Raw genomic sequence first — 54064 nt, 5'->3', positions numbered from 1 at the left:
TCCTGGCAAGGCGCCACGCTGCTGCAGCCGCACTTCGCCAGCGGCACCAAGGACCAGGAAGCCAGCCGCATCTTCTACGAGCCCCTGGCCAGCTGGGACCGCGATGCCAACCTCGTGCCCGTGCTCGCCGCCGAGCTGCCCACGCGCGAGAACGGCGGGCTCAGTGCCGACGGCCGCAGCGTCGTCTGGAAGCTCAAGAAGGGTGTGACCTGGCACGACGGCAAGCCCTTCACCGCCGACGACTGCGTCTTCACCTGGGAGTTCGCACGCGACCCGGCCACCGCCGCCGTGACGCAGGGCATCTACAAGGACGTGACCGTCACGAAGGTCGACAGCCACACCATCCGCGTCACCTTCCCCAAGCCCACGCCTTTCTGGGCCACGGCCTTCTGCGCCACCGAGGGCATGGTGCTGCCCAGGCACCACTTTGCCTCCTTCTCGGGCGCGAAGTCGCGCGAGGCACCGGCCAACCTGGCACCCGTGGGCACGGGGCCTTACGTCTTCGTGGAGTTCAAGCCGGGCGACATCGTGCGCGGCAAGCTGAATGCGAACTACCACATGCCCAACCGGCCCTACTTCGACACCATCGAGGTCAAAGGCGGCGGCGACGCGCCCAGCGCGGCCCGCGCGGTGCTGCAGACCGGCGAGTACGACTTCGCCTGGAACCTGCTGGTGGAAGACGAGATCCTCAAGCGCATGGAAGCCGGCGGCAAGGGCCAGGCCATCTTCCTGCCCAGCGGCGACGTCGAGTTCGTGCAGCTCAACCCCACCGACCCCAACACCGAGGTCGATGGCGAGCGCAGCAGCCTGAAGACGCAGCACTTCGCTTTCTCCGACCGCGCCGTGCGCGAAGCGATGGCGCTGCTGTGCGACCGCAAATCCATTCAAGACTTCATCTACGGCCGCGGCGGTGCGGCCACGGCCAACTTCCTGAACAACCCGGCGCGTTTCCGCAGCCCCAACAACAAGGTCGAGTTCAACATCGACAAGGCCAACCAGCTGCTCGATGCGGCGGGCTGGAAACGCGGCCGCGGCGGCGTGCGCGAGAAGAACGGCAAGCCGCTGCGCCTGCTCTTCCAGACCAGCACGAACGCCACGCGCCAGAAGGCCCAGGCCATCATCAAGCAGGCCTGCGGCAAGGCCGGCATCGAGCTGGAGCTGAAGTCCATCTCGGGCAGCGTGTTCTTCAGCAGCGATGTCGGCAACCCCGACACCTACGGCAAGTTCTACGCCGACATGCAGATGTACACGACCACGATGAACCAGCCCGACCCCGAGCGCCTGATGGACCAGTACCTCAGCCGCGAGGCCAGCAGCAAGGCCAACAAGTGGCAGGGCCGGAACATCTCGCGCTACCGCAACCCCGAGTACGACAGCACCTACGCGCAGGCGGAACTGGAGCTCGACCCCATCAAGCGCGCCGCGCTCTTCATCAAGCTCAACGACCTGCCGGTGCAGGACTTCGCGATCATTCCGATCTCCAGCCGCACGCGCGTGCGCGGTGTGGGCGCGAAGATGGCCGTCACGCTGACGGGTTGGGACCTCGATTTCTCGGGCCTGCCGCACTGGTACCGCGAGGCGTGATGCACATGTCCGATTCGAACTGCGCCGCCAACGAGGCCACCCTGCGCACCTGGCTGGCCCAGGTGCAGAGCGGCCAGCTGCCGCGCCGGGCCTTCGTGCAGCGCCTGGCGGGTTTCGGCATCGCCGCGCCGCTGGCCGGACTGATGCTGTGGGATGCTGGCGTTGCACAAGCCCAGCCTGCCGACGGCTTCAAGCCCACCCAGCGCGGCGGCGGCGGCCTGCTGCGCCTGCTGGAGTGGCAAGGCCCCACGCTGCTGAACCCGCACTTCGCCACCGGCCTGAAGGACAACACCGGCGCGCGCATCTTCTACGAGCCGCTGGCCGAGTTCGATGCCGAGGGCAACCTCAGCCCGGTGCTGGCAGCCGAGGTGCCCAGCCGCGCCAACGGCGGCCTGGCGGCCGATGGCAAGAGCGTGGTGTGGAAGCTGAAGAGGGGCGTGACTTGGCACGACGGCCAGCCCTTCACCGCCGACGACGTGGTCTTCAACTGGCAGTACGCCACCGACCCCGCCACCGCAGCGGTGACGGCCGGCAATTACGAAGGCCTCAAGATGGAGAAGGTCGACACGCACACCGTGCGCGTCGTCTTCGACCGGCCGCGGCCCTTCTGGCCCGGGCAATACGCAGGCGTCTTCCTCATCCCGCGCCACCTGTTCGCGGCCTACAGCGGCAACAAGTCGCGCGAGGCGCCGAACAACAACCGCCCGGTGGGCACGGGGCCCTACACCTTCGTGGAGTTCCGCCCGGCCGACCTGCTGCGCGGCGCGCTGAACAGGAACTATCACCTGCCGAACCGGCCCTACTTCGACAGCCTGGAGCTCAAGGCCGGCGGTGATGCCACCAGCGCCGCGCGTGCCGTGCTGCAGACCGGCGACTACGACTTCGCCGGTGGCCTGAGCCTGCCCGAGGACGTGCTCGTGCGGCTGGAAACGGCGGGCAAGGGCCGCCTGCACATCGCCACCGGCAGCGCCACGCAGGCCATCTACCTGAACTTCACCGACCCGGCGCAGACCGTGGACGGCGAGCGCTCGCACGCAAAGACGCGCCACCCCATCTTCAGCGAGGCCCCAGTGCGCGAGGCCATCGGCCACCTGATCGACCGTGCCGGTATCCAGCGCTTCATCTACGGCCGCCAGGGCCAGGCGACCTCGAACTTCGTCAACAACCCGGCGCGCTACCGCAGCCCGTTGCCGGCACCCGAGTACAACATCGAGAAGGCCAAGGCCCTGCTCGATGCCGCGGGCTGGAAGCCCGGCCCCGACGGCGTGCGCGTGAAGAACGGGCGCAAGCTCAACCTGCTGTTCCAGGGCGCGGTGGTGGCCACCAGCCAGAGCACGCAGGCGGTGGTGAAGCAGGCCGCGGGCAAGGCCGGCATCCAGCTGGAGTTGAAAGCCGTGCCCAGCAGCGTCTTCTTCTCGTCCGACACGGGCAACCCCGACACCTACGGCAAGTTCTACGCCGACATGCAGACCTACAACTGGACCGTCAGCAACCCCGACCCCGAGAACCTGATGCAGTGTTTCGTCAGCTGGGAGGTGGCGAGCCAGGCCAACAAGTGGCTGGGCCAGAACATGGTGCGCTGGCAGAACGCCGAGTACGACACGCTCTACCGCACGGCGCAGAGCGAGCTCGACCCCGTCAAGCGCGCGGCGCTCTTCATCCGCATGAACGACCTGGTGGTCAAGGACGGCTACGTCATCCCCTTGCTGGCGCGCAACCAGGTGGCCGCGATGGCGCTCAAGCTGGTGGCACCGCTTTCGCCCTGGCGCAACCACATGGCCTCGCTGGCCTACTGGCACAAGGCGGGCTGAATGGGACCCTACCTCCTCCGCCGCATCCTCATCGCCATCCCCAGCCTGCTGGGCATCAGCGCCGTGCTCTTCACGGTGCTGGCCCTGGCACCGGGCGACCCCTTCGAGGAACTGGCCACCAACCCCAACGTGCCGGCCGAGGTGAAGCAGATGCTGCGCGCCAAGTTCGGCCTGGACGACCCCGTCTGGCAGCGCTACTTCCGCTGGCTGGCGGCCATGCTGCAGGGCGACTGGGGCTACAGCTTCATCAGCCGTGTCGATGTCGACCAGCTCATCCTGCAGCGCGTGCCCGTCACGCTGGCCGTCATCGGCGCCTCGCAGGTGGTGGCGCTGCTGATCGCGCTGCCCATCGGCATCATCTCGGCCGTCAAGCCCTACTCGTGGTTCGACCGCATCTTCAGCACGCTGGCCTTCGTGGGCTTCTCGCTGCCCACCTTCTTCAGCGGCATCCTGCTGATCCTGCTGTTTTCCATCACGCTCGATTGGCTGCCCTTCGTCTACCGCGCCGACATCGACGCCACCGGCTGGGAATGGTGGTGGCTGCACATCCAGCAATCCATCATGCCGGTGATGGTGCTGGGGCTCTTCCAGGCCGCCAGCTGGATGCGCTACGTGCGCAGCGCCGTGCTCGATGTCATCAAGCTCGACTTCGTCACCACCGCGCGCAGCAAGGGCCTGAAGGAACGTGTGGTGGTGATGCGCCACGTGGTGCGCAACGCGCTCATCCCGGTGGTGACGCTGGTGGCGCTGCAGATGCCGGCGGTGTTCGGCGGCGCCATCGTCACCGAGCAAATCTTCCGCATCCCCGGCATCGGCAGCCTGCTGATCGACGCCATCCTGCGCAACGACACGCCGGTGATCATGGCCGTGACCTTCGTGTTCAGTTGCCTGGTCATCCTGTTCAACCTGATCGCAGACCTGCTCTATGGCTGGCTCGACCCCCGCATCTCCTTCCGCTAAGGCGCCCGTGAGCACGACACAAAGCAAGACCGTGAGCACCTCCCCGTGGGCCGAAGCCTGGCGCCGCTTCCGCCGCCACAAGATGGCCGTGTTCAGCCTCGGCCTGCTGAGCACCCTTGTGCTGCTGGTCTTGTTCGGCCCGCTGTTCTGGACGGTGGCCATCGACGAGATCGACTTCAGCGCGCGCCTGGCCACGCCCAGCCTCGCCCACCCCATGGGCACCGACGACCTCGGGCAAGACCTCTTCGCGCGCCTGCTGTATGGCGGCCGCATCAGCCTGGCCGTGGGCCTGGCGGCCATGCTGATGGCCATCTTCGTGGGCGTGCTGATTGGCGCCATCGCCGGCATGTCACGCGGCTGGGTCGACACCGCGCTGATGTGGCTGACCGACCTCTTCCTCAGCCTGCCGCAGCTGCCGCTGCTGCTGCTGGTGATCTACCTCTTCCGCGACAGCCTGAAAGAAAGCTTCGGCCCCGAGGGTGGGGTCTTCATCCTCATCGTGCTGGTGATCGGCGGCTTCCGCTGGATGCCGGTGGCGCGGCTGGTGCGCGCGCAGTTCTTCAGCCTGCGCGAGAAAGAGTTCGTCGAGGCGGCGCGGGCTTTGGGCGCCAGCACGCCGCGCCAGGTGACACGCCACATCCTGCCCAACAGCCTGGGGCCTGTCATCGTGGCCGGCACCATCGACGTGGCCGCGGCCATCATCGCCGAGAGCACGCTGAGCTTCCTGGGCCTGGGCTTCCCGCCCGACATCCCGACCTGGGGCCGCATCCTCTTCGACAGCAAAGACTATCTGGACATCGCGCCGCACTGGGCCCTGTTCCCGGGCCTGGCCATCTTCCTGACGGTGCTGACGATCAACTTCATCGGCGACGGTCTGCGTGACGCGCTCGATCCGCGGAAAGTCATGTGATGGCGCTGCTGGAGATCCAAGGGCTCAAGACCCATTTCAAGACCGACGACGGCTGGCTGCACGCGGTGGACGGCGTCGACATGACGCTCGACGCCGGCGAAACACTTTGCGTGGTGGGCGAAAGCGGCTGCGGCAAGAGCGTCACCGCCAAGACGGTGATGAAGCTCATCGACATGCCGCCGGGCAAGATCGTCGCCGGCCGCGTGATGTGGCAAGGCCGCGACCTCGTGCCGCTGCCCGCGGCCGAGATGGAAAAGATCCGCGCGAAGGAAATCGCCATCGTCTTCCAGGAGCCGATGACGAGCCTGAACCCGGTCTACACCGTGGGCCAGCAGATCGCCGAGAGCGTGCGGCTGCACGAAGGCCTGAGCAAGGCCGATGCAAAGGATCGGGCGATAGCGATGATGCGCCGCGTGCGCATCCCCACGTCCGAGCGGCGTGTCAACGACTACCCGCACCAGTTCAGCGGCGGCATGCGCCAGCGCGTGATGATCGCCATGGCCCTGGCCTGCAACCCGAAGCTGCTGATTGCCGACGAGCCCACCACGGCGCTGGACGTCACCATCCAGGCGCAGATCCTCGACCTGCTGGCCGAGTTGAAGGCCGAAAGCGGCCTGGCCGTGATGCTCATCACCCACGCCATGGGCGTGGTGGCCGAGGTGGCGCAGCGCGTGGTGGTGATGTACGCCGGGCGTGTGGTGGAAGAAGCGCCCGTGGCCGAGCTCTTCGCGCGGCCGCGGCACCCCTACACGCAGGGGCTGATCCGCAGCATCCCGCGCATCGACACCGCCGCCACGCAAAAGACGCGGCTGGAGGCGATTGCCGGCACGGTGCCCAAGCTCGTGGCGCCGGTCAGCGGCGGCCTGCCTGAAGGCTGCCGCTTCGCGCCGCGTTGCAGACACGCCAGCCCCGCCTGCACGGCGAGCACACCGCCGCTGCGTGACATCGGCCATGGCCACAAGGTGGCCTGCATTCTTGAGAGCGTGCCTGCATGAACGCGCCTGTCACTGCCCCCACCCACGCGCCGCTGCTCAAGGTCGAGGGCCTGGTCAAACACTTCCCCATCACCGGCGGCCTCTTCGGCCGCGTCGTCGACAAGGTGCACGCCGTCGACGGCGTGAGCTTCGAGATCGGCCAGGGCGAGACGCTCGGCGTGGTGGGCGAAAGCGGCTGCGGCAAGAGCACCACGGGCCGTTGCATCCTGCGGCTGATCGAGCCCACCGCGGGCGAAGTGACGTTCGCGGGGAAGAGCGTCAGCGCCGCCAGCAAACGGGAGCTGCGTGCGCTGGCGCGCGACATGCAGATCATCTTCCAGGACCCGTACGCGAGCCTGAACCCGCGCATGACGGTGGCGGCCATCGTCGGCGAGGCGCTCACCATCCACAAGCTCACGAAGACGGCGCGTGAACAGGAAGACCGCACGGTGCAGCTGCTGGAAACCGTGGGCCTGAGCGCCGACCACCTGCGGCGCTTTCCGCACGAGTTCTCAGGCGGCCAGCGCCAGCGCATCGGCATCGCGCGCGCGCTGGCGGTCAGCCCCAAGCTCATCGTCTGCGACGAGGCGGTGAGTGCGCTGGACGTCTCGATCCAGGCCCAGGTGATCAACCTGCTGGAAGACCTGCGCGACCAGTTCGGCCTGAGCTACATGTTCATCGCCCACGACCTGAGCGTGGTGGAACACATCAGCCACCGCGTGGCGGTGATGTACCTGGGGCGCATCGTCGAGATCGCGCCGGCCCAGGCGCTGTACACCAACCCGCAGCACCCCTACACCGAGGCGCTGCTGTCGGCGGTGCCGATTCCAGACCCCGCGGTGAAACGCGCGCGCATCCCGCTGCTGGGCGATGTGCCCAGCCCCATCAAGCCGCCTTCGGGCTGCCACTTCCACACGCGCTGCCCCATCGCGAAGAAGGGGCTGTGCGACGTGGAGAAGCCGGTGCTGAAAGCCGTGGGCGGCGACAACAGCCACCAGGTGGCCTGCCACTTGAGGGGCTGAAGCCGGGCCGCTCTTTCAGGGTCGGTGCCCGAGCAGCCGTGCCGGCAGCAGCACGATGGCGCGCAGCAGCGCGAACACACCTTCGAAAACGATGCCGATCAGCCGCAGCGGCAGCGTGATCAGCCAGATCAGCGGCGCCAGCACCAGCGCCAGCAGCGCCACGGGCCAGCTCAGCACGAAAAGCGCGCACCAGACGAAGAAGACGAGCAGCGTCTTCATGCGCGGCCTTCAGGCGCGGTGGGCCGGCGCCTGCTCGGCGAACTGAGCGGTGGCGCTGTCGGGCTGGGCCAACTGGTCGACCACGCCGAAGAGGCCGAAGGTCAGCACGGCGGCGAAGAAGACGGAGAAGAGGCGGTGGGCGGGGCGGGTGTTCATGGCGGTGGTCCTTGGTGCGGGTTTCAGGCTGCGATGGACTTATCTTCGGCAGACACGCCGCCCGCCACCACACGCTTGCGATGAAGCGCAGAGGAAGGCCGATGAATCGACGCCAGCACCGGCCCGTCAGCGGGCAGCGTCTGCCGCCCAGGCCGCGCAGAACGCGTGCATCTGCGCCAGGCCGTCGGTCAGCGCCGCGGGGCCCGGCTGCAGGATGTCGCAGCTCTTGATCTCGTGCAGCCGGCGGTGCTGCACCGCCGGCACCCCGGCCCAGCCCGGCCGCGCCGCCACCTTCTCGGGGCGGAACTTCTTGCCGCACCACGAGCCGATGATCACGTCGGGCGCGCGCTGTGCCGGCGCCAGGGCCTCGGCCACCACGCGGTGCTTGCCCAGGTTCTGCACGGCCAGCTCCGGGAAGATGTCGTCGCCGCCGGCCGTGGCCAGCAGCTCCGACACCCAGCGGATGGCGCTGATCATCGGCTCGTCCCACTCCTCGAAGTACACGCGCGGCCGGCGCGGCCAGGTGGCGGCCACGGCGGCGATGCGGGCGTGTTCGGCCTGGCAGGCCGCGATCCAGGCTTCGGCGCGGTCGGAGGCGCCCACCAGGCCCGCCACCAGGCGCAGCGTGGCGAAGATCTCGGCCACGCTGCGCTGGTTGGTGATGAAGACGTTGAGCCCGGCGCGGATGAGCTTGTCGGCCAGCGCGGCCTGCATGTCACTGAAGCCGATCACCAGGTCGGGCTGCAGCGCCACGATCTGGTCGATCTTGCCGTCGAGAAACGCGCTGACACGCGGCTTCTCCTGCCGCGCCCGCCGCGGCCGCACCGTGTAGCCGCTGATGCCGACGATGCGCGCCTCTTCCCCCAGCAGGTAGAGCCACTCGGTGGTTTCTTCGGTGAGGCAGACGATGCGCTGCGGGCCGGTGGGGGTGGCCATGCCTCAGCGCCCCAGCAGGCGCCGCAGCAGCGCGGCATCCAGGTGTTCTTCGACGAGATCGGCCACGGTGTCGCAGGCCTGGTTCAGCGTCGGCACCTCGGCGCCGAACAGCGCGCGCAGCACCGCGCTCTGCTCGAAGAGGCCGTGCGCGTAGACGCCCAGCACCGGGCCTTGCTGCCAGCCGATGGGCTGGCCTTGCGCGTCGTGCAGCACGGCCTGTGCACCGGCGGCCTGCGTGCGGCCGCAACGGATCTCGTAGCCCTGGGCCTGCACGCCCGCCAGCGCGGCCCAGGGGCCGTGGGCTTCGGTGAAGCACACGGGCGCGGCGCGCAGGCGCTTGGCAGGCCCGAAATGCGTGTGCAGCGGCAGCAGCCCCAGCCCGGGCAGGTGCTCGACGCGCTGGCCGTCGTGGCCTTCGGGGTCGTGCAGGCTCAGGCCCAGCAGCTGCAGGCCGCCGCACACGCCCAGCACCGGCCGGCCGGCGGCGGCGTGCGCCTGCAGCGTGCGGTCCAGCCCTTGCGCGCGCAGCCAGGCCAGGTCGCCGCTGGCCTGCTTGCTGCCGGGCAGCACCAGCCAATCGGCGCCCTCGGCTTCGGCCGGCGTGCGCGCCCAGCGCAGGCGCAAGCCCGGCACACGCGCCAGCGGCAGGAACTCGTCGAGGTTGCTGATGTGCGGTGGCGCGATCACCGTCACGCGCAGACGCACAGGCGCCGCTGCCGCTGCACCGCTGGCTTCGTCCGGGTGCAGCAGCCCGTCTTCTTCCGGCAGGCCGTGGCCACGCCGCAAGGGCAGCACGCCGGCCAGCGGCACGCCGGTCAGCGCCTGCAGCTGCTGCGGGCCCGGGGCCAGCAGCCCAGCGTCGCCGCGGAAGCGGTTGAGGACGAAGCCCTGCAACAGCGGCCGAACGTCGTCGGGCAACAGCGCCCAGGTGCCGTAGCAGTGCGCAAAGCTGCCGCCGCGGTCGATGTCGCTGACCAGCAGCGCCGCCGCGGGCCCGGCGGCCGCAGCCCAGCGTGCGGTGCCGAGGTTCACGTAGTCCTGCGGCGCAAGGTTGATCTCGGCCGGCGAGCCCGCGCCTTCCACCACGACGAGCTCGTGCCGCGCGGCCAGGCGCTCGAAGCCGCGTTGCGCCTCCACGGCCAGCAGCGCGCTGCGTTCGCGCCAGGGCAGCGTCTTCAGGTCGGCGCGGGCGCGGCCGTGCACCACCACCTGGCTGGCGGTGTCGGCCTCGGGCTTGAGCAGCACCGGGTTCATGTCGGTGTGCGGGCGCACGCGCGCCGCCAGGGCCTGGAAGTACTGCGCCGAGCCGATCTCGCCCCAGGTCTCGCCACCCACGTCGCCCGGCTCGCCGCAAGCCACCACACGCGCGTTGTTGCTCATGTTCTGCGCCTTGAAGGGCGCCACGTTCAGGCCGCGGCGCACCGCCACGCGGCACAGCGCGGTGGCCAGCCAGCTCTTGCCGGCGCCGCTGGTGGTGCCCCAGACGATGAGGGTGCGGGTCATGGGCGTGCTTTCACAAGGCCGGCACCACGGCCCAGCGCGGCTGGCCGGCCACGGTGAGGGCTTCGATGCTGAAGGCGTGTTCGAACACCTGCGCCAGCGCCGCGCGCAAGGCCGGATCGGCCGGCGCGCCGTCGGCCACGATGCGGCCCTGGTCCATCACCAGCACGCGGTCGGCGGCCAGCGCCAGCGTCAGGTCGTGCAGCACGGCCATCACGGCCGCGCCTTGGCGCGCACGCGCCGCCAGGCCGCGCAGCACGGCGCGCTGGTGCGGGGCGTCGAGGTGGGTGGTGGGTTCGTCCAGCAGCAGCACCGGGGCCCGCACGGCCAGCGCGCGCGCCAGCAGCACACGCTGGCGCTCGCCGCCCGAGAGTTCGTTCAGCCGGCGCCGCGCGAAGGCCAAGGTTTCGGTCTCGGCCAGCGCGGCCTGCACGGCGGCTTCGTCGCTGGCGTCGGGCGCGCCGAAGAGCCCGTGGCGCGGCAGGCGGCCCAGGCGCACCACGTCGTGCACGGCGATGTCACCCTCGGCCTCGCCCTGCTGCGACAGCCAGGCCAGCGCCTGCGCACGCTCGCGCGCCGAGAGCGTGCCCAGCGCGCGGCCCCGCAGCCACACGCGCCCGGCATCGGGCGTGCGCAGCCCGGCCAGCAGCGAGAGCAGCGTGCTCTTGCCCGCGCCGTTGGGCCCGACCACGGCCACCCACTGCCCGGGCTGCAGCGTGAGCGACACGCCGTCCAGCACGCGCCGGCCGCCGAGCTGCAGGCCCAGGCCCTCGGCGCGCAGCGGCGGCGCACTCACGGCAAGGCTCACAGAAGGCCCCGCTGGCGGTGCCGCAGCAGCACCATCAGGTACACGCCGCCCAGCACCGCGGTGAGCACGCCCACCGGCAACTCTTGCGGCGCCATCACGCTGCGCGCGGCCACGTCGGCGGCCAGCAGCAGCACGCCGCCGGCCGCGGCCGACAGCAGCAGCAGCGGGCCGTGCGTCACCACCACCACCCGGCGCACGAGGTGCGGCGCCACCAGGCCCACGAAGGCCACCAGGCCGGCCTGCGCCACGGCGGTGCCGGTGGCCAGCGCCATCAGCAGCACCAGCAGCAGGCGCGCGCGACGCAGGGGCAGGCCGAGGCTGGCTGCGCTGTCTTCGCCCAGCACCAGCGCATCCAGCGCGCGGGCGTAGCGCCAGGCCAGCACCGCGGCCGGCAGGAGCACGCCGCCCAGCACCGCGCTGCCGGGCCAGCCCAGGAACGAGGTGCTGCCGAGCATGAAGATCTGCTTGCCGCGCAGCGCCTCGGGCGAGACCAGCGTCACCAGTTCAGACACCGACGACAGCAGGATGCCCACCACCACGCCTGCCAGCAGCAGCACCATGGGCCGCCCGGTGCCGCGGGCCAGCAGCAGCGTGAGCAGCACGCCCAGCACCGCGCCGGCGAAGGCCGCGCCCACCAGGCCCACGCGCAGCAGGCTGCTGGCCGTGGCCAGGCCGATGTAGTGGCCCAGGGCGCCGCCGGCAGCGAGCACCAGCACCACGCCCAGGCCGGCCCCGGCGGCCGAGCCGAGCAGGTAGGGGTCGGCCAGCGGGTTGCGGAACAGGCCCTGCGCGATGGCGCCGGCCAGGCCCAGCAGGCCGCCAGTGAGCAGCGCGCCCAGCGTGCGCGGGGCGCGGATGTCGAGCACCAGCGCCCATTCGGCCGCGGCCGGGTTGTCAACCGCCGCCCAGCCGCCCAGCCACTGCAGCGACCAGCCCTCGCTGCCCGCCGCCAGGCCGCACAGCACCAGCAGCCCGGCCAGCCCGGCCAGGGCCAGCGCCAGCGCCCACGCCGGCCGGCGCAGCGCGGGCGCATGGGGCAGGCGGTTGGCGGGGGCGGGGATGGGGGCGTGCATGGCGGGCGTGGGGCTCAGCGGGCCTGCGCAGCGGCTGGCGGCAGCCCGGCCAGGCAATCGGCCAGCAGCTCAGCGCCTTCGGCCAGGCGCGGGCCGGGGCGCACGAGGGTGTCCCAAGGTTCGCTGGCGAAGCCGCAGACGCGGCCCTGCTGCAGTGCACGCAGCGCACCCCAGCCCGGGCGGGCCGGCATCTCGGCCACGGCGCGCGCGGTGCCGATCACGATGTCGGGCTGCGCCCGCACCACGAACTCGGGGTTCAGCTTCGGGAAGGGCCCCATCGCGGCCGGCACCACGTTGCCGACGCCCAGGCGCGCGAGCAGTTCGCCCACGAACGAGACCTCGCCCGCCGCGTAGGGCGCCGAGGCCACCTCGAAGTAGACCTTCTGCCCGCGCAGCGCCGCCGGCACGCGCGCGGCGGCCGCCCCGATGCGCTGCTGCAGCTGCTGCCACAGCGCCGGGCCGGCGGCGGCATCGCCCAGCGCGCGGCCCAGCTGGCCGAGCACGCGCTCGGTGTCCTGCAGCGTGCGGGGCTCCAGCGCCACCACGCGCAGGCCCAGGGCCTCCAGGCGGTCGTTGGCGCGCGAAGAGGTGGCCGTGAGCACCAGGTCGGGCTTCAGCGCCACCAGCCGCTCGATCTGCGTGTCTTCCAGCCCGCCCAGCTTGGGCAGCGTGCGCACGCTGGCAGGCCAGTTCGAGAAGCGGTCGGTGCCCACCAGGCGGCCGCAGGCCTGCAGCGCACACACCGCTTCCGTCAACGAGGGCACCAGCGACACCACGCGCTGCGGCGGCGCCGGCAGCACCACCGTGCGGCCGCGGTCGTCCACCACGCTCAAGGGCTGCGCCCAGCCCGCGCCGGCCAGCGGCGCGAGCATGGCCACCAGCAGCGCGCTGCGCGCGCGCGCCGCCCACCGTGCGAAGGCTGCAGGCATCACCGCATCACCCAGCGCAGGGTGACGAAGGCCTGGCGGCCCGGCTGGTCGTAACCGAGCACGGTGCTGTAGGCCTTGTCACCCAGGTTGTTCACTCGCAGGCCGAGGCGGGCCTGGGGCGTGAAAGCCCATTCGCCGCGCAGGTCGAGCGTGCCGTAGCCGCCCAGGCGCGTGGTGTTGGCCGCGTTCTCGAAGCGGTGCGAGAAGGCCGCCAGCGTGGCGCCGGCGCTCCAGGGCCCGCCCTCCCAGTCCACGCCCAGCCGCAGCGCCTGCTTGGCGCGCCGCACCAGCTGCTTGCCGAAGTTGGCGTTGCCCACCGTGGCGTTGCGCGGGTCGGTGTGGTCGTAGCTGGCGGTGAGATCCAGCTCGCGCCAGCGGCCTTCGTAGCTGAGGCTCAGGCCGTCGATGGCCACCTTCGGCAGGTTCACCGGCTGCGGGCCGCTGCTGATGAAGCCGCGGTAGCGGTAGTCGTACCAGGCCGCGCGCAGGTGGTGCTCACCCACGCTGTAGCGCACGCTGAGCTCGGCGTGTTTTCCTTCCTCGGGCTGCAGCGTGGGGCTGCCGAAGCCGGGGAAGTACAGCTGGTTGAAGCTGGGCAGTGTCTGGCTGGTGCCGTAACTGGCCCCCAGCTGCCACGCCGGCGTGAGCGCGTAGGCATAGGCCAGCGCGCCGGTGGTGATGCCGCCGAACTGCGAGTTGCGGTCGCGGCGCAGGCTGGCCTGCCAGCTGTGGGCGGCGGCATTGCCGTTCAGGCCGAGCGCCAGCGCGTCGATGTCGCGCTCGCTCACCGAGAAGGGCGCGCCGGGGCGGGCCACCTTTTCGCTGGTGCGTTCGATCAGCACCAGCGCCGTGCCCAGCGGCGTGGCGGTGGTGTTCTCCCAGCTCGCCTGGCGGGTGCGCGTCTGGATGGTGCCCAGGCTGGCGAAGGCGCTCGCGCTGGCCAGGGTGTCGTAGGCGTCGGTGCTCTCGCTCAAGGACAGGCGCGTCTTCCAACCCGGCAGCACGCTGCCGCGCGCCGAGAGCGTGACGATCTCGTTGAGCAGCTCGGCGCGCGCGTCGGCGCCGGGGCCGTCGTCGATGCGCGTCAGGCCCGTGCTGTGCAGCCCCAGCAGTTCCACGCGCCAATCACCGGCCGGGCGCCAGCCCAGGCGCAGGCTGCCCCCGCTCTGGCGAAAGCCATCACGGTCGGGGTTGTAGCTGCCGAAGGGGACGTTCGGGTTGGTGGCCGAGATGCCGCGCGTGTCGGTGTGCTGGGCCTGCACGGCCACGTCGAACACACGTTCGCCGTAGCCCACGCCGGCGGCCAACTGGCCGTAGCTGTTGGAGCCGGCCGAGACCTTGGCATTGGCGCTCAAGCCCTGCGGAGCCTGGCGCGTGAAGACCTGCACCACGCCGCCGAGGGCGCCGTTGCCGTACAGCGAGGACATCGGCCCGCGCACGATCTCGATGCGCTCCACCGCCTCCAGCGGCAGGTTGTCCAGCGAAGGCGTGCCCACCGTGGCCGAGCCGACGCGCACGCCGTCCACCAGCAGCAGCGTGTGGCGCGATTCGAGCCCGCGGATGAAGAGCGAGGCCGTCTTGCCCAGGCCGCCGTTGCTGGCGAACTGCAGGCCGGCCTGCTGCGCGAGCAGTTCAACGAGGGTGCGGCCCTCGTTGCGCTCGATGGCGGCGCGGTCGATGACCGTGACCTCGGCCGCGAGCTGGTTCACGGGCGTGGGCACCCGCGTGGCCGTGACGGTGACCTGCTGGGCCGTCTGGGCGCCGGCCGACAGGGCCAGCAAAGAGGAAGCGAAAACCAGCGGCGCTGTGGCGCGACGCGTGAAGCGAAGGAGAGACAAGTGAAACCTCCAGCCGCGCACCCCGCGCGGACATGAACCGAATGCGCAGGCATCGCTGAAGGCAAGGAAGGCCAGACGCCCGGCGGGGCGTGCAGATGCACGCCCTTGCAGGCTCTCCGGCCCGCGCTGCCCTCCGCAACGCCAGCTCCCATCGCATCAGGCCGGTATCCGGGCTCGCGAGTGCCGGGGTCGATTCAACCCCGGAGGCCCACTGCGCCTTCCCAGCCCTGCGGTCTTTCGACGCAGGCCCAGTGGCTGTCGTGCAGTGCGCTCCTCGCTGACCGTTGCGGGGGCAGCGCCGGAATCGGACGAGGTCTGCGGTCCAGACCCTCCTCACCGGCTTCCCGTTTAACCCGCCGCCCTGAACGGAACGGCAGGCACCTGGTGCAAGCAGGCGGGATGCTAGCGCACGAGGCTGAGCGTGCCCTGACGGCCGGCCGGCAGGGGGTTCAGGCCGGGCACGCAGGGGGCGGCCGATATACTCACGATTTCCCACCACAGCACGCGCCACCGGCCCGTGCTGCACGCAATGACCAAGTTCATTTTCGTCACGGGCGGTGTGGTGTCCTCGCTGGGCAAGGGCATCGCGGCGGCGTCGCTGGCGGCCATCCTCGAGTCGCGTGGCCTGAAGGTCACCCTCATCAAGCTGGACCCCTACCTCAACGTCGACCCGGGGACCATGAGCCCCTTCCAGCACGGTGAGGTCTTCGTCACCGACGACGGCGCAGAAACCGACCTCGACCTCGGCCACTACGAGCGCTTCATCACGACGCGGATGAAGAAGAGCAACAACTTCACCACCGGCCAGATCTACAAGTCGGTGCTGGAGAAGGAGCGCCGGGGCGACTACCTCGGCAAGACGGTGCAGGTGATCCCGCACGTCACCAACGAGATCCAGGAATTCGTCAAGCGCGGTGCCAGCGCAGATCTGGATGTCGCCATCGTCGAGATCGGCGGCACGGTCGGCGACATCGAGAGCCTGCCCTTCCTGGAAGCGGTGCGCCAGATGAGCCTGAAGATGGGCCCGACGAACAGCGCTTTCGTGCACCTGACCTACGTGCCCTACATCGCTGCCGCCGGTGAGTTGAAGACCAAGCCCACGCAGCACACGGTGCAGAAGATGCGCGAGATCGGCATCCAGCCCGACGTGCTGCTGTGCCGCGCCGACCGCCCCATCCCCGACGACGAGCGCGAGAAGATCAGCCTCTTCACCAACGTGCAGCGCCATGGCGTGATCAGCATGTGGGACGTGGACACCATCTACAAGGTGCCGCGCCTGCTGCACGAGCAGGGCCTGGACGAGCTGATCTGCATGAAGCTGCAACTGCTCACCAAGCCGGCCGATCTCAAGCGCTGGGACAGCCTCGTGCACGAGGTGGAGCACCCGCGCGCCACGGTGAAGATCGCGATGTGCGGCAAGTACACCGAGCTCTCCGACAGCTACAAGAGCCTGAACGAGGCGCTGCGCCACGCCGGCATCCACAACCACGCCAAGGTGGAGATCGAGTACGTCGACGCCGAGACGCTGACGCCGCAGACGGCTTCGCAGCTGGCCGCGTTTGACGCCATCCTCGTGCCCGGCGGCTTCGGCCAGCGTGGCGTGGAAGGCAAGATCGTCGCGGTGCAGTACGCCCGCGAGCACAAGATCCCCTACCTCGGCATCTGCCTGGGCATGCAGGTGGCCACCATCGAATACGCGCGCCACGTGGCGGGCCTGGCCGGCGCCAACAGCACCGAGTTCGAGCCGCAATGCCCGCACCCCGTCATCGCCCTCATCGAAGAGTGGCAAGACCGCGACGGCAGCATCCAGAAGCGCAGCGCCAGCTCCGACCTGGGCGGCACCATGCGCCTGGGCGCCCAGAGCAGCGACGTGAAGGCCGGCACGCTGGCGCACCAGATCTACGGCCCGGTGGTGACGGAACGCCACCGCCACCGTTATGAAGCCAACGTCAACTACCTCGACCGCCTGCAGTCTGCGGGCCTGGTGATCAGTGCGCTGACGCAGGCCGAAAAGCTCACCGAGATCGTCGAGCTGCCGCAGAGCGTGCACCCCTGGTTCGTAGGCGTGCAGTTTCATCCCGAGTTCAAGAGCACGCCCTGGGGCGGGCACCCGCTGTTCACCAGCTATGTGAAGGCCGCGCTCGACCAGCACGCGCGCACGGCCGGCACCACCACCCAGGCGGCAGCATGAAGCTCTGCGGTTTCGACGTCGGCATCGACAAGCCGTTTTTCCTGATCAGCGGCCCCTGCGTGGTGGAGAGCGAACAGCTGCAGATGGACGTGGCCGGCCGGCTGCAGGAGATCACGCGCGAGCTCGGCATCCCCTTCATCTTCAAGAGCAGCTACGACAAGGCCAACCGCAGCAGCGGCGCCAGCTTCCGCGGCCCGGGCATGGAGCGCGGGCTGGAGATCCTGGCCAAGGTCAAGAAGACGCTGAACGTGCCCGTGCTCACCGATGTGCACGACGAGAGCCACGTGGCCCCGGTGGCCGCCGTGGTGGACGTGCTGCAGACCCCCGCCTTCCTCAGCCGGCAGACCGACTTCATCCGCGCCGTGGCGCAGAGCGGCAAGCCGGTGAACATCAAGAAGGGCCAGTTCCTCGCGCCGCACGACATGAAGAACGTCATCGACAAGGCCCGCGCCGCCGCGCGCGAGAAGGGCCTGCCGGAAGACGTGTTCATGGCCTGCGAACGCGGCGTGAGCTTCGGCTACAACAACCTGGTGTCGGACATGCGCAGCCTGGCCATCATGCGCGAGACCGGCGCGCCGGTGGTCTTCGACGCCACGCACAGCGTGCAGCTGCCGGGGGGCCAGGGCACCAGTTCGGGTGGCCAGCGCGAATTCGTCCCGGTGCTCAGCCGTGCCGCGGTGGCCGTGGGCGTGGCCGGTCTCTTCATGGAGACCCATCCCGACCCCGCCAACGCCCTGAGCGACGGCCCCAACGCCGTGCCGCTGAAGCACATGAAGGCGCTGCTGGAGCAACTCGTCGCGCTCGACCGCGTGATCAAGACCCAGCCGCTGCTCGAGAACGACTTCTCCTGTTGAGCCCCGCCCGAGAAACGCGCCATGCCCGCCGCCTACCTGATCGTCGAATCGCAGGTCACCGACCCCGAGCAGTTCAAGCAATACATGGCCTCTGCGCCCGAGGCCGTGAAGCCCTTCGGCGGTGAATACCTCGTGCGCGGCGGCCGCATGCATGTGCTGGAAGGCGACTGGCAGCCGCCCCGGCTGACGGTGTTGCGCTTCCCCGACTTCGACGCCGCCAAGGCCATGTACGACAGCCCGCCCTATGCGCAGGCCCGGGCCCTGCGCGCCGGCGCCACGGCGATGTTCAACATGGTCATCGTCGAGGGCGTCTGAACGCCCTGCTCCCTGCAAGAACTCCAACTCCGCTGAGAAAGAAGAACCCATGAGTGCCATCGTCGACATCGTCGGCCGCGAGATCCTGGACAGCCGTGGCAACCCCACGGTCGAGTGCGACGTGCTGCTGGAAAGCGGCACCATGGGCCGAGCCGCCGTACCCTCGGGCGCCAGCACCGGCAGCCGCGAGGCCATCGAGCTGCGCGACGGCGACAAGGGCCGTTACCTGGGCAAGGGCGTGCTGAAGGCGGTGGAGCACATCAACACCGAGATCAGCGAGTCGGTGCTGGGGCTCGATGCTTCCGAGCAGGCCTTCCTCGACAAGACCCTGATCGACCTCGACGGCACCGACAACAAGAGCCGCCTGGGCGCCAACGCGATGCTGGCGGTGAGCATGGCCGTGGCGCGCGCCGCGGCCGAAGAGAGCGGCCTGCCTCTCTACCGCTACTTCGGTGGCATGGGCCGCATGAGCCTGCCGGTGCCGATGATGAACGTTATCAACGGCGGCGCGCACGCCAACAACAACCTCGACCTGCAGGAGCTGATGATCATCCCCGTGGGGGCACCCAGCTTCCGCGAGGCGCTGCGCTACGGCGCCGAGGTCTTCCACGCGCTGAAGAAGATCATCCACGACAAGGGCATGCCAACGCAGGTGGGCGACGAAGGTGGCTTCGCGCCCAACGTCGCCAGCCACGAGGCCGCGCTGCAGCTGATCCTGGAAGCCATCGACAAGGCCGGCTTCGTGGCAGGCGAACAGATCGCCCTGGGCCTGGACTGCGCCGCCAGCGAGTTCTACAAGGACGGCAAGTACCACCTGGAAGGCGAAGGCCTGCAGCTGGCCGCCGCCGAGTGGACCGACATCCTGGCGACCTGGGTCGACAAGTACCCGATCATCAGCATCGAAGACGGCATGCACGAAGGCGACTGGGACGGCTGGAAGCTGCTCAACGACCGCCTGGGCAAGAAGGTGCAATTGGTGGGCGACGACCTCTTCGTCACCAACACCAAGATCCTGGAGCGCGGCATCCGCGAGGGCGTGGCCAACTCCATCCTCATCAAGATCAACCAGATCGGCACGCTGACCGAGACCTTCGCCGCCATCGAGATGGCCAAGCGCGCCGGCTGGACCAACGTCATCAGCCACCGCAGCGGCGAAACCGAGGACAGCACCATCGCCGACATCGCGGTGGGCACCAACGCGGGGCAGATCAAGACCGGGTCCTTGAGCCGCAGCGACCGCATGGCCAAGTACAACCAGCTGCTGCGCATCGAGGAAGACCTGGGTGACGTGGCCAGCTACCCCGGCCGCGCTGCCTTCTACAACCTGAAGTAAGGCGCTGGCCCGATGCGCTGGACCCCGCTGCTGCTTGCCGCCCTGCTGGTGGTGGTGCAGGGCGACCTGTGGTTCGGCAAGGGCAACCTGCCCTACGTGATGAGCCTGCGCAAGCAGCTGGCCGAGCAGCGCGCGCTGAACGACACCGCGCGCGAACGCAACCAGCGTGTGGCCGCCGAGGTGGCCGACCTGCGCGAGGGCCTGGAGATGGTGGAAGAGAAAGCGCGTGCCGAGCTGGGCATGGTCAAGCCTGACGAGATCCTGGTCCAAGTGACGCAGGTGGCGGCACGCCGCTGAGGCGCCCATGCCCGCGCTCGACGCGCTGCTGGCCGCCGCGCAACCCCTGCTGGCGACGGCCTTCACGCTCTGGGGCAGCCCGGTCACGTGGCTGGAGGTGGTGGCCTTCACGGCCGCGGTGCTGATGGTGCTGGCCAACCTCCGCGTCAATCCCATCGCGTGGCCCTTGGCCATCCTGAGCTCGCTGCTCTACGCCCTGCTGTTTGCCGACAGCAAGCTCTATGGCGAGGCGGCGCTGCAGTTCGTCTTCATCGCCGCCGCCTGCTGGGGCTGGTGGCAGTGGCAACGCGGGCGCGGCGACGATGGCGCGCCGCTGCGCGTGCACCACCTCTCGCGGCGTGGCATCGCGCTGCTGACCGCGGCGACGCTGGCGGCCTGGCCGCTGGTCGGTGCGCTGCTCGACCGAGCCACCGACAGCGACGTGCCCTACTTCGACGCGCTGCCCACCGTCGCCAGCTTGGCGGGTCAGTTGCTGCTGGCCCGCAAGTGCGTCGAGAACTGGCCGGTGTGGGTGGGTGTGAACCTCGTCAGCGTGGCGCTGTTCGCCACCAAGGGCCTCTGGCTGACCACGCTGCTGTACGCCGTTTTCGTGGGGCTGTCTTTCGTCGGCTGGCGCGCCTGGCGCAGGCTGGCGGTGGCCTGATGCAGCCGGCGCTGCTGGTGGCCATCGTCGGTGCCGAGAGCACCGGCAAGACCACGCTCGCTGCCGCACTGGCCGAGGCGCTGGCGCGCGAAAGCGGGCGCCGTGTGGCTTGGGTGCCCGAAGTGCTGCGCGAGTGGTGCGACCACACCGGCCGCACGCCGCTGGCCCACGAGCAGGCATCGATGATGCGCGCCCAGCACGAACGCCTGAACGCCGCCGCCGAGACGCACGACATCGTGGTCTGCGACACCACGGCACTGATGACGGCCGTCTACAGCCGCATCGTCTTCGGCGACCGCAGCCTCGACGAACGCGCCGTGGCGCTGCACCGCCGCGCGGGCGTGACGCTGCTGACCGCGCTGGACCTGCCCTGGGTGCCCGACGGTCTGCAGCGCGACGGCCCGCAGGTGCGCGAGCCGGTGGACCACGCGCTGCGCGAGCTGATGCACCGCCACGGCATCGCCCACGCCATCGTGGCCGGCAGCGGCCAGACGCGGCTGCAGAACGCGCTGGCCGCCACACGGCCGGCCTTGTTTGCGCAAGAAGCCCCTGCGTCTGCGCGGCGCGGAGGCCTCTTCACCAGCCTCACCGGGCTGGGCAACGGGGCCGCCGCGCGCTGGTCTTGCGAGTGCTGCGTGCCGGCCTTCGAGCGCGCGCTGCAGGGTGCAGCGTCCCAGGCTGGCCGCTATTGAACCGCCGCCGGCCCCGGCGGCTGGTCGCGCACCGGCGTGAACATCTCGCCCACGTCCACCGCGTCGAAGCGGTACTGCAGGCCGCAGAACTCGCAGCCCACCTCCACCTCGCCGCGCTCGGCGATCAGGCTCTCGCTCTCTTCCCGGCCCAGGCCGCGCAGCATGTTGCGCACACGCTCGCGGCTGCAACTGCAGGCAAAACGCGGCGTGGCCGCGGTGTCGGGTTCGAAGACGCGCAGGGTTTCTTCCCAGAACAGCCGGTGCAGGATCTGCTCGGGCGGCAGCCCCAGCAGTTCTTCGCGCGTGAGCGTGGCGGCCAGCATCGCGATGCGGTTGAAGTGCTCCGAGATGCCAATGTCGTCTTCGTTTCGGCGCCCCTCGAGATTGCCTTCACCTTCCACCGGCATGCGCTGGATCAGCAGCCCTGCGGCCACCCCGTCGTTGGCGGCCAGCACCAGGCGCGTGTCGAGCTGCTCGCTCTGCAGCATGTAGTGCTCCAGCACCTGCTGCACCTGTTGCAGCGGCTCGCGCTGGTCGCCATGCAGCGGCACCACGCCTTGGTAGGGCTGCTGGCCGGGCAGGCGGTCTTTCGGGTCCAGCGTGATGGCGCAGCGGCCCTGGCCGTGCACGTTCAGCAGCGCTTCCAGCTGGGCGCCGGCCGGCACCTCGCCCACCACTTTGGCGGTAGCGCGGAAAGCCAGGTCGGGCTGCACCTCGGCCACGGCCAGCTTCACGGGGCCGTCACCCTGCATCTGCAGCACCAGCGCGCCGTTGAACTTGATGTTGGCCTGCATCAGCACGGCCGCGGCGGCCATCTCGCCCATGAGCACGCGCACCTCGGGCGGGTGTTCACCCACGGTCTGGCGGCGGCGCAGCACCTCCTGCCAGCCGTCGGTCAGGCGCACGAGCATGCCGCGCACGGGCAGGCCCTCGAACAGGAATTTGCGCAACACGCTCATCAGGCGATCCGTTTCAGTTGGGTGCGGTGGCGCTGGGCCTTCTCGACGTAGCCCACCGCCCCTTGCTTCATGCGTTCCAGTTGCTCGGGCGTGATCTCGCGCACCGCCTTGGCCGGGCTGCCGATGATGAGGCTGTGGTCGGGGAAGACCTTGCCCTCGGTGACGACCGCGCCGGCGCCCACCAGGCAGCCGCGCCCGATGACCGCGCCGTTCAGCACCACGGCCTGGATGCCGATGAGCGCGCCATCCCCCACGGTGCAGCCGTGCAGCATGGCCTGGTGGCCCACGGTCACGTCTTCGCCCAGCGTCAGGGGCGAGCCCATGTCGGTGTGCATCACGGCGGCTTCCTGCACGTTGCTGCGCGCGCCGATGGTGATCCATTCGTTGTCGCCGCGCAGCACGGCGCCGTACCAGACGCTGGCGCCTTCCCCCAGGGCCACGCGGCCGATGACCTCGGCGCTTTCGGCCACCCAGGCGGTGGCGGCGATGCGCGGTGCGTCGTCGCCGAGTTGGTAGATGGCCATGTGGGCCTCCTGCAGGCAAAGCGCACAATTCTAGGGATGGAGCTACGTCGCGCCGCCCTGCGGGCCTTGCAGATCGCCGAGCCGGCCGAGAAGGCGGCCGCGGCCCTGGCACTGCACCCGCAGCACCACCCGGGCCTGATGGACGGGCACGGCCCGCTGCTCGACCCGGACGCAGCGCTCCAGGCCGAAGGCCCGCTGCCAGGGCGTACCGAGCGCCCTCTGCTCGTCGACCCCCGCGAGGTGCAGCCGCGCTCGCCCTTCACCCGCGAAGGCCGGGCCGCGCTGCTGCACGCCGTGGCGCATATCGAACTCAATGCCATCAACCTGGCGCTGGACGCGGTGTGGCGCTTCGCCGGCATGCCGCGCGCTTACTACCGCGACTGGCTGCGCGTGGCGGCGGAGGAAGCGCTGCACTTCTCGCTGCTCAGCGAACACCTGGCGACCCTCGGCTGCTGCTACGGCGACCACCCGGCCCACGACGGCCTGTGGGCGATGACGGCCCGCACCGCCGGCGACATCACCGCCCGCATGGCACTGGTGCCCCGCACGCTGGAAGCCCGCGGGCTGGACGCCACGCCACCCATGCAGGCCCGCCTGCGCCAGGCGGGCGACGAGCGCGCGGTGCAGATCCTCGACGTGATCCTGCGCGACGAGATCGGCCACGTGGCCATCGGCAACCACTGGTACCGCTGGCTGTGCGAGAGGGACGGCCTCGACCCCGTGGCCCATTACGCCGTGCTGGCCGAGCGCCACCGCGCGCCCAGGCTGCGCGGCCCCTTCAACATCGCCGCGCGCAGCGCTGCGGGCTTCACCGACACCGAGATCGCGGCGCTCGGCGCGCTGTGACTTTCTGCCGACTTGTGCGGCAGCAGCATTACACTTCGCGCCTTCAACTTCCACCCTCACGGACGCTCATGAAGCCGATGTCGACCCGCCGTTTCCTCCAGATTGCCGGCCTCAGCGCCGCCGCCCTGCTGCTTGCCGCCTGCGGCAAGAAGGAAGAAGCCCCCGCCCCGGCCCCCGTGGCCTCGGCACCGGCGCCGGCCCCCGCCAAGGTCTACGTGGTGGGCACCGACGCTGCCTACGCCCCCTTCGAGAGCCAGAACGAGAAGGGCGAGATCGTCGGCTTCGACATCGAGGTGGTGCAGGCCATCGCGAAGAAGGCCGGCTTCGAGGTGAAGTTCGTCAACACCCCCTGGGAAGGCATCTTCAACGCCTTGGGCCAGGGCGACCGCGACCTGGTCGTCTCGGCGGTGACCATCACCGAAGAGCGCAAGGGCACCATGGACTTCAGCGCGCCCTACTTCGACGCGCAGCAGCTCATCGCCGTCAAGGAGACCAGCAAGGTCTCCAAGTTCGCCGACCTGAAGAAGCTGAAGGTGGGCGTGCAGACCGGCACCACCGGTGACGAGGCCGTCACCAAGCTGCAAGGCAAGACCAGCACCAACATCAAGCGCTTCGAGAGCACCCCGCTGGCGCTGAAGGAACTGGAAGCCGGTGGCGTCGACGCCGTGGTGGCCGACAACGGCGTGGTCATCCACTACGTGGCCAACAACCCGGGCGGCAAGTTCAAGACCGTGGCCGACAAGGAATTCGTGCCCGAGCAGTACGGCATTGCCGTGAAGAAGGGCAACACCGAGCTGCTCGAGAAGATCAACAAGGGCCTGGCCGACATCAAGGCCGACGGCACCTACGACCAGATCTTCACCAAGTACTTTGGCGCTCCGCCGGCCAAGGCCGAAGCCGCCGCGCCGGCCTCCGCCGCCTCGAAGTAAGCCTCTCGACCAGAGAAAGACCGGACGGTGGATCTTCGCTGGGAGATCCTGTCCGGCTACATGCCGCTGTTCATCAGCGGCTTGTGGATGACGGTCCAGCTGACGCTGGTCGCCATCGGGGTGGGCTTGGTGCTGGGCGTGGGTTTCGGCCTCGTCAGCACCTCGTCCGACGCCCCGCCGCCGCGCCACGCGGCGGCGCGCGCGCTGCTCAGCGTGGCGCGCGGCATCACGGTGGCGTACGTCACCTTCTTCCGCGGCACGCCGCTGTTTGTGCAGATCCTGCTGGTGCATTTCGCGCTGATGCCGGCACTGGTGCACCCCGATCACGGCCTGCTGCTGTCCGGCGAACTCGCGCGCAGCTTCCGCCAGGACCACGGCGCCTTCTTCTCGGGCTGTGTGGCGCTGAGCCTCAACGCCGGCGCCTACATCAGCGAAATCTTCCGCGCCGGCATCCAGAGCATCCACCGCGGCCAGACGCAGGCGGCCTACAGCATGGGCCTGACGCACACGCAGGCCATGCGCTTCGTCATCCTGCCCCAGGCCTTCCGGCGCATGGTGCCGGCCCTCGTGAACGAAGGCGTCACGCTGATCAAGGACAGTTCGCTGGTCTCGGCCATCGGCCTGGCCGAGCTGGCGCTGGCGGCGCGCACGGTGGCCGGGGCCTACTCGCGCTACTGGGAGCCCTACCTCGCCATCTCGGTCGTCTACCTGGTGTTGACGCTCACGCTGTCGCTGCTGGCCCGCCGTCTGGAAGCCCCGGCGCACCTGCGCGGCCGGTAACAGCCGGCACCACCTGCCGCGCGAAGTGTTGCGCGGATGCTGCGCCGCGGCGTACTTTCTGCATCCGCGTTGTCCCGAGGGCGGGTTTGTCCGGGGATCGCCCCTAAACTGTCATCGGTCGTCGGTAAAGGGCAAAGCCCACCGGCATCGCAACCATCCAGTGAGGAAACGCATGAAAAAGACCCTGATTGTTGCCGCCGTGTCGGCTCTGGCTGCCGGTAGCGCCCTGGCGCAAAGCAGCGTCACCATCTATGGCCGCCTGAACGTCACTGCCGAGTCGCTCGACCGCGCTGGCTTGAAGACCAAAGAACTCGTCAACAACGCTTCCCGCCTGGGTTTCAAGGGCGTGGAAGACCTCGGCGGCGGCCTGAAAGCAAACTTCCTGCTCGAGCATCGCTTCAACGTCGACACCGGCACCGTCACCGGCGCCTTCTACGCTGGCGACTCGTACGTCGGCCTGTCGGGTGGTTTCGGTGCCGTTCGTCTGGGCCGCATCACCAGCGAGGCTTACTACGCGACGGCTGACTACATCAGCATGAACAACCACGACACCGGCACCTCGGCCGATGCCCTGTACGCCTACATCGGCAACAACCGCAACAAGATCGCCTACAACACCAACAGCCTGGGCGGCTTGGTGTTGCACGCCTCCATTGGCGCCGGCGAAGGCGTCGCGGCCGCCAAGGTCCTGGATCTGGCCGCCACCTACGAACTGGGCGACCTGAGCCTGGGCTTCGGCTACGAGAAGAACAACGCCAGCGCCAACCAGTACGCCGTGCGCGCGCTGTACACCGCGGGCCCGGTCGTTGTCGGTGGCTACATCCAGAAGGACAAGAACGGCTACGGTACCAACGTCGGCAGCCGCACCACCTTCCGCCTGACCGGTGCCTATAACGTGGGCAGCAGCGAGTTCCACGTCGGCTACGGCAAGGCTGGCGACTACAGTCGTGTCAACGACAGCGACGTCTCGCAATTGGTGCTGGGTTACAACTACAACCTGAGCAAGCGCACCCGCATCCACACGCACTACACGAAGGTCAGCGCCAGCCGTAACGCGACGTTCTACGCGACCGACCTGACGGCCCTGGGCGTCGGCATCCGCCACAACTTCTGATCGCCGCGGGCCTCGGCCCGTTGCTCCAGCGAAAAGGCCGGTCCATTGACCGGCCTTTTTCTTTGTACCGCCTCAGCCGCGCGGATGGTGCTGGGCGTGCAACTGCCGCAATCGCTCACGGGCCACGTGCGTGTAGATGGTCGTGGTGCCGATGTCGGCATGGCCCAGCAGCAATTGCACCGCGCGCAGGTCCGCGCCGTGGTTCAGCAGGTGGGTGGCGAAGGCGTGGCGCAAGGTGTGGGGCGACAGCGGCGCACTCACGCCGGCCTGCACGGCATACCGTTTGACGAGACGCCAGAACATCTGGCGCGACATGCCTTCACCGAGCCGGGTGACGAAGAGTGCGTCGCTGGCGCTGCCGCCCAGGATCGCGGCGCGCCCCGCGCCCAGGTAGCGCTGCAGCCAGGCCTGCGCCTCGCCGCCGAAGGGCACGAGCCGCTCGCGCGAGCCCTTGCCCATCACGCGCAGCACCGCCTCGTTGAGGTTCAACTGCACCGTCTTCAGGCCCACCAGCTCGCTCACGCGCAGGCCGCTGGCGTACATCAGCTCCAGCATGGCGCGGTCGCGCAGGCCGAGCGCGGTCTCGTCATCGGGCGCCTGCAGCAGGGCTTCGACCTGCGCTTCGCTCAAGGTCTTCGGCACCCGCAGCGGCTGGCGTGCGGCCTGCAGCCGCAGGGTGGGGTCGGCATCGGCAAGCCGCTCGCGCACCGCCCACCGGAAAAAGCGTTTGAAGACCGTCAGCCGGCGGTTGGCCGTCGTGGCACGGGTGCCGGCATGGCGCTCTGCCATGTAGGCCAGCAGGTCGGTCTCGCGCGTGTTCTCCAGCGGACGCTGCAGCCACACGGCGAAGGCGGAGAGATCGCGGCGGTAGGCGTCGAGCGTCAGGCTGGACAGCCCGTCCTCGATCCACAAGGCATCGATGAAGCGGTCGATCGCGGCGCGATGGTCGTCGACCGCCACGCCGCCACCGCCGCTCATTCGAGCTTCAGGTTCTGCTTGGCCACCACCGTCTTGTAGACGTCGAACTCGGCCCGGATCTGACGCGCGAACTCCTCGGGCGTGTTCAGGATCATCAGCGAGCCGGTGTCTTCGATGCGCTTGCGCACATCGGGCAGTTCGGCCGTCTTCTTGAAGGCCGTCGCGATCTTTTCGACCACGTCCTTGGGCATGCCCTTGGGGCCGAGGATGCCGTAGTAGGCCATGCGGTTCACGGGTTCCAGGCCGACATCCTTGAAGGTCGGCACACCCGGCAGCTGGCTCAGGCGCTGCGGCGCGGCCACCACGATGGCGATGAGCCGCCCTTCCCGGATGAACGGCAGCGCCGAGGGCAGGTTGTCGAAGATGATGGGCACCTGGCCCGCCACCGTATCGTTCAGCGCTGGGCCCGCACCCCGGTAGGGAATGTGCGTGATGAAGGTGCCGGTGAGGCTCTTGTACAGCTCCATCTGCAGGTGACCGATGCCGCCCGTGCCCGAGCTGGCGAAGCTGTACTTGCCGGGGTTCTTCTTGATCTCGGCCAGGAAACCCTTGTAGTCACGCGCCGGGAAGCTGGGGTGCACCGCGATCACGTTGGGTGTGGCCGCGATGTTGATGATGGGCGTGAAGTCGGTCAGCGGGTCGTAGCCGATCTTCTTGTTGATGGCCGGATTGGCCGCCGTGGTCGAGACCGTCGCCATGCCCAGGATGTAGCCATCGGGCGCGGCACGCACCACCTCCAGTGCACCGATGGAACCGCCGCCACCGGCCTTGTTCTCGACCACCACGTTCTGTCCCATCGCCGCGTTCGCCTTCTCGGCGACGACGCGCGCGATGATGTCGGTGGTGCCGCCGGGCGCAAAAGGCACCACCAGCCGCACCGGCTTGTTCGGGTAGCCCTGAGCCTGGGCGCCCAGGGGCAGGGCCAGCGCGAGAGCGCTCAGGCCCATCCAGCCGATGAGGCGGGTGAAGGTCTTGCGTTGCATGGAATCGGTCTCCGTCAGGGCGGTGCCGGCGCTTGAGGCCACGCCGGCTTCATCGTTGAAGTCTTCGCCGGGGCTCAGGCCGCGCCGCCCAGCAGGCCCGCCTTGAGCCGGCTGTCGTACGGCCTGTCACCCACGAAGCTGCGTAACAAGGCGGCGTAGAAGTCATCCCCCACGATCGCCTCGCCCTGGAGTTTGCCATTCACGCTGAAGACCGTTCCCCGGCCGGGCTCGAGGTCGAGGTCGACGCGGTCGCCTTTGCGCACTTTGCCCAAGGCGGCGACGCGGCGGGCAAAGAGCTCCTTGCGGTCCGCCAGCACCGGCAGCTCGGCGGGTGCTGCGTTGCGCGTCATGCCCTTCTGGAAGGCCTTCATGAACTCGTCGGCGGGCACCTCGTGCAGCATGCGCATCTGCAGGCGCTTCGGTCCGGTCTGGGCCAGCACCTGCGCCGCGCTGCGCCCCGCCTCGCGCAGGTACAGGCCCGCGGCGAAGCCCTTGAACCAGGCTACGGCGCGCACACCCGTGCCGTTCAGCAGCAGTTCGGTGCCGGCCAAGGTGATGCGCCTCTCGAACGCCTGGCCTTCCACCCACACGGGCTGCGCAAGCGCAGGCGCCCAGACTGGCAACAGCAGGCCAGCGGGCAGTCCGAAAAGCAAGGTGCGGCGGTACGGATTCATGGGCGCTTGGAGCTGGGGCAGGCCGACAAGTTTCGCAAACTGATGCATCACGCCGGAGGCGCAGCGTGCCGTGCTGCCGCGGCCCGTCCGCGCGGGCTCGCCGATACTCGCGCCCCATGTCCGACGCCCTGCTGCTGCTGCCCGACTTCGCGCTCATCGTGCTGGGCTTCCTGCTGTGCCGCTACACCGCGCTGGGCCGCCCCTTGTGGGACGCCGTGGAGCGGCTCGTGTACCTGCTGCTCTTCCCGGCGCTGCTCTTCGGCGCCATCGTGCGCAACCCGATCTCGCCAGCCAGCGCGCTGCCCCTGGCCGGCAGCGCGCTGGCGGTGGTGGCGGTCGGCGTGCTGCTGGCCTACGGCCTGCGGCTGTGGCCGGCGGTTGACGCCCGCCTGCACGCCTCGGGTGCCCAGACGGCCTTCCGCTTCAACTCCTACGTGGCACTGGCGCTGGCCGAGCGCCTGGCCGGCCCGCCCGGGGTGGCGTGGATGGCGCTGGTGGTGTCGGTCTGCGTGCCCCTGTGCAACGTGGCGGCGGTGTGGCCGCTGGCCCGTCATGGCGGTCAGGGCTACCTGCGCGAACTGGCACGCAACCCGTTGATCATTGCCACCGTTGCAGGCCTGCTCTTCAACCTGCTGGGCCTTCGCCTGCCAACCCTGGTCGACACCACCGTGGCCCGCATCGGCGCGGCCGCGTTGCCCCTGGGTCTGATGGCGGTGGGCGCGGGCCTGCAGGTGGGCGCGCTGAAGGAAGCGCCACGCCTGGCTGCAGCCTTGCTGACCATCCGGCATGCCCTGCTGCCTGCCTTTGCGGTGCTGCTGGTGGTGGCTCTGGGCCTGCCGGCGGGGCAGCAGGCCATCGTGGTGGCCTTTGCCGCCTTGCCGACGGCGTCCAGCGCCTACGTGCTGGCCGTGCGCATGGGCGGCCATGGCGGCTACACGGCGGGGCTGGTGACGATGTCCACGCTGATCGGCATGCTCGCCTTGCCGCTGTGGCTGGCGGCCTGGCGCCTCTGGTCCCCTTAGCCGCAGCCCTCAGGCGCGGCGCTGGCTCAGGGCCCAGCGGATGTGCTCGGCGAGCAAATCACTGGCCGCCGGCAGCGCGGCCTGCAGGGCCAGGGCCAGCGCCGGGTCGCCCGTCTCGCGCCAGGCATTGCCGAGCGCAACGGCCAGGTTGCGACGCCAGCGCGCCAGCCCGATGCGCCGGACGGCACTGCCCTCGGTGCGGCGCAGGAACTCTGCCTCGTCCCAAGCCCACAGCTGCAGCAGCGTGGCGTTGCCCAGTGGCGCGCGCGTGTCGAAGTCGGGCAGCGTGGCACGCTGCGCGTACTTGTTCCAGGGGCAGGCCAGCTGGCAATCGTCGCAGCCGTAGATGCGGTTGCCGATCAAGGGCCGCAATTCGGGCGCAATGGCGCCTTCGTGCTCGATGGTCAGGTAGCTGATGCAGCGCCGCGCATCCAGCCTGTAGGGCGCCACGATGGCCTGCGTGGGGCAGGCCGTCAGACAGGCCTCGCAGCTGCCGCAGTGCGCGCTGACGGGCGCGTCGATGGGCAACGGCAGGTCGATGTAGATCTCGCCCAGGAAGAACATCGAGCCGGCCTCGCGGTGCAGCGCCAGCGTGTGCTTGCCGCGCCAGCCCAGGCCCGCACGCGTGGCCAGTTCCACCTCCAGCACCGGGGCCGAGTCGGTGAAGACGCGATGGCCGAGCGGGCCCACATCGTGTGCCAGGCGCTCGGCCAGGCGCTGCAGGCGTTGCCGCAGCACCTTGTGGTAATCGCGGCCGCGGGCGTAGACCGACACCACGGCCCGCTGCGGGTCGGACAGCGCCTGCTGCTCGGCCTGCTGCCAATCGGGCGGGGTGTCCCGCGGCAGGTAGTCCATGCGCGCGGTGATCACCCGCACGGTGCCGGGCACCAGTTCGGCAGGGCGGGCTCGCTTCAGCCCGTGCGCGGCCATGTAGCCCATGCCGCCGTGGAAGCCCGCCTCCAGCCACGCCAGCAGCCCCGCTTCGGCCGTGGTGAGATCGATGTCGGCGATGGCGATCTGGGAGAATCCCAGCTCGCGGCCCCAGCCGCGCAAGCGCTGCACCAACCCCTGCTCCAGCGCCCGCTTTTCGTCTTGATGCACCACACGCCTGCTGTCAGCCCTGCCGCCATTCTAGGAAGCCGCCTGCTGCACTGGGCCGACGAAGACGCCTGCGCCGCATTCGCCTCGCAGCTGGCCGCCACACTCACCTGGGCAGGCGCCCAGCCCGACGCCTACATCGAACTGCACGGCCCGCTCGGCGCAGGCAAGACCACGTTCGTGCGGCATCTGCTGCGTGCGCTGGGCGTGCAGGGCCGCGTGAAGAGCCCCACCTACACGGTGATGGAGAACTACGCACTGCCGCGCGGCGGCATTGCTGCCCATTTCGACTTCTACCGCTTCACCGACCCTCGCGAGTGGGCCGATGCCGGCTTCCGCGAGGTGTTCGCGGCGCCCGGCCTGAAGCTGGCCGAATGGCCCGAACATGCCGCCGCCGTGCTGCCCGTGGCCGATCTGCGCCTGCACATCACGCCCGAGGCCGATGACAGCCGCACCCTTCGGCTGGAAGCCGGCACCAGTCGCGGCCTGACGCTGCTTTGAGCCCCATGCCCAAGCACCCGCTGCAGTTCCCCCTGGGCAGCCGTCGCCGCGCGCTGCAGGCCGGAGGCTCTCTGGTCATGCTGCTCGCTGCGCCACAGCTGGCCTTCGGGGCCAGCATCGTGGCGGTGCGGGTCTGGCCGGCTCGCGACTACACGCGCGTCACCATCGAATCCGACCAGCCGCTCAGCGCCAGCCACCAGCTGGTCGACAGCCCCAACCGGCTGGTGGTCGACATCGACGGCCTGGGGCTCGACACCGCGCTGCGCGAACTGGTGGGCCAGGTGCGGCCCGACGACCCCTACATCGAGCGCGTGCGCGTGGGTCAGTACCAGCCGCGGGTGGTGCGTCTGGTTTTTGATCTGAAGCAGGCCGTCCGGCCGCAGCAATTCGCACTGGCCCCGGTGGCGAGCTACCAGCAGCGCCTGGTGTTCGATCTCTACCCGGTGCAGGAGGCCGACCCGCTGCTGGCGCTGGTTCGCGAACGTGAAGATGCCGGCCAGCGTGCCGCGGCAGCGGCAGCGCAGGACGTGCTGGGCGAGTTGATCGCCCGCATCGAAAAGCCCGGGCCGGCCGCGGCCACGTCGCGTGTGGCGCTGGGCGGCGCGCCGGCGACGGCCGCATCGGCATCGGGCATCGCCGCACCTGCCGCAGCCGCCGCTTTGCCCGCCCCCGTCGCCAGCGCCGCGGCGCCCACGGCCAGCGAGCGCCGGCGCGTGGAGCGGCTCATCATCGTTGCGCTCGACCCCGGCCATGGCGGTGAAGACCCGGGCGCCATCGGCCCCACCGGTCTGCGCGAGAAGGACGTGGTGCTGGCCGTGGCCCTGGCCCTGCGCGAGAAGCTCAACGCCCTGCCCGGCATGCGCGTGATGATGACGCGCGACGGAGACTTCTTCGTGCCGCTGCACGAGCGCGTGCGCAAGGCACGGCGCGTGCAGGCCGATCTCTTCGTCAGCATCCACGCCGATGCCTTCTACCGGCCCGAGGCGCGCGGTGCCAGCGTCTTCGCGCTGTCCACGCGCGGGGCCACCAGCAGCGCGGCGAGGTGGATGGCTCAGCGCGAGAACCAGGCCGACCAGGTGGGCGGCGTGAACATCGCCAACGTACGCGACCGCCAGGTGCTGGGCGCCCTGCTCGACATGAGCACCACCGCACAGATCAAGGACAGCCTCAAGCTCGGCGAAGAAGTGCTCACGCGCATGGGCCGCGTGGGCCGCCTGCACAAGCCGCGGGTCGAACAGGCCGGCTTCGCGGTGTTGAAGGCGCCCGACATCCCCAGCATCCTGGTGGAGACGGCCTTCATCTCGAACCCGGACGAAGAAGCGCAATTGCGCGACCCGAGCTACCGCGCCCGCCTGGTGGAGGCCCTGGCTGCCGGCATCCAGCGCTACTTCGAGCGCAACCCGCCGCTGGCACGCACGCGCCAGCTCTGAAGTTGACGCGGCTTCGCAGCGCGCTTCAGCGCGGGCCGCTGCCCAGGTAGCGCTTGCTGCGGAAGAACACCACCAGCCCCACGCCCACCAACGCCATCAGGCCGAGGGCCACCCACAGGCCCGTGGCCGAGTGGATGAGCGGCAGCGCATCGAAGTTCATGCCGAAGAAACCGGTGATGAGGTTCAGTGGCAGGAAGATGGCCGTCAGCACCGTGAGCGTGCGCATGATGTCGTTGGTGCGGTGGCCCAGGGCGCTGAAGTGCATCTGCACGGCGGTCTCGGCGCTCTGCTCCAGGCGACGCACATGCCCGAGCACACGCTCGATGTGCTCCAGCACGTCGCGCGAGCGCACGCGCAGCAGTTCGCGCTCGCGGCGGCTCTGAGGCTCGGTCTCGTCAGGCCATTCGTCCAGCGCGTCGATCCACTCCTGCACCGCGCTGCGCTGGTCTTCGCAGATGTCTTCCAGCGCGTGCAGCGTGTTGCGCGACTCGAGCAGGATCTGCCAATCCGCGAAGCGGCTGCGCGGGTCGAGCAGTTGCGCCTGCAGCGTGCCGAGCTGGCGCGTGAGCAGGCGCCGCAGGTCGAGGTAGCCGTCGACCATGTGGTTGACCATGCGCAGCATCAGGTCGGCCGGGTGCACCGGCAGGCGCGCATTGCCGCGCGGGTCGTTGCCACTGGCCAGGCCGCCCAGGCGCTGCGCGAAGAACTCGCGCACCGCGCAGTCGGTCGGGTGCACGGTGACGAGCACACGGTCGAAGAGCGCGAAGCCCACCGGGCTGGTGTCGATGGCCGCCAGCGCTTCGCGCGCCGTGGCAGCGGTGCCCTGCTCTTCGCCGAAGAACTTGCCGGCCGTGCCGGCGCCGGCGGCCAGGCGGCGGAACACCATCACGTCGTACCACGAGGTGTAGTCGTAATGGCTGGGCAGCTGGTGGTTCAGCAGGTCGGCGATGTGCAGGTCCACCAGCTGCCCGCCGGTCCAGCGCTGCAGCGCCGCCTGTACTTCCGGTGCACGCACCTCGAACTCACGGCGCGCGCTGCCCACCCAAAGGAAGCCCTGCGCGGGCAGCACCTCAGGCAGGCTCTCGAGTTCCGTGAACTGCTCGTTGCTGACGTGGAAGATGCGCATCGGCAGCCGATCGCGGGCAGGGCCGATCAGCGCCTGGCCAGCAGGCGCGCTGCATCCAGCGCGAAGTAGGTCAGCACGCCATCGGCGCCGGCGCGCTTGAAGGCGAGCAGGCTCTCCATCATCACGGCGTCGTGATCGATCCAGCCATTGGCGGCAGCGGCCTTGAGCATGGCGTACTCGCCGCTGACCTGGTAGGCGAAGGTGGGCACGCGGAACTCGTCCTTCACGCGGCGCACGATGTCGAGATAAGGCATGCCGGGCTTGACCATCACCAGGTCGGCACCCTCGGCGATGTCCAGCGCCACTTCGCGCAGGGCTTCGTCGCTGTTGCCTGGGTCCATCTGGTAGACCTTCTTGTCGGCCTTGCCCAGGTTGCCGGCGCTGCCCACGGCATCGCGGAAGGGGCCGTAGAAGGCGCTGGCGTACTTGGCGCTGTAGGCCATGATGCGCGTGTGCACGTGGCCCGCAGCCTCCAGCGCATGGCGGATGGCGCCGATGCGGCCGTCCATCATGTCGCTGGGCGCCACGATGTCCACGCCCGCGGCAGCCTGCACCAGCGCCTGCTTCGTCAGCATGGCCACGGTGGGGTCGTTGAGGATGTAGCCCGTGTCATCCAGCAAGCCGTCCTGCCCGTGGCTGGTGTAGGGGTCGAGCGCCACGTCGGTCAGCACACACAAGCCCGGGAAACGGTGCTTGATGGCGCGCACGGCGCGTGGCACCAGGCCTTCGGGGTTGGTGGCCTCCACGCCATCAGGCGTCTTGAGCGCGGCGTCGATCACCGGAAACAACGCGATCGCCGGCACACCCAGCGCCACACACTGCTCGGCCTGCTCGAGCACACCCGCGATGCTGCGGCGCTGCACGCCGGGCATGCTGGCCACGTCTTGTGGCGGGCCGTCCCCATCGAACACGAACACCGGCAGGATGAAATCTTCCGGGGCCAGGCGGTGCTCGCGCACCATGCTGCGGATGGCGGCATCACGGCGCAAGCGGCGCGGGCGGCTGGCGGGGTATGGCGGGGGCGTGATCAAGCGGGGCTTCCTCGTGTTTCAGCCACTGCAAACGCGAAAAGTGGCCTTGCTGCTGCGAAATTACATCTGATAAAGTCGTACATGAATGATAGCCGCGAGGTTGTCGTTCCCTGCTTTTCCTCCCTGAGCAGGTGCCTTAGCGTGATGACAGCGATAAGGCTTACCCGCCCCGGTCCTTGGATCGGGGCTTTTTTTTGGCCGCAGGCGCCGGTGCAAGTGCCGCCACGGCCGTGTCGATAATGGCCGCATGAGCAGCAGCTATCTCTGGGTCAAGGCCTTCCACATCGTCTTCGTGGCCAGTTGGTTCGCGGGCCTCTTCTACCTGCCGCGCATCTTCGTCAACCTGGCCATGGTGCCGGCCGACAGCCACGCCGAGCGTGAACGCCTGCTGCTGATGGCGCGCAAGCTCTACCGCTTCAGCAGCCTGCTGATGGTGCCGGCCTTGGTGCTGGGTCTGGTGCTCTGGCTGGGCTACGGTGTCGGCGGCGGCTGGATGCATGCCAAGCTGGTGCTGGTGCTGGCCGTCATCGGCTACCACCACGTGTGCCGCGGCGTGCTGCGCAGCTTCGAGCAGTTGAACAACAAGCGCAGCCACAAGTGGTTCCGCGTCTTCAACGAGGTCTCGGTGCTGATGTTCATCGCCATCGTCGTGCTCGTGGTCGTCAAGCCCTTCTGAAGCCCCGCGCGATGGCACCGGCACCCGGCCCGCCGCGCCACCGCAGTTCGGCCACGCCGCTGGCGCTGGTGTATGCCGCGCTGGTGCTGTACGCGAGCCTCTACCCTTTCGAGGGCTGGCGTTGGCCACCGGGCCAGGACGCCTGGACCCTCGCCAGCCTGCCCTGGACCCGCTGGCAGGACGAATTCGATCGATACAGCAACCTGCTCGGCTACCTGCCGCTGGGTGCGCTGATCTGCATCGCCGCGCGTCGCAGCGGCGGGCACACGCTGGTGGCATGGCTGCTGGCCGTGTCGGTGCCGGCCGTGTTGTCCTACGGCACCGAGGTGCTGCAACAGTTCCTGCCGAGGCGCGTGCCGGCACGCGAAGACTTCCTGCTCAACACGGGCGGCGCCGCCCTCGGTGCACTGCTCGCGCTGGCCGGCCATGCCCTGGGGCTGGTGGACCGCTGGCAGGCGCTGCGGGTTCGCTGGTTTGCGCGCGACAGTGCAGGCGCCCTGGCACTGCTGGCGCTGTGGCCGGTCGGGCTGCTCTTCCCGACGCCGCTGCCACTGGGCCTGGGCCAGGTGGGCGAGCGATTGCGCGAGGCCTTGGTGGATCTGTTGTCCGACGTGCCCTGGGCCGAGGCCGCCTACGTGCTGCTCGACAGCGCGCCGGTGGTGCGCGCGCCCCTGCGTCCGCTCAGCGAGGCGCTCATCGTGGCCCTGGGCCTGCTCGGCCCCTGCCTGCTGGCCTACAGCGTGATGCCCGCGGGCTGGCGGCGCGTGGCCGCTGCCCTGGGGGCGCTGGCCCTCGGTTGGGCAGCGATGGGGCTGTCGACGCTGCTGAACTTCGGGCCGGGCAATGCGATGGCCTGGCTCACGCCCACCGCCGGCCCTGGCCTGGTGCTGGGCCTGGGGCTGGCACTGGTGCTGGCCCCGGTGCCGAGGCGCGTGGTGCGGGGCCTCGGGCTGGTCGTCCTCACTGGCCTGGTGGTGGGCGTGGCGCAGGCCCCTGCCGACCCTTACTTCGCGCAGAGCCTGCAGGCCTGGGAGCAGGGCCGCTTCGTGCGCTTTCACGGCCTGGCGCAATGGGTGGGCTGGCTCTGGCCCTACGCCGCCATGCTGTGGCTGCTGCTGCGTCTGGGCGCGCGCGACGACGGCACGACGCGTTGACCCGGCGCGGCCTGCAACCGCGTGAGGCCCCAGGGTTTGCCCAGGCCCGCGCAGGGCCGCTGCCTACAATCTGCGCATGAGCTATTACCAGCATCACGTTTTCTTCTGCCTCAACGAGCGCAAGAACGGCGAAGCGGCCTGCGCCCAGCACGACGCACAGGCCGCGTTCGACCACTGCAAGGCGCGTGTAAAGGCCGAAGGCCTGGCCGGCCCGGGCGGCGTGCGCATCAACAAGGCCGGTTGCCTGGACCGCTGCGCAGGCGGCCCCGTGGCCGTGGTCTACCCCGAGGAGACCTGGTACACCTTCGTCGACCAGCACGACCTCGACGAGATCGTCGAAGAGCACCTCAAGAACGGCCGCGTCGTGCAGCGTCTGGTGCTGCCACCCACGGTCGGACGCTGAGCCGCCTTCCATGAGTGCTTGCGCATGAACGCGGCCACCCAGGCCGTGGTGCTGGCCGGCCCGGCCGGCCGCATCGAGGCCGCCGTCGACAGCCCGCCGCCCAGCACACCCGTGCGCGGCCTGGCGGTGGTGTGCCACCCGCACCCGCTGCACGGCGGCACGATGCACAACAAGGTGGTGCAGACGCTCGCCCGTGCCTTCGTCAGCCTGGGCTACCGCTGCGTGCGCTTCAACTTCCGCGGCATCGGGGCTTCCGAAGGCGGCTGGGATGAAGGCCGTGGCGAGATCGAAGACGCGCTGGCTGTCGTGCAGGCCGAGCGCGCGCCGGGCCAGGCCCTGGTGCTGGCCGGCTTCTCCTTCGGCGGCTACGTGGCCAGCCAGGCTGCGGCGCGCCTGCGCGAAACTCCGGGGGCGCTACCGGCCCGGCGCCTGGTGCTGGTGGGCCCCGCCGTGAGGAACTTCCCCATGGCTGCGGTGCCCGAAGACACGCTCGTGATCCACGGCGAAGCCGACGACGTGGTTCCGCTCTCGGCCGTCTTCGACTGGGCCCGCCCCGCTGCGCTGCCGGTGACGGTGCTCCCGGGCGCCGGCCACTTCTTCCACGGGCAGCTGCCCGTGCTCAAACAGATCGTCACCGGCGCCTGGGCTGCCCACGCCGACACTCCTGCCCCATGAAACTGCTGCTGTCCGTCCTTCTCCTCGCCTTCTGCGCACTCGCTCGAGCGCAAGCCCCGCTGCCGCCCGAGATCGCCGCGCGTCAGTACATCCTGATCGACCTCAATAGCAACCAGGTGCTCGCCGAACGCGACGCCGACGCGCAGGCCGAGCCGGCCTCGCTGACCAAGCTGATGACGGCCTACCTGGTGTTCAACGCGATCCGCGACAAGAAGATCGCGCTCGATCAGCAACTGCCTGTCTCCAAGCGCGCCTGGGACCAGCGCAAGCTCGGCGGCAGCCTGATGTTCATCGACACCACGATGACGCCCACCGTGGCCGAGCTGCTGCGCGGCATGATCGTGCAGAGCGGCAACGACGCCTCCATCGCGCTGGCCGAAGGCGTGGCTGGCAGCGTGGAGAACTTCGTCGCGATGATGAACCGCCAGGCCCAGGCCTGGGGCCTGAAGAACACGCAGTTCAAGAACGTCGAGGGCCTCACCGAGCCCGGCCACTACAGCAGCGCGCGCGACGTGGCGCAGGTGGCCGCGCGCATCATCACCGAGCACCCGCAGCACTACGCCATCTACAGCCTGCGCGACTACACCTACAACAAGATCAAGCAGGACAACCGCAACATGCTGCTGGGCCGCGACCCCAGCGTCGACGGCATGAAGACCGGCTACACGGAGGCTGCCGGCTACTGCCTGGTGGCCAGCGCCGCGCGCGACACGCCCGCCGGCAAGCGCCGCCTGGTGAGCGTGGTGCTGGGCACGGCCAGCCGCGAGGCCCGCGCCGGCGAAAGCCAGAAGCTGCTGAACTGGGGCTGGCAGGCCTGGGACACCGTGCGCCTGTTCGAGGCCGGCAAGGCCGTGGCCACGGTGCCCGTGTGGAAGGGCACGGCCAAGGAAGCACGCCTGGGCGCTGCCGGCGGCGTGTTCGTCACCGTGCCCAAGGGCGAGGGCGACAAGCTCAAGACCACGCTGGAGCGCACCGACCCGCTGGTGGCCCCGCTGGCCGCCGGGCAGGCCGTGGGCCACATCGTCGTCACCACGGCCGGCGGCAGCGCGGTCAGCAAGGTGCCGCTGACGGTGCTGGAACCGGTGCCGCTGGCCGGCCTGCTGGGCCGTGCCTGGGACGCCATCCGGTTATGGATCCAGTAGCCGCCGTGATGCGGCCGCACTGAACCCCCGTGACACAATTTCCGCGCATCGCGCGGAGCTGCCCATGAACGACGCCCTGGTCCATCTCAACGGGGAAATCCTGCCCCTTTCGCAAGCCAAGGTGAGCGTGCTCGACCGCGGCTTCATCTTCGGCGACGGCATCTACGAGGTGGTGCCGGTCTATGGCGGCCGGCTCTTCAGGTTCGACGAACACATGGCGCGGCTGTCGCGCTCGCTGGCCAAGCTGCGCATTCCCAACCCGCACGACAACACCGGCTGGCTGGCGCTGTGCCGCCAGCTGGTGGCCAGCACGGCCGAGGCCACCGGCGCGCAAGACCAGCTTGTCTACATCCAGATCACGCGCGGCGTGGCCCCGCGCGACCACGTGATGCCCGCGAACCTGAAGCCCACCGTCTTCGCGATGGCCAACCCCATGAAGCAGGCCAGCCTGGAGCAGCGCCACCAGGGCGTGGCCTGCGTGACGGCGCGCGATTTCCGCTGGGAGCGTGGCGACATCAAGAGCATCAGCCTGCTGGGCAACGTGCTGGCGCGCCAGATCTCGGCCGACGCCGGCGCGGTGGAGACCATCATGTTCCGCGACGGCTGGCTCACCGAAGCCGCGGCCAGCAACGTGTGGATTGCCCACGAAGGTGCGCTGCTCGGCGCGCCCAAGAGCAGCCACGTGCTGGAGGGCATCCGCTACGAGCTGCTGCGTGAGCTGTGCGAAGACTGCGGCATCGCCTACAACCTGCGCCCGATCTCGGAAGCCGACGTGCGCGCTGCCGACGAGGTGATGCTGAGCTCGGCCACGAAAGAGATCCTGCCCGTCACGCACATCGACGGCGAGCCGGTGGGCCACGGTGCGCTGCGCGGCAAGCCCGGCCCGGTGTACGCGCGCCTGTACGAGGCCTACCAGCGCGCCAAGCAGAGCATGGTGGCGTGATGGACGAAGACGAACGCAAGAGCCTGATCGAGTACCCCAGCGCCTTCCCCATCAAGGTGATGGGCGCGCAGGCCGAAGGCTTCGAGGCCGCGATGGTGGCGGTGGCGAAACACTTCGACCCCACTTTCGACGCCAGCACGGTGGAGCGCCGCCCCAGCAAGGCCGGCAACTACCTGGGCCTGACGCTCACCGTCACCGCCACCAGCCGCGAACAGCTCGACGAGCTCTACCGCACGCTGAGTTCGCACCCGATGGTGAAGGTGGTGCTGTAGGCACCCCGCGCCGGCCGGGCCTTCAGCTCGGCTGGCTGCCGAGCAGTACGTCGATCTCGCGCAGCTTGCCCGGCGCGGCACGGTCGCCGTTCTGCGCCGCCACGCCGTACCAGTAGCGCGCCAGGCGCAGGTCACGCTCGACACCATCGCCCTGCTCGTACATCGAGGCCAGCAGGTACATCGCGCCGACATCACCGCCCTTGGCGGCCTCGCGGAACCAGTGCACGGCGCGCGCCGCATCTTTCGGCAGGCCGCGGCCCAGGTAGTGGCCGGTACCCATGGCCAGCTGCGCCTCGGTGCTGCCGGCTTCGGCCGCCACTTCGTACCAGCGGTGGGCCAGTGCCAGGTCGCGGGGGCCGAGTTCGCCGTTCTCCAGCGCCTGCGCCAGCATGAACTGTGCGGTGACGAAACCGCCTTCGGCGGCCTGCTGCAGCAGCCCGCGGGCGCGTGTGCGGTCGGGCTTGGGGACCTCGCCCTGCAGGTGCATCACCGCCAGGTTGTATTGCGCCGCCGCCACGCCGCGGCGCGCGAGAGCCTCGAAGGCCTTCTGCGCTGCGGGTAGTTGACCGGATTCGTAGGCGATGACCGCGCGGTCCAGCTCGTTTTGCAGGGCCGGCGGCAACGGGGCCGCGGCCATGACCGGGCTCGCCAGAGTGGCCAGCACGAGCAGGCGCGCACCTTGGAGGGCGGCACGGCGTAGAGCAAGGCGAGCAAGCGCGTGGAACATGGTGAAACTCCAGGGTGGCGCAAACCGCGGCAAGGGTTTGCGCCGGCGGGCCAGGGACTGTGTCGGTGCACGATACCCATTCATGACACTTCGCGGCACCACGGCGGCTCATGGCCCGCATCTGCCGCCTCGGCGATGGGCGGCGTGCATGGTCCAATCCGGGCATGAGTGAACGCCCCAAGATCAGCGTGAAGCCGCGCGCCCCGGCTCGCGACCCGCACCGCCCGCCCGTGCGCGGCTATGGTGCGCCACGACCGCCCGCCCCGCGCCGCTCGCCCGAGCCCGACACGCCGCCGGCCGGCCGTCACGTCGACAGCCCGCCAGCACCCGCCTCGCTGCGCCAGGGCGATACGCCTCATCGGCCGCCCCGCGCCGAGCGGGCCGAGCGGGCCGAGCGGCCGCCGCGTGACCGTGCCGAGCGCCCGCCACGCCCCGACAGGCCCGCGCCACCGCCCCAGGCGCAACGCATGGCACGCCCCGAGCGCAGCCCGCCCCCTGCCCCGCGGCCGGCGCCACGCCCGGCCGCAGCCGCGGCCCAGGCGCCCGGCACCCCGCATGCCGACGGCCTGCGCGTGGCCAAGCTCATGACCGACCGAGGCCTGGCCTCGCGCCGCGAAGCCGACGAGTGGATCGAAGCCGGCTGGGTGCGCGTGGACGGCCGACTGGCCGTGCTCGGCCAGCGCGCGCGCACCGATGCCGTGATCGACATCGACCCGCGCGCCCGTGCCGAGCAGGCACGCCGCGTCACCATCCTGCTTCACAAGCCCGTGGGCTATGTCAGCGGCCAGGCCGAAGACGGCCACGAGCCGGCCGCGGTGCTGCTCAAGCCCGAGAACCGCTGGGAAGGCGATGCATCGGGCATCAACTTCCAGGTCAACCACCTGCGCCACCTGGCGCCGGCGGGCCGGCTGGACATCGACAGCACCGGCCTGCTCGTGCTGACGCAGGACGGCCGCATCGCCAAGCGCCTGATCGGCGACCAGACGCGCGTGGAGAAAGAGTACCTCGTGCGCGTGGCCTACACGCGTGAAGGCCGGCTGCCCGACGAAGACCTCGAAAGGCTGCGCCACGGCCTGGAACTCGACGGCGTGCAGCTGCGCCCGGCCCGCGTGAGCTGGCAGAACGAGGACCAGCTGCGCTTCGTGCTGCGCGAGGGGCGCAAGCGACAGATCCGCCGCATGTGCGAGCTTGTGGGCCTGGAGGTGCTGGGCCTGAAACGCGTGCGCATCGGCAGCGTGGCGCTGGGCCCGCTGCCGGCCGGCCAGTGGCGCTACCTGCGCGACGACGAACGCTTCTGAAGCGCAGGCGGCAGCGGGCTCAGGCGCCCAGCTGGGCCAGGCGCTTCTTCGCGTCTTCCAGCGCGTTCTTCTGCCCCTTGCCGGCGGCCACGAAACGCTGGAAAGAGGCCTTGGCCTCGTCGTTGCGGCCCAGCGCCTGCTGCGAAATGCCCATGCGCCAGGCCAGCGGCAGACGCTCGGCGCCCTTGAGCCGGGCCGATTGCTCGTAGAGCTTCAAGGCCTTCTCGTGCCCGCCTTGTTCGGCCATCGCACGGCCCAGCGCATAGGTCGGCCCGGCCTCGCCGGGCTGCTCGCGCGCCAGGCGCTCCAGCGTGGGCTGTGCAGTGGCTGCATTGCCCGCGTTGATCAGCCCCAGCGACGCCTGCAGCGCCCATTGGCGGGCGTCTTCCTGCAGGCTGGGCGGCAGCGTGGCCGGCAGGTCCACCAGCGTCTTCAAGGCCGCCTCGAACTTGCGATCGTTCATCTGGATGCGCGCCTCCAGCAGACGGGCCTGCTCGGGGCTGGGTGCACTGCGGGCCAGCTCCTGGGCCTTGCTGGTGCTGCCGCCCATGAAGCCAGGCGCCAGCAAGTAGAACTCGGCCAGCGCACTGCGGGCCGGGTACCAGGCGGGCTCGAGCTCATGCGCCTTGCCCAAGGCGGCGCGCACTGTACCGGCGCTGCGCGCCGCCTTCATCATGCCCTCGCTCATGGCCTGCACGCCGAGCACGGTGCCCAGCACGTAGTGGCAAGGCGCCGCCGTGGGCTGCTTTTCGATGCAGGCTTCGGCCTTCTGCAGCGCGGCCAGCCGCGCGGCGCTGTCCGCGCCCTGCAAGGCCAGCAGGCCCAGCGCCAGCACCGCCTGAGGATCTTCGGGCTGGGTCTGCAAACGCTGCTGCGCAGCGCGCAGCAGGTCGGCTGCACGGTCGTCCTGGTAAAGCTGCTGCCAGGCGGCGTCCTTGAACATCTGGCCGGCTGGCGTGCCTGGCGCCTGCGCAGCCGCCAGCGGCGCCCATGCCGCCCAAGCCAGACCCGCCGCCATCGCCGCGAGGCCGGGTGTTCGCCTCGAGGCGGTCATTTGCTGCCTGTTCATGCTTTGCCGTGCTTCTTCGATGAAATGGTGCAGATGATGCAGGCGCACAAGGCGCGCCGCCCGGTGCTTGCGACCAACTGCAGCCCTGCCGCCGCGAGTGGCAGCGCCTGTGGCACGAAGGCCGGCCGCCCCTGATAACCTCGCTGCACATGCCTGCGCCTCCTGCCACCGCCCTTGTGGCATCGCCCCGCGTGACACCGCTGCTGGCGGCCGTGGCCCTGTCGCTGCTGCTCGGCCTGCAGCCCGTCACCACCGACGTCTACCTGCCCGCCCTGCCCATGCTGACGGCGGCCCTGGGCGCGCCCATGAGCCAGGCGCAACTGACGATGTCGGCGCTGATCCTCGCCTTCGGCCTGGCGCAGATGGTCTGGGGGCCCGTCTCCGACCGCGTCGGCCGCCGCCCGGTGCTGCTGCTGGGGCTGTCGCTCTACACCGTGGCCAGCGCGGGCTGCGCGCTGGCAGGCAGCATCGAACTGCTGGTGCTCTGGCGCGTGCTGCAGGGTGCGGCCCTGGCCGCCGCCGTGGTGTGCGCCCGCGCCATCGTGCGCGATCTCTACGAGCCGGTGCAGGGCGCGCAGGTGATGGCGCTGGCACTTTCCGGTCTGGGCGTCATCGCGCTGTTGGGACCGCTGCTGGGCGGTGTCACGGCGCTGGCCTTCGGCTGGCGCGGGCCGCTCACGCTGGTGACCGCGGTCGCCGCGCTGACGCTGATCTTCATCGCCGCCCGGCTGCCCGAGACCCTGGCCCGCCCCGACCCCGGCGCCACCCGGCTGCTGCCCCTGCTCAGGCGCTGGGGCGGGATCGCCGCGAACCCCGTCTTCCGCGCCTGGGCGCTGCTGGTGGCCTGCACCTACGGCGGCCTCTTCACGCTGCTGGCGGCCTCCAGCTTCGTCTACATGGATGTCTACGGCCTCTCGCCTGCGGCCTACGGTGCGGCCATGGCGCTGGGCTCGCTCAGTTACCTGGGGGGCACGCTGCTGTGCCGGCGCTGGATACCCCGGCACGGCCTGGCAGGCGCGGTGCGGCGGGGCGGCGTGTTCACGCTGGCCGGCGGGCTGCTGATCGCCACCACGACCTGGGCGGGCCTGCCCGCGCCATGGGCGGTGGGCGCGGTGCTGCTGTCGCAGTGCGTGTATTGCTTCGGCCACGGCATGCACCAGCCTTGCGGGCAGGCGGGGGTCGTGGCGCCGTTTCCGCAGGCCGCGGGCGCGGCTTCGGCCCTGGCCGGGCTGCTGCTGGCGCTGGTGGCCTTCGCCGTCGGCCGCTGGCTGGGCGGCGCGCTGGATGGCAGCGTGCGCCCGCTGGCCTGGGGTCTGGCCTTCTGGTCGCTGATGACCGTGACATTGGCCTGGACCTGGGTCCAGCGCACCGAAGGCTGAACCCGCGTGGCTGCACTTCGCGCGTTATGCCTGGCCGGGCCCACGGCCTCGGGGAAATCGGCGCTGGCGCTGGCGCTGGCCGAACAACTGCCGCTGGAGATCGTCAGCGTCGACTCGGCGCTGGTCTTCCGCGGCATGGACATCGGCACGGCCAAGCCCACGCCTCAAGAGCTGGCGGCCGTGCCGCACCACCTCATCGACATCCTCGACCCGCTGCAGTCGTACAGCGCGGCCCGCTTCGTGGCCGATGCGCTGCGGCTGGTCGGCGAGATCCGCGCCCGCGGCCGCCTGCCGCTGTTGGTGGGCGGCACCATGCTGTACTTCAAGGCCCTTCGCGACGGCCTGGACGAGATGCCGCCGGCCGATGCCGCCATGCGCGCCCGGCTGGACGCCGAGGCCGCCGAGCGCGGCTGGCCGGCCCTGCACGCCGAACTGGCCCAGGTCGACCCCGCCACCGCTGCGCGCCTGCCGCCCAACGATGCGCAGCGCGTGCAGCGGGCGCTGGAGGTCTTCCGAGTCAGCGGCCGGCCGCTTTCGGCCTGGCAGCGCGGGCCTGCGGGCGATGCGGCCGAGCGCGCGTCAGCCTGGCCGATGGTCTCGCTCGAACCTGCTTCGCGGGCGTGGCTGCATCAACGCATTGCCGATCGCTTCGACGCGATGCTGCAGGGCGGCTTCGTCGCGGAAGTGCAGCGCCTGCGCGCGCGCGGCGACCTGCGCCCCGAGCTGCCGTCCATGCGCTGCGTGGGCTACCGGCAGGCCTGGGAGGTGCTGGACGCCGCCGCACCCGCAGCTCCCGACGGCACCGGCCTGGCCCACCTGCGCGAGACCGGCATCGCCGCGACGCGGCAGCTCGCCAAGCGGCAGCTGACCTGGCTGCGCTCCACGCTGGTGCAGGCGCGCATCGCCTGCGACGCACCCGACGCCCAAAGCCGGGCCCTGCAGGCCCTGCGCCGGCTGGCCGGCGCTTGAGGCTGGCCCCCGGCCGCCGTAACCCGCCGTAACTTGGAAACAGGGTGGCCTTGTTCTTGCAAGAAGATGTGCCCAAGGCCGGGTCTGACCTAGGTGAGACCTACCGGAATCCTTATCCCCCGTCTAGGGTGAGGCCCCGGGTGGGCGCGCAGTCGCTTCGCGATATAGTCCCGCGCCTTGGCCGCATCGGGTTGGGGCGGCCCACATGGGCGCTACAGGCTGTAGTTTGATTACACAGGGCGCGCGTGCCTCATCGGGGTGCGCGGGCTGGCTGGAGGATAGAGTTGGATTTCGCCGAACAACAACGCAACCCAGGCAAGCACGTGGTCGGCATCGGTGTCGTGCTGGCGCTGCATGCCGTTCTCGCGTGGGCGCTGGTCAACGGCCTGGCGCAACGCCTGGTCGAGGTGATCAAGGCGCCCATCGAGACCAAGATCATCGAAGAGGTGAAGCCGCCCGAGCCGCCGCCGCCCGAGAACCTGCCGCCCCCGCCGCCGCAATCGGCACCGCCCCCGCCGTCGTTCATCCCGCCGCCAGAGGTGCGCGTGAACCCGCCGCCGATGCCGCAGCCCACGATCACCACCACCACCGTGGCGCCGCCGCCGGCCCCGCCGACCACCTTCATCCAGCCGCCGGCGCCGCCCGCGCCGCCCGCACCGCCTGCGCCGCGCAGCCCGCCGAGGGCGGCCGTGACGAACATCGGCGCCTGCGCGCCGAAGGGTGAGGATTACCCGCCTGCCGCCCAGCGTGCGGAAGCCACCGGCACCACCGCCATCCGCTTCACCGTGGGTGCCGACGGCAAGCTGGCCAAGGCCGAGGTGATCCGTTCTGCGGGTGCGTCGCGCGAGCACAAGCTGCTCGACCGGTTGGCCATCAGCAAGCTGAGCCAGTGCGCGTTCCAGGCCGGCTCCGACGAAAACGGCAAGCCCGTGGGCGCCACCGTCGACGTCGAGTACGTCTGGAAGCTCGACTGAGCTTCCCCATCCCGCTTTTTCACGTTTTTTCCCGCGAGTGCGGCAGGAGCGCCGCGCGAGTCCGTTCCTCTGGAGTCCACATGACCATGCAAACCCTCACCAACACCCGCTCGTGGGCGGCCAAACCCCTGGCCGCGCTGCTGGCCGGCTTCGTCATGGCTTTCAGCCTGCCGCTGAGCGCCTTCGCCCAGGCCGCCTCCGAGCCTGCCGCCGCATCGGCCCCGGCCGCTCCTGCCGCGACCGAAGCCCCGGCTGCTGCTGCTCCTGCCGTTTCGACCGAAGCCGTCGAGAACCCCTACGGCCTGAAGGCGCTGTGGACGCAAGGTGACTTCGTCGCCCACAGCACGCTGGTCATCATGGCCATCATGTCGATGGGCAGCTGGTATGTGATCTTCACGAAGCTGTTCGAGCAGCGCGTGATGCTGAAGAGCGCCCGCGAGTCGGCCGACGCCTTCTGGAAGGCCAACTCGGTGAAGGCCGGTGTGGGCACGCTGACCGAAGGCAGCGCCTTCCACTACATCGCCACGCAAGGCATCAAGGCCAGCGACCACCACGAAGGCACGATGGTCGAGGCCATCGACAAGCACACCTGGATCGGCATGTCGATCGACCGCGCCGTGGGCAGCGTGCAGAGCCGCCTGACCGACGGCCTGGCTGTGCTGGCCACCGTGGGTTCCACCGCCCCGTTCGTGGGTCTGTTCGGTACCGTCTGGGGCATCTACAACGCCCTGGTGAAGATCGGCATCAGCGGCCAGGCCTCCATCGACAAGGTGGCCGGCCCCGTGGGTGAAGCCCTGATCATGACGGCCATCGGCCTGTTCGTCGCCGTGCCGGCCGTGATGGGCTACAACTGGCTGATCCGCCGCAACAAGACGGTGATGGACCAGACCCGCAGCTTCGCCGCCGACCTGCACAACGTTCTGTTGTCCGGCAAGCGCTGATTGTTGGCCCCTCGGCGCCGCGCTGTTCGCGGCGCCGCCCCCGACGAGGGGTGGGTTCGGCACGGGAACTCCGGCGCCGACCCAGCCTCTCTCAGGACCCGAACGGAGTGCCCGCATGGGAATGAACGTAGGCGCCGCTGACGACGGCGGCGAAGAGCAACTCAACACCACCATCAACACCACGCCGCTCGTGGACGTGATGCTGGTGCTGCTGATCATCTTTCTGATCACCATCCCGGTGGTCACACAGTCCATCGAGCTGAAGCTGCCGAACGAGCGCAACCTGCCCACGCAGACCAAGCCCGAGAACATCGTCATCGCGGTCAACCGCGACGGCGAGGTCTACTGGGGCCTGGAGCGCATGCCCGACAACGAGGCGCTGGTGAACCGCCTCAAGATCGAAGCCGTGAAAGAGCCTCAGCCTGAGGTACACATCCGCGGCGACCAGGAAGTTCGTTACGAATCCGTGGGCCGCGTTGTCGTGGCTTGCCAGCGTGCCGGCATCTTCAAGGTGGGTTTCATCACCGAGCCGCCGGCTGGTGGTGCCACGCGCCTGCAGTAAGGAAGAGACCAACCATGGGAATGAATGTCGGAAACGCCAGCGGCGATGAAGATGGCGACGTCATGGTCGACATCAACACCACGCCGCTGATCGACGTGATGCTGGTGCTGTTGATCATGTTCATCATCACCATCCCGATCCAGACGCACGCGGTGAAGATGAACATGCCGGTGCCGAACAACGCACCGCCGCCGCCCAAGCCCCCCGAAATCGTGCGCATCGACGTCGACTTCGACGGCACCATCGGCTGGAACGGCGAGATCATCCAGGCCGGTGACCGCGGTGCGGTCGAACAGCGCCTGATGGCCATTGCTGCCATGGCCGACCAACCCGAGGTGCACCTGCGCCCGAACAAGCTGGTGACCTACAAGCACGTGGCGATGATCATGGCCACCGCCCAGCGCCTGGGCGTGACCAAGATCGGCATCGTCGGCAACGAACAGTTCCTCTGACCCCGCCCTGCTCCCTTTCGGTTCCTCTTTGCCCCGCTCCCTGCCCATGAAGACCTTGCGTGCCCTCACCCTGGCCCTGGTGGCCGCTGGCTGCCTGACCGCCGCCTCGGCCCAGGGGCTGCGCCCTGAAGTGGGCAAGCCCCTGCAACAGGCCGGTGAGTTGCTCAAGGCCGGCAAGGCCAAGGAAGCGCTGGGCAAGGTGCGCGAGGCCGAAGGGGCCGGCGGCATCACCTCGGAAGAGCGCCAGACCATCGACACCATGAAGGCGGCAGCGGCCCAGCGCGCCGGCGACATGCCCACCGCCATCACGGCGCTGGAGTCGATGGCCGGCCGCGCCAGCGGTGCGCAACTGGGCCAGTACGCCGAGCAACTCGCCGGTCTGTACGCCCAGCAGCGCAACAACGGCAAGGCCACCGAGTGGCTGAACAAGGCCATCGCAGCCGGCAACAACAGCGCCGGCATCAAGCAGATGCAGAGCTACCTGCAGCGCGCCAGCGGCGACTACGGCGCCATCGCCAAGGAAGCCGCTGCCGCCGTGGCCGCCGCCGAGCAGGCGGGCCGCCGGCCCGAAGAGGTCGACCTGCTGCGCCTGGCCGACGCGCAGAACCGCACCAACAACACCGCCGGGTATGGCGCCACGCTCGAAAAGCTGCTGGCGAACTACCCGAAGAAGGACTACTGGAACCTCTACCTCAGCCGCCTGCCGCGCAAGGCCGGCTTTGCCGACCGTTTCCTGATCGACGTGCTGCGCCTGCGCCTGGAAACGGGCACGCTGACGAAGACCGAGGACTATATGGAGCTGGCGCAGTTGGCCATGCAGCAGGGCCTGCCTTCCGAGGCCACCCGCGTGGTGGAGCAGGGCTACAAGGCCGGCGTGCTGGGCACCGGTGCCGAAGCGGCCCGCCACCAGCGCCTGCGCGACCTGGCCAAGAAGGAAGAAGGCGAGCTCAAGGGCAAGCTGGCCGGCCTGGCCACCGAAGCCGCGAACTTCAAGGAAGGCGACGGTCTGGTGCGCGTGGGTGGTTCCTACGTCTCCATCGGCGAGGTCGACCGCGGCATCGAGCTCATCCAGCAAGGCATCAAGAAGGGCAACCTCAAGCGCCCCGAAGACGCCAAGCTGCGCCTGGGCCTGGCCCAGCTGCAATCGCCCAAGACCAAGGCCGCCGCCACGCAGACCCTGCGCAGCGTGAAGGGCACCGACGGCGCGGCCGACATCGCCCGCCTGTGGCTCGTCGCCGGCAAGTGAAGCCCTGGGCGGTGTGAGCCCGGTCACCGCCCCCACAGACGGCCTGCACGGCGCCAGCAGCGCCACCGATCCCGGGCCCGTCGATTCCGAGACGCGCGCCAGCGCCGACGACCACCAGGCCCTGCGCCTGTGGCTGCGGCTGCTGGCCTGCACCAACCGCATCGAAGCCCCGCTGCGCACGCGCCTGCGCGAGCAGTTCGGCGGCAGCCTGCCCCGTTTCGACTTGATGGCGCAGCTCGACCGTCAGCCGGGCGGCATGAAGATGCGCGAGCTGTCCCGCCGCCTGATGGTGACGGGGGGCAACGTCACCGGCCTCACCGACCGCCTGGTGGCCGAAGGCCTGGTGGACAAGCGCAGCGACAGCGCCGACGGCCGCGCCGTGACGGTGCAACTGACGCCCGAAGGCCGACGGCAGTTCCGCGCCATGGCCAAGGCGCACGAGGCCTGGGTGGTGGAACTGCTGGGTGGGCTGAGCCCGGCGCAGCAGGCGCAGCTCTTCGATCTGCTTGGCCAGCTGAAGCTGGGCGTGCCCGAGGCCTGAGTTCGCCGACCCGGCCAAGGCCCGAAAAGGCAGTTCAGCCCGCCAGCAGGTCGCGGCCGATGATGAGCCGCTGCACCTCGGTGGCACCTTCGTAGATGCGCAGCGCGCGGATCTCGCGGTAGAGGCCTTCCACCACGCTGCCCACGCGCACGCCCAGGCCGCCGTGCATCTGCAGCGCGCGGTCGATGACCTGCTGCGCGTTTTCGGTGGCCACCATCTTGGCCATGGCGGCCTCGCGCGTGGTGCGCGCCTGGCCGCTGTCGCGCAGCCAGGCGGCGCGGTAGGTGAGCAAAGCCGCGGCGTCGATGGCGGCGGCCATGTCGCCGAAAGCCGCCTGGCTCAGCTGGAAGTCGGCCAGGCGCTGATCGAACATGCGCCGCTGCTGCGCGTGCTGCAAGGCTTCGTCGAGCGCACGCCGTGCAAACCCCAGGGCCGCGGCAGCGACGCTGGCGCGGAAGATGTCCAGCGTGCGCATGGCGAGCTTGAAGCCCTCTCCCGCCGCGCCCAGGCGCTGGGCTTTCGGCACGCGGCACTCGGTGAAACGCAGCCGCGCCAGCGGGTGCGGCGCGATGACCTCGATGCGCTCCGCGATCTGCAGGCCCGGCGTGCCGGCGTGCACGAGGTAGGCGCTCAGGCCCTTGGTGCCGCGCAGCGCAGCGGCCTCGCCGGTGCCCGCGGCCGGCAGGTCACGCGCGAACACGCAGTAGATGTCGGCGATGCCGCCGTTGCTGATCCAGGTCTTCTCGCCGTTGAGCACGACATGGTCGCCCTCGTCGCGCGCGCTGCAGGCCATGGCGGCCACGTCGCTGCCGGCCTCGGGCTCGCTCAGCGCGAAGGCGGTGATGCACTCACCCCGTGCCACGCGTGGCAGCCACTCGGCCTGCAGCGCGGGCGGGCCGGCCAGGGTGATGGGGCCGCTGCCCAGGCCCTGCATGGCGAAGGCGAAGTCGGCCAGGCCGTCGTGCCGTGCCAGCGTCTCGCGGCACACCACCAGCGCGCGGGAATCCAGCGCCGTGCTGGCGCCGCCGAAGGTGGCAGGCACGCAGTGGCGCAGGAAACCGGCGCTGCCCAGCGCCCGCACCAGCGCGCGGCAGCTGGCGTCGGTGTCGTGATGATCGACGGCCTGCAGGTGCAGCGCCGACCAGGCGTCTAGCTCCGCCGCCAAAGCCCGGTGGCCGTCGTCGAAGAAAGGCAGCTGCAGGTGGGCCAGACGCGCCGGCGACGAGACGTCCATCTCAGTTCCCCTCGAACTTCGGAGCCTGCTTGGCCGCGAAGGCGTCGAAGGCGCGCTTGAAGTCGTGCGTGAGCATGCAGATCGCCTGCGCCTGGGCTTCGCTCTCGATGATCTCTTCCAGCCCCATGGCCCATTCCTGGTTCAGCATGGTCTTGGTCATGGTGTGTGCGAACCAGGGGCCATCGGCCAGCGCGCGCGCCTGGGCCTGGGCTTCCGCCAGCAGTTCGCCGGGGGCGTGCAAGGCGTTGAAGAAGCCCCAGGCCGCGCCCTCGTCGGCCGTCATCGCACGGCCGCTGAACAGCAGTTCGGCGGCGCGGCCCTGGCCGATGACGCGTGGCAGCAGGCCGCAGGCGCCCATGTCGGCGCCGGCCAGGCCCACGCGCGTGAAGAGGAAAGCCGTGCGCGCGGCGGGCGTGCCCAGGCGCAAGTCGGCCGCGAGTGCCACCATCGCGCCGGCGCCGGCACAAACGCCGTCCAAGGCCGCAATCACCGGCTGCGGCGCGCGCTTGATGGCCTTGACCAGATCGCCCGTCATGCGCGTGAAGCGCAGCAACTCGGGTGCGGGCATGCGTGTGAGCGGCTCGATGATCTCGAAGACATCGCCCCCGCTGCAGAAGTTGCCGCCGGCGCCGGTGATGACGACGGCACGCACATCGCTGGCGCGCTGCAGGCCGAGGAAGAGGTCGCGCAGTTCGGCGTAGCTGTCGAAGGTGAGCGGGTTCTTCTTCTCGGGCCGGTTCAGCGTGATGGTGGCCACACGGCCGTCGTCGCTACACTGCCACTGGAAATGGCGCGCGGTGTAGGCCTGGAAGGGGCGGCGGTCGTCGTTCATGCGGGACTCTTCTTCAGATTGGCCTGGTACTGCGCGCGACCCGAGAGGTACTGCGGTGGCCAGGGCTGGGCACTGTGGCCGATCTTCGCGGCTTCGTGCAGCGTCCAGGCGGGGTCGGCCAGGTGCGGGCGGGCCACGGCGCACAGGTCGGCGCGGCCCGCGGCGATGACCATGTTCACGTGGTCGGCCTCGAAGATGCTGCCCACAGCCACGGTGGCGATGCCCACCTCGTTGCGGATGCGGTCGGCAAACGGCGTCTGCCACATGCGGCCGTAGACGGGCTTCTGCTCGCGCACCACCTGGCCGCTGCTGCAGTCGATGAGGTCGGCACCGGCGGCCTTGAACAGCGCGGCGAAGGCCACCGCTTCGTCGGCAGTGTTGCCGCCCGGAAACCAGTCGTGGCAGCTCAGCCGCACGCTGATCGGCCGCTCGGCCGGCCAGGCGGCGCGCACCGCGGCAAACACCTCCAGCGGGTAACGCGCGCGGTTCTCGACGCTGCCGCCATAGGCGTCCGTGCGGTGGTTGGTCAGCGGCGAGAGAAAGCTGCTGAGCAGGTAGCCGTGCGCGCAGTGCAGTTCCAGGATGTCGAAGCCGGCATCGGCAGCGCGGCGCGTGGCGGCCACGAAGTCGGCCGTCACCTGCGCCATGTCGGCACCACCCATTTCGCGCGGCAGCTGCGAGTTCGGGCCGTAGGCGATGGGCGAGGCCGAGATCAGCGGCCAGTTGCCTTCAGGCAGCGGCTCGTCCATCTGCTGCCAGCCCAGCTGCGTGCTGCCCTTGCGGCCCGCGTGACCCAGCTGCACACCCATCTTCGCGCCCGAATGGCCATGCACGAAGGCCACGATGCGCTGCCAGGCCGCGGCCTGCGCGTCGTTCCACAAGCCGGCGCAGCCCGGCGTGATGCGGGCGTCGGCGCTCGGGGCCAGCATCTCGGTGTAGATCAGCCCGGCACCGCCCAGCGCGCGTGCGCCGAAGTGCACGAGGTGGAAGTCGCCGGGCAGGCCGTCTTGCGCCGAGTACATCGCCATCGGCGACACCACCACGCGGTTGGGCACGGTGAGGCCGCGCACGGTGAAGGGCGTGAACATCGGGCTCGGCGGCTTCTCACCTTCAGCGATGGACAGCCCTGCCTGTTGTGCGAACCAGCGCTCGTAGCCTTCCAGCCAGGCCGCATCACGCAGGCGCAGGTTCTCGTGGCTGATGCGCTGGCTGCGCGTGAGCATGCTGTACATGAACTGCGGCGGCGGCAGCTGTTCGCAGTAGCGCCGGCCCACCACCTCGAACCACTCCATCGCGTTCCACGCGGCGTTCTGCAGGCGCAGCACGTCGACCTCGCGCTCGGCCTGGTAGCGGGCCAACACGGCGGGGATGTCTGCACCGATGTCGCGGAAGAGCCGCGTCAGCTCGATCGCATCTTCCAGCGCCAGCTTGGTGCCCGAACCGATGGCGAAGTGCGCCGTGTGCACCGCATCGCCCATCAGCACCACGTGGCTCTGGCCGTTGAAGTGGTGCCACTGCCTGCAGCGCACACGCTG

Annotated in this window: 57 protein-coding genes and 1 riboswitch (2 of these 58 cut by a window edge); of the genes, 36 read left to right on the top strand and 21 right to left on the bottom strand. The window is 70.0% G+C overall.

The genetic code is table 11. The features are described 5' to 3' along the window. The 6 genes in view from EOE66_RS13625 to EOE66_RS13600 are tightly spaced (at most 31 nt apart) and all read left to right on the top strand, a layout consistent with a single transcriptional unit that may run on beyond the window. Positions 1–1584, top strand: partial view of a peptide ABC transporter substrate-binding protein gene (locus tag EOE66_RS13625; protein ID WP_128229288.1) — the 3' portion only. 210 nt of this gene lie to the left of the window's left edge; 1584 of the gene's 1794 nt are visible here — the last part of the coding sequence; its start codon lies beyond the left edge, outside the window; its stop codon occupies positions 1582–1584. A gap of 5 nt (positions 1585–1589) precedes the next feature. Next, positions 1590–3395: a peptide ABC transporter substrate-binding protein gene (locus EOE66_RS13620; RefSeq protein ID WP_128229287.1), complete on the top strand. Its 1806-nt coding sequence runs from the start codon at positions 1590–1592 to the stop codon at positions 3393–3395. After that, the gene (locus EOE66_RS13615; protein WP_128229286.1) at positions 3396–4355 is read left to right on the top strand and encodes an ABC transporter permease; all 960 of its coding nucleotides are present in this window, start codon (positions 3396–3398) and stop codon (positions 4353–4355) included. Positions 4356–4386: 31 nt separating this feature from the next. Beyond that, positions 4387–5265, top strand: a complete 879-nt coding sequence (locus tag EOE66_RS13610) for an ABC transporter permease (protein ID WP_205702700.1) — start codon at positions 4387–4389, stop codon at positions 5263–5265. Next, positions 5265–6260: an ABC transporter ATP-binding protein gene (locus EOE66_RS13605; RefSeq protein WP_128229284.1), complete on the top strand. Its 996-nt coding sequence runs from the start codon at positions 5265–5267 to the stop codon at positions 6258–6260. The genes EOE66_RS13610 and EOE66_RS13605 overlap by 1 nt, the downstream gene beginning before the upstream one ends. Next, positions 6257–7261, top strand: coding sequence for an ABC transporter ATP-binding protein (locus EOE66_RS13600; RefSeq protein ID WP_128229283.1), 1005 nt, complete (start codon positions 6257–6259; stop codon positions 7259–7261). The genes EOE66_RS13605 and EOE66_RS13600 overlap by 4 nt, the downstream gene beginning before the upstream one ends. Positions 7262–7276: 15 nt before the next feature. On the opposite strand, the gene EOE66_RS13595 is transcribed toward EOE66_RS13600, so the two are convergent. The 8 genes from EOE66_RS13595 to EOE66_RS13565 all read right to left on the bottom strand — a co-directional run bounded on the left by EOE66_RS13595 (position 7277) and on the right by EOE66_RS13565 (position 14720). Next, on the bottom strand, positions 7277–7480 hold the full coding sequence (locus EOE66_RS13595) for a hypothetical protein (protein ID WP_128229282.1): 204 nt from the start codon (positions 7478–7480) through the stop codon (positions 7277–7279). A 9-nt stretch (positions 7481–7489) separates the two neighbouring features. Beyond that, positions 7490–7636, bottom strand: coding sequence for a hypothetical protein (locus tag EOE66_RS21815; protein ID WP_164885103.1), 147 nt, complete (start codon positions 7634–7636; stop codon positions 7490–7492). A 126-nt stretch (positions 7637–7762) separates the two neighbouring features. Continuing rightward, positions 7763–8572: a cobalamin-binding protein gene (locus EOE66_RS13590; protein WP_128229281.1), complete on the bottom strand. Its 810-nt coding sequence runs from the start codon at positions 8570–8572 to the stop codon at positions 7763–7765. Positions 8573–8575: 3 nt separating this feature from the next. Then, entirely contained in the window at positions 8576–10075 is a 1500-nt protein-coding gene (locus EOE66_RS13585; RefSeq protein ID WP_128229280.1) for a cobyric acid synthase, read from the bottom strand. A 10-nt stretch (positions 10076–10085) separates the two neighbouring features. Continuing rightward, complete coding sequence (locus tag EOE66_RS13580) at positions 10086–10868, bottom strand: ABC transporter ATP-binding protein (RefSeq protein ID WP_128229279.1); 783 nt, start codon at positions 10866–10868, stop codon at positions 10086–10088. Positions 10869–10876: 8 nt separating this feature from the next. After that, complete coding sequence (locus tag EOE66_RS13575; RefSeq protein ID WP_128229716.1) at positions 10877–11881, bottom strand: FecCD family ABC transporter permease; 1005 nt, start codon at positions 11879–11881, stop codon at positions 10877–10879. 86 nt (positions 11882–11967) lie between these two features. Next, entirely contained in the window at positions 11968–12882 is a 915-nt protein-coding gene (locus tag EOE66_RS13570; protein WP_128229278.1) for an ABC transporter substrate-binding protein, read from the bottom strand. Further along, entirely contained in the window at positions 12882–14720 is a 1839-nt protein-coding gene (locus tag EOE66_RS13565; protein WP_128229277.1) for a TonB-dependent receptor domain-containing protein, read from the bottom strand. The genes EOE66_RS13570 and EOE66_RS13565 overlap by 1 nt, the downstream gene beginning before the upstream one ends. 142 nt (positions 14721–14862) lie before the next feature. Next, positions 14863–15120, bottom strand: a riboswitch (cobalamin riboswitch). Positions 15121–15249: 129 nt separating this feature from the next. Here EOE66_RS13565 and pyrG point away from each other — a divergent pair. Genes pyrG through EOE66_RS13530 form a run of 7 tightly spaced genes read left to right on the top strand, consistent with a single transcriptional unit; the run spans position 15250 to position 21045 of the window. Beyond that, a complete protein-coding gene (pyrG, locus tag EOE66_RS13560) occupies positions 15250–16911 on the top strand; it encodes a CTP synthase (protein WP_128229276.1) in 1662 nt (553 codons plus the stop codon). Then, entirely contained in the window at positions 16908–17765 is an 858-nt protein-coding gene (kdsA, locus tag EOE66_RS13555; protein WP_128229275.1) for a 3-deoxy-8-phosphooctulonate synthase, read from the top strand. The genes pyrG and kdsA overlap by 4 nt, the downstream gene beginning before the upstream one ends. 21 nt (positions 17766–17786) lie before the next feature. After that, positions 17787–18080, top strand: a complete 294-nt coding sequence (locus EOE66_RS13550) for a DUF1330 domain-containing protein (protein ID WP_128229274.1) — start codon at positions 17787–17789, stop codon at positions 18078–18080. Positions 18081–18129: 49 nt separating this feature from the next. Next, on the top strand, positions 18130–19413 hold the full coding sequence (gene eno, locus EOE66_RS13545) for a phosphopyruvate hydratase (protein WP_128229273.1): 1284 nt from the start codon (positions 18130–18132) through the stop codon (positions 19411–19413). 12 nt (positions 19414–19425) lie between these two features. Then, on the top strand, positions 19426–19710 hold the full coding sequence (ftsB, locus tag EOE66_RS13540) for a cell division protein FtsB (protein ID WP_128229272.1): 285 nt from the start codon (positions 19426–19428) through the stop codon (positions 19708–19710). 7 nt (positions 19711–19717) lie between these two features. Next, positions 19718–20353, top strand: a complete 636-nt coding sequence (gene pnuC, locus EOE66_RS13535; protein ID WP_128229271.1) for a nicotinamide riboside transporter PnuC — start codon at positions 19718–19720, stop codon at positions 20351–20353. Beyond that, on the top strand, positions 20353–21045 hold the full coding sequence (locus EOE66_RS13530) for an AAA family ATPase (RefSeq protein WP_128229270.1): 693 nt from the start codon (positions 20353–20355) through the stop codon (positions 21043–21045). The genes pnuC and EOE66_RS13530 overlap by 1 nt, the downstream gene beginning before the upstream one ends. On the opposite strand, the gene hslO is transcribed toward EOE66_RS13530, so the two are convergent. Then, positions 21039–22004, bottom strand: coding sequence for an Hsp33 family molecular chaperone HslO (gene hslO / locus EOE66_RS13525; RefSeq protein WP_128229269.1), 966 nt, complete (start codon positions 22002–22004; stop codon positions 21039–21041). The genes EOE66_RS13530 and hslO overlap by 7 nt on opposite strands. Then, complete coding sequence (locus EOE66_RS13520; RefSeq protein ID WP_128229268.1) at positions 22004–22528, bottom strand: gamma carbonic anhydrase family protein; 525 nt, start codon at positions 22526–22528, stop codon at positions 22004–22006. The genes hslO and EOE66_RS13520 overlap by 1 nt, the downstream gene beginning before the upstream one ends. 36 nt (positions 22529–22564) lie before the next feature. On the opposite strand from EOE66_RS13520, the gene EOE66_RS13515 reads away from it, so the two are divergent. The 4 genes from EOE66_RS13515 to EOE66_RS13500 all read left to right on the top strand — a co-directional run bounded on the left by EOE66_RS13515 (position 22565) and on the right by EOE66_RS13500 (position 26197). Next, the gene (locus tag EOE66_RS13515; protein ID WP_128229267.1) at positions 22565–23374 is read left to right on the top strand and encodes a ferritin-like domain-containing protein; all 810 of its coding nucleotides are present in this window, start codon (positions 22565–22567) and stop codon (positions 23372–23374) included. A gap of 68 nt (positions 23375–23442) precedes the next feature. Then, positions 23443–24303, top strand: a complete 861-nt coding sequence (locus EOE66_RS13510; RefSeq protein WP_128229266.1) for a basic amino acid ABC transporter substrate-binding protein — start codon at positions 23443–23445, stop codon at positions 24301–24303. A 27-nt stretch (positions 24304–24330) separates the two neighbouring features. Further along, positions 24331–25083: an amino acid ABC transporter permease gene (locus tag EOE66_RS13505; protein WP_128229265.1), complete on the top strand. Its 753-nt coding sequence runs from the start codon at positions 24331–24333 to the stop codon at positions 25081–25083. Positions 25084–25255: 172 nt separating this feature from the next. Then, positions 25256–26197 carry a porin gene (locus EOE66_RS13500; RefSeq protein WP_128229264.1) on the top strand — a complete coding sequence of 314 codons (942 nt, stop codon included), beginning with the start codon at positions 25256–25258 and terminating at the stop codon, positions 26195–26197. A gap of 72 nt (positions 26198–26269) precedes the next feature. On the opposite strand, the gene xerD is transcribed toward EOE66_RS13500, so the two are convergent. The 3 genes from xerD to EOE66_RS13485 form a co-directional block, all read right to left on the bottom strand. After that, the gene (gene xerD / locus EOE66_RS13495) at positions 26270–27175 is read right to left on the bottom strand and encodes a site-specific tyrosine recombinase XerD (protein ID WP_128229263.1); all 906 of its coding nucleotides are present in this window, start codon (positions 27173–27175) and stop codon (positions 26270–26272) included. Then, positions 27172–28158 carry a tripartite tricarboxylate transporter substrate binding protein BugE gene (locus tag EOE66_RS13490; RefSeq protein ID WP_128229262.1) on the bottom strand — a complete coding sequence of 329 codons (987 nt, stop codon included), beginning with the start codon at positions 28156–28158 and terminating at the stop codon, positions 27172–27174. Before EOE66_RS13490 ends, xerD begins: the two co-directional genes overlap by 4 nt. Before the next feature lie 74 nt (positions 28159–28232). Continuing rightward, positions 28233–28880, bottom strand: a complete 648-nt coding sequence (locus tag EOE66_RS13485) for a chalcone isomerase family protein (protein ID WP_245479033.1) — start codon at positions 28878–28880, stop codon at positions 28233–28235. A 68-nt stretch (positions 28881–28948) separates the two neighbouring features. Between EOE66_RS13485 and EOE66_RS13480 the strand changes: the two genes are divergently transcribed. Continuing rightward, the gene (locus EOE66_RS13480) at positions 28949–29854 is read left to right on the top strand and encodes an AEC family transporter (RefSeq protein WP_128229260.1); all 906 of its coding nucleotides are present in this window, start codon (positions 28949–28951) and stop codon (positions 29852–29854) included. Positions 29855–29863: 9 nt separating this feature from the next. Here EOE66_RS13480 and queG read toward each other — a convergent pair whose 3' ends face one another. After that, complete coding sequence (gene queG / locus EOE66_RS13475; RefSeq protein ID WP_128229715.1) at positions 29864–30907, bottom strand: tRNA epoxyqueuosine(34) reductase QueG; 1044 nt, start codon at positions 30905–30907, stop codon at positions 29864–29866. A 42-nt stretch (positions 30908–30949) separates the two neighbouring features. Between queG and tsaE the strand changes: the two genes are divergently transcribed. Together tsaE and EOE66_RS13465 are read left to right on the top strand one after the other, a co-directional pair. Beyond that, on the top strand, positions 30950–31453 hold the full coding sequence (gene tsaE, locus EOE66_RS13470; protein ID WP_128229259.1) for a tRNA (adenosine(37)-N6)-threonylcarbamoyltransferase complex ATPase subunit type 1 TsaE: 504 nt from the start codon (positions 30950–30952) through the stop codon (positions 31451–31453). 5 nt (positions 31454–31458) lie between these two features. Then, positions 31459–32883, top strand: a complete 1425-nt coding sequence (locus EOE66_RS13465; protein ID WP_128229258.1) for an N-acetylmuramoyl-L-alanine amidase — start codon at positions 31459–31461, stop codon at positions 32881–32883. A gap of 25 nt (positions 32884–32908) precedes the next feature. Here EOE66_RS13465 and EOE66_RS13460 read toward each other — a convergent pair whose 3' ends face one another. Beyond that, positions 32909–34009, bottom strand: a complete 1101-nt coding sequence (locus tag EOE66_RS13460) for a magnesium transporter CorA family protein (protein ID WP_128229257.1) — start codon at positions 34007–34009, stop codon at positions 32909–32911. Positions 34010–34035: 26 nt separating this feature from the next. After that, on the bottom strand, positions 34036–35040 hold the full coding sequence (gene hemB / locus EOE66_RS13455) for a porphobilinogen synthase (RefSeq protein ID WP_128229256.1): 1005 nt from the start codon (positions 35038–35040) through the stop codon (positions 34036–34038). A gap of 247 nt (positions 35041–35287) precedes the next feature. Here hemB and EOE66_RS13450 point away from each other — a divergent pair, with 247 nt between their 5' ends. The 7 genes from EOE66_RS13450 (at position 35288) to EOE66_RS13420 (ending at position 40305) form a co-directional block, all read left to right on the top strand. Continuing rightward, positions 35288–35716: a CopD family protein gene (locus tag EOE66_RS13450; protein ID WP_128229255.1), complete on the top strand. Its 429-nt coding sequence runs from the start codon at positions 35288–35290 to the stop codon at positions 35714–35716. Between the two features lie 11 nt (positions 35717–35727). Beyond that, the gene (locus tag EOE66_RS13445; protein ID WP_128229254.1) at positions 35728–36870 is read left to right on the top strand and encodes a VanZ family protein; all 1143 of its coding nucleotides are present in this window, start codon (positions 35728–35730) and stop codon (positions 36868–36870) included. Positions 36871–36946: 76 nt separating this feature from the next. After that, positions 36947–37273 (top strand): (2Fe-2S) ferredoxin domain-containing protein, encoded by a 327-nt coding sequence (locus EOE66_RS13440; RefSeq protein WP_128229253.1) that lies wholly within the window; start codon positions 36947–36949, stop codon positions 37271–37273. 24 nt (positions 37274–37297) lie between these two features. Then, a complete protein-coding gene (locus EOE66_RS13435; protein WP_128229252.1) occupies positions 37298–37948 on the top strand; it encodes an alpha/beta hydrolase in 651 nt (216 codons plus the stop codon). Further along, entirely contained in the window at positions 37945–39090 is a 1146-nt protein-coding gene (locus EOE66_RS13430) for a D-alanyl-D-alanine carboxypeptidase family protein (protein ID WP_128229250.1), read from the top strand. Before EOE66_RS13435 ends, EOE66_RS13430 begins: the two co-directional genes overlap by 4 nt. Positions 39091–39154: 64 nt before the next feature. Then, positions 39155–40033, top strand: a complete 879-nt coding sequence (locus tag EOE66_RS13425) for a D-amino acid aminotransferase (RefSeq protein WP_128229248.1) — start codon at positions 39155–39157, stop codon at positions 40031–40033. Continuing rightward, a complete protein-coding gene (locus tag EOE66_RS13420; protein ID WP_128229246.1) occupies positions 40033–40305 on the top strand; it encodes a YbeD family protein in 273 nt (90 codons plus the stop codon). Before EOE66_RS13425 ends, EOE66_RS13420 begins: the two co-directional genes overlap by 1 nt. Positions 40306–40327: 22 nt before the next feature. On the opposite strand, the gene EOE66_RS13415 is transcribed toward EOE66_RS13420, so the two are convergent. After that, complete coding sequence (locus EOE66_RS13415) at positions 40328–40942, bottom strand: tetratricopeptide repeat protein (protein ID WP_164885102.1); 615 nt, start codon at positions 40940–40942, stop codon at positions 40328–40330. A gap of 254 nt (positions 40943–41196) precedes the next feature. Between EOE66_RS13415 and EOE66_RS13410 the strand changes: the two genes are divergently transcribed. Then, a complete protein-coding gene (locus EOE66_RS13410) occupies positions 41197–42330 on the top strand; it encodes a pseudouridine synthase (RefSeq protein ID WP_128229242.1) in 1134 nt (377 codons plus the stop codon). Positions 42331–42349: 19 nt separating this feature from the next. Here the strand turns inward: EOE66_RS13410 and EOE66_RS13405 are convergent, their stop codons facing one another. After that, positions 42350–43399 (bottom strand): tetratricopeptide repeat protein, encoded by a 1050-nt coding sequence (locus EOE66_RS13405; RefSeq protein ID WP_128229240.1) that lies wholly within the window; start codon positions 43397–43399, stop codon positions 42350–42352. Between the two features lie 149 nt (positions 43400–43548). Here EOE66_RS13405 and EOE66_RS13400 point away from each other — a divergent pair, with 149 nt between their 5' ends. From EOE66_RS13400 to EOE66_RS13365, 8 genes are all read left to right on the top strand, one after another. Continuing rightward, the gene (locus EOE66_RS13400; RefSeq protein ID WP_128229238.1) at positions 43549–44778 is read left to right on the top strand and encodes a Bcr/CflA family efflux MFS transporter; all 1230 of its coding nucleotides are present in this window, start codon (positions 43549–43551) and stop codon (positions 44776–44778) included. Positions 44779–44784: 6 nt separating this feature from the next. Then, positions 44785–45747 carry a tRNA (adenosine(37)-N6)-dimethylallyltransferase MiaA gene (miaA, locus tag EOE66_RS13395; RefSeq protein WP_128229236.1) on the top strand — a complete coding sequence of 321 codons (963 nt, stop codon included), beginning with the start codon at positions 44785–44787 and terminating at the stop codon, positions 45745–45747. A gap of 284 nt (positions 45748–46031) precedes the next feature. Beyond that, a complete protein-coding gene (locus EOE66_RS13390) occupies positions 46032–46721 on the top strand; it encodes an energy transducer TonB (RefSeq protein WP_245479032.1) in 690 nt (229 codons plus the stop codon). An 80-nt stretch (positions 46722–46801) separates the two neighbouring features. Then, entirely contained in the window at positions 46802–47662 is an 861-nt protein-coding gene (locus tag EOE66_RS13385; protein ID WP_375137479.1) for a MotA/TolQ/ExbB proton channel family protein, read from the top strand. 115 nt (positions 47663–47777) lie between these two features. Continuing rightward, on the top strand, positions 47778–48224 hold the full coding sequence (locus EOE66_RS13380; RefSeq protein ID WP_128229235.1) for an ExbD/TolR family protein: 447 nt from the start codon (positions 47778–47780) through the stop codon (positions 48222–48224). Positions 48225–48238: 14 nt separating this feature from the next. Further along, entirely contained in the window at positions 48239–48676 is a 438-nt protein-coding gene (locus tag EOE66_RS13375) for an ExbD/TolR family protein (RefSeq protein ID WP_128229233.1), read from the top strand. 46 nt (positions 48677–48722) lie between these two features. Further along, on the top strand, positions 48723–49922 hold the full coding sequence (locus EOE66_RS13370; RefSeq protein WP_128229231.1) for a tetratricopeptide repeat protein: 1200 nt from the start codon (positions 48723–48725) through the stop codon (positions 49920–49922). 13 nt (positions 49923–49935) lie between these two features. Next, on the top strand, positions 49936–50463 hold the full coding sequence (locus EOE66_RS13365) for a MarR family winged helix-turn-helix transcriptional regulator (protein ID WP_375137478.1): 528 nt from the start codon (positions 49936–49938) through the stop codon (positions 50461–50463). Positions 50464–50497: 34 nt separating this feature from the next. Here the strand turns inward: EOE66_RS13365 and EOE66_RS13360 are convergent, their stop codons facing one another. The 3 genes in view from EOE66_RS13360 to EOE66_RS13350 are tightly spaced (at most 1 nt apart) and all read right to left on the bottom strand, a layout consistent with a single transcriptional unit that may run on beyond the window. Further along, positions 50498–51697 (bottom strand): acyl-CoA dehydrogenase family protein, encoded by a 1200-nt coding sequence (locus tag EOE66_RS13360; protein ID WP_128229229.1) that lies wholly within the window; start codon positions 51695–51697, stop codon positions 50498–50500. A gap of 1 nt (position 51698) precedes the next feature. Further along, positions 51699–52529, bottom strand: coding sequence for an enoyl-CoA hydratase family protein (locus tag EOE66_RS13355; RefSeq protein WP_128229227.1), 831 nt, complete (start codon positions 52527–52529; stop codon positions 51699–51701). Further along, positions 52526–54064: the 3' portion of a bifunctional salicylyl-CoA 5-hydroxylase/oxidoreductase gene (locus tag EOE66_RS13350; protein ID WP_128229225.1), read on the bottom strand. It continues 759 nt past the right edge of the window; 1539 of the gene's 2298 nt are visible here — the last part of the coding sequence; the start codon falls outside the window, past its right edge; the stop codon is at positions 52526–52528. The genes EOE66_RS13355 and EOE66_RS13350 overlap by 4 nt, the downstream gene beginning before the upstream one ends.

It is taken from the genome of Rubrivivax rivuli (assembly GCF_004016505.1).
GTDB classification, from domain to species: domain Bacteria; phylum Pseudomonadota; class Gammaproteobacteria; order Burkholderiales; family Burkholderiaceae_C; genus Rubrivivax; species Rubrivivax rivuli.
The sequence above is the reverse complement of the archived record's forward strand: the minus strand, read 5'-3'. Positions and strand labels throughout refer to the sequence as shown.

What these genes read in the sequence shown, in the direction of transcription:
- EOE66_RS13620 (WP_128229287.1), top strand. Translation starts at nt 1,590, where the DNA reads ATGTCCGATTCGAACTGCGCCGCCAACGAGGCCACCCTGCGCACCTGG.
- EOE66_RS13615 (WP_128229286.1), top strand. Translation starts at nt 3,396, where the DNA reads ATGGGACCCTACCTCCTCCGCCGCATCCTCATCGCCATCCCCAGCCTG.
- EOE66_RS13605 (WP_128229284.1), top strand. Translation starts at nt 5,265, where the DNA reads ATGGCGCTGCTGGAGATCCAAGGGCTCAAGACCCATTTCAAGACCGAC.
- EOE66_RS13600 (WP_128229283.1), top strand. Translation starts at nt 6,257, where the DNA reads ATGAACGCGCCTGTCACTGCCCCCACCCACGCGCCGCTGCTCAAGGTC.
- EOE66_RS13595 (WP_128229282.1), bottom strand. Translation starts at nt 7,480, where the DNA reads ATGAAGACGCTGCTCGTCTTCTTCGTCTGGTGCGCGCTTTTCGTGCTG.
- EOE66_RS21815 (WP_164885103.1), bottom strand. Translation starts at nt 7,636, where the DNA reads ATGAACACCCGCCCCGCCCACCGCCTCTTCTCCGTCTTCTTCGCCGCC.
- EOE66_RS13590 (WP_128229281.1), bottom strand. Translation starts at nt 8,572, where the DNA reads ATGGCCACCCCCACCGGCCCGCAGCGCATCGTCTGCCTCACCGAAGAA.
- EOE66_RS13585 (WP_128229280.1), bottom strand. Translation starts at nt 10,075, where the DNA reads ATGACCCGCACCCTCATCGTCTGGGGCACCACCAGCGGCGCCGGCAAG.
- EOE66_RS13570 (WP_128229278.1), bottom strand. Translation starts at nt 12,882, where the DNA reads ATGCCTGCAGCCTTCGCACGGTGGGCGGCGCGCGCGCGCAGCGCGCTG.
- pyrG (WP_128229276.1), top strand. Translation starts at nt 15,250, where the DNA reads ATGACCAAGTTCATTTTCGTCACGGGCGGTGTGGTGTCCTCGCTGGGC.
- kdsA (WP_128229275.1), top strand. Translation starts at nt 16,908, where the DNA reads ATGAAGCTCTGCGGTTTCGACGTCGGCATCGACAAGCCGTTTTTCCTG.
- EOE66_RS13550 (WP_128229274.1), top strand. Translation starts at nt 17,787, where the DNA reads ATGCCCGCCGCCTACCTGATCGTCGAATCGCAGGTCACCGACCCCGAG.
- eno (WP_128229273.1), top strand. Translation starts at nt 18,130, where the DNA reads ATGAGTGCCATCGTCGACATCGTCGGCCGCGAGATCCTGGACAGCCGT.
- ftsB (WP_128229272.1), top strand. Translation starts at nt 19,426, where the DNA reads ATGCGCTGGACCCCGCTGCTGCTTGCCGCCCTGCTGGTGGTGGTGCAG.
- pnuC (WP_128229271.1), top strand. Translation starts at nt 19,718, where the DNA reads ATGCCCGCGCTCGACGCGCTGCTGGCCGCCGCGCAACCCCTGCTGGCG.
- EOE66_RS13530 (WP_128229270.1), top strand. Translation starts at nt 20,353, where the DNA reads ATGCAGCCGGCGCTGCTGGTGGCCATCGTCGGTGCCGAGAGCACCGGC.
- hslO (WP_128229269.1), bottom strand. Translation starts at nt 22,004, where the DNA reads ATGAGCGTGTTGCGCAAATTCCTGTTCGAGGGCCTGCCCGTGCGCGGC.
- EOE66_RS13520 (WP_128229268.1), bottom strand. Translation starts at nt 22,528, where the DNA reads ATGGCCATCTACCAACTCGGCGACGACGCACCGCGCATCGCCGCCACC.
- EOE66_RS13515 (WP_128229267.1), top strand. Translation starts at nt 22,565, where the DNA reads ATGGAGCTACGTCGCGCCGCCCTGCGGGCCTTGCAGATCGCCGAGCCG.
- EOE66_RS13510 (WP_128229266.1), top strand. Translation starts at nt 23,443, where the DNA reads ATGAAGCCGATGTCGACCCGCCGTTTCCTCCAGATTGCCGGCCTCAGC.
- EOE66_RS13500 (WP_128229264.1), top strand. Translation starts at nt 25,256, where the DNA reads ATGAAAAAGACCCTGATTGTTGCCGCCGTGTCGGCTCTGGCTGCCGGT.
- xerD (WP_128229263.1), bottom strand. Translation starts at nt 27,175, where the DNA reads ATGAGCGGCGGTGGCGGCGTGGCGGTCGACGACCATCGCGCCGCGATC.
- EOE66_RS13490 (WP_128229262.1), bottom strand. Translation starts at nt 28,158, where the DNA reads ATGCAACGCAAGACCTTCACCCGCCTCATCGGCTGGATGGGCCTGAGC.
- EOE66_RS13485 (WP_245479033.1), bottom strand. Translation starts at nt 28,880, where the DNA reads ATGCATCAGTTTGCGAAACTTGTCGGCCTGCCCCAGCTCCAAGCGCCC.
- EOE66_RS13480 (WP_128229260.1), top strand. Translation starts at nt 28,949, where the DNA reads ATGTCCGACGCCCTGCTGCTGCTGCCCGACTTCGCGCTCATCGTGCTG.
- tsaE (WP_128229259.1), top strand. Translation starts at nt 30,950, where the DNA reads ATGCACCACACGCCTGCTGTCAGCCCTGCCGCCATTCTAGGAAGCCGC.
- EOE66_RS13465 (WP_128229258.1), top strand. Translation starts at nt 31,459, where the DNA reads ATGCCCAAGCACCCGCTGCAGTTCCCCCTGGGCAGCCGTCGCCGCGCG.
- EOE66_RS13460 (WP_128229257.1), bottom strand. Translation starts at nt 34,009, where the DNA reads ATGCGCATCTTCCACGTCAGCAACGAGCAGTTCACGGAACTCGAGAGC.
- EOE66_RS13450 (WP_128229255.1), top strand. Translation starts at nt 35,288, where the DNA reads ATGAGCAGCAGCTATCTCTGGGTCAAGGCCTTCCACATCGTCTTCGTG.
- EOE66_RS13445 (WP_128229254.1), top strand. Translation starts at nt 35,728, where the DNA reads ATGGCACCGGCACCCGGCCCGCCGCGCCACCGCAGTTCGGCCACGCCG.
- EOE66_RS13440 (WP_128229253.1), top strand. Translation starts at nt 36,947, where the DNA reads ATGAGCTATTACCAGCATCACGTTTTCTTCTGCCTCAACGAGCGCAAG.
- EOE66_RS13435 (WP_128229252.1), top strand. Translation starts at nt 37,298, where the DNA reads ATGAACGCGGCCACCCAGGCCGTGGTGCTGGCCGGCCCGGCCGGCCGC.
- EOE66_RS13430 (WP_128229250.1), top strand. Translation starts at nt 37,945, where the DNA reads ATGAAACTGCTGCTGTCCGTCCTTCTCCTCGCCTTCTGCGCACTCGCT.
- EOE66_RS13425 (WP_128229248.1), top strand. Translation starts at nt 39,155, where the DNA reads ATGAACGACGCCCTGGTCCATCTCAACGGGGAAATCCTGCCCCTTTCG.
- EOE66_RS13420 (WP_128229246.1), top strand. Translation starts at nt 40,033, where the DNA reads ATGGACGAAGACGAACGCAAGAGCCTGATCGAGTACCCCAGCGCCTTC.
- EOE66_RS13415 (WP_164885102.1), bottom strand. Translation starts at nt 40,942, where the DNA reads ATGGCCGCGGCCCCGTTGCCGCCGGCCCTGCAAAACGAGCTGGACCGC.
- EOE66_RS13410 (WP_128229242.1), top strand. Translation starts at nt 41,197, where the DNA reads ATGAGTGAACGCCCCAAGATCAGCGTGAAGCCGCGCGCCCCGGCTCGC.
- EOE66_RS13405 (WP_128229240.1), bottom strand. Translation starts at nt 43,399, where the DNA reads ATGAACAGGCAGCAAATGACCGCCTCGAGGCGAACACCCGGCCTCGCG.
- EOE66_RS13400 (WP_128229238.1), top strand. Translation starts at nt 43,549, where the DNA reads ATGCCTGCGCCTCCTGCCACCGCCCTTGTGGCATCGCCCCGCGTGACA.
- EOE66_RS13385 (WP_375137479.1), top strand. Translation starts at nt 46,802, where the DNA reads ATGACCATGCAAACCCTCACCAACACCCGCTCGTGGGCGGCCAAACCC.
- EOE66_RS13380 (WP_128229235.1), top strand. Translation starts at nt 47,778, where the DNA reads ATGGGAATGAACGTAGGCGCCGCTGACGACGGCGGCGAAGAGCAACTC.
- EOE66_RS13375 (WP_128229233.1), top strand. Translation starts at nt 48,239, where the DNA reads ATGGGAATGAATGTCGGAAACGCCAGCGGCGATGAAGATGGCGACGTC.
- EOE66_RS13370 (WP_128229231.1), top strand. Translation starts at nt 48,723, where the DNA reads ATGAAGACCTTGCGTGCCCTCACCCTGGCCCTGGTGGCCGCTGGCTGC.
- EOE66_RS13360 (WP_128229229.1), bottom strand. Translation starts at nt 51,697, where the DNA reads ATGGACGTCTCGTCGCCGGCGCGTCTGGCCCACCTGCAGCTGCCTTTC.
- EOE66_RS13355 (WP_128229227.1), bottom strand. Translation starts at nt 52,529, where the DNA reads ATGAACGACGACCGCCGCCCCTTCCAGGCCTACACCGCGCGCCATTTC.